The sequence below is a fragment of the Cryomorphaceae bacterium genome (assembly GCA_007695365.1).
In the GTDB taxonomy this organism is placed as follows: domain Bacteria; phylum Bacteroidota; class Bacteroidia; order Flavobacteriales_D; family SKUL01; genus SKUL01.
This window is the reverse complement of sequence record REDV01000083.1, coordinates 57,672-100,269: the sequence shown is the minus strand read 5'-3', so window position 1 is coordinate 100,269 and position 42,598 is coordinate 57,672. Positions and strand designations below refer to the sequence as shown.

Below are 42,598 nucleotides of genomic sequence, written 5' to 3'. Positions count from 1 at the left end.
AGTACAATGAAAGTTGGGTGAGGAAATGTGGCGCAGGATTCAAAGCTCTGGAAGCAACGAGGCAGCGGTTGGCTCGAAATACTAACCGCCCTCAGCGTCCTCTACGAGTCACTCTGAGGGAAAGAAAGCAGGTAGAGAAACTCGCTTCCCTGATAGACTCCATTCACTTAACCTTTTCATAGGCCAAAATCGCTACCTTCGCCATGACCCAACCCATGAGCATCCTTACCAAAATAGCTTGGAATTTCAGCCCGAAAATGCGCGACCACGCTGTACAGGCGGTGCTGATTTTTACCAGTGTGTTTTTGGCTTTTGCACTCAATGAGTGTAGGATGACCAGCATCGAAAAGCGCGAAACCCGGAAAGCATTGGCGGCCATTGTTCACGAAATGGAAAACAACCTGGACGTACTCGAGCGATGGGCTCCGTACCACAAAGAGGTGATGGACCGCACTTTTCAATTGCTGGAAACCGACAGTGCGGTGCTGACTCAAGGGCGTTTTTCCTTAGAGCATCTGGCAGGCGACAGCAGCAGCCTGATGCGCGAGTTTTTAACGCGGCACGCCTGGGGCTATATCAACGCGCAAAACATCAACTTCGATTTGCAAACGCGGATAGATGTCATCATGGTGTATCAACAACAGGAGTTTGTAGAAAAATCGCTCGGGAGGCTGATTGAACTGCTTTTTAGCCGCGAGATGCTTGAAGAAAACCAAACCCTGGAAAACTATGTGTTGTTTGGTCAGTATATGGGCGACCTCTGGGGCCAGGAGCACGCAATGATAGATACCTACAAATTTACCCTCGAAAGATTGAAGGAGTAGCAAGGGGTGAATGGCCCGGTTGTACGCATCCCCCGCAATTTAGGGCTTCGGAATTTTCAGCCGTCCTTCGGTGTGCTCCAGAAAGGAGTCGGAAGCTTCCAGAAGCCTTTGCATACCGTCCATATCATTGGAATAAACATGCCAGCTGAACAAAGAGGCGCGCAGGAGCATACGTATATAGGGGGCTGTATCTCCATTACGTGTGAGTCTTCTGAGCGCACCTAAGTAGTCGTCTCGATACACCGTCGGAATCATAATTTTGCTTTGCCTGCCCGCCACCATCTCTGCATTCATCATGATTCTCGCGATACGCCCGTTACCGTCCAGAAAAGGATGTACCTCACTGATCACAAACATCATATACGCGGCCTTTGCAAAAGGGTGTTTCAAAGCACGGTAATAGTCGAAACTCTTGATGAGCGTGCCTCTTACCAAATTGAAGTCAACAAATGCGGTTTGTCCGGCATAATTGTTCCGGTCTTTGAAGAGTCCGGGGTTTTTTTCTGTACGGGCACTGAGCAAGGCCTTGTGTCGGTATTGCAGAATGGCGAGGAGTTCATCGGGGGAGGAGGGTGTTTTGGACATCTCCCGCCTGTTCGAAACGATTTTGAAGGTTCCGAGTACATCGTGCGAATCTTCATTCCTGGTGAGCATCGGTTGATTCGTTTCAACAATGGTTTTGGCTTCGTTCACCGTGAATACCGTCCCTTCAATAAAATTGGAAAAGTAGCTTTCGAAAAACGCAAAGTTCCTGAAAGACTGTGCGGAAAAGTTCTTGTCGGGTCGGTTCTCAAACACCTCTGCGTGCAATGCCCTGAACAATTCCTCAAACAGTTGCAGCCGACCGGGGTCGTACGGATAACCAAAGGCTCGCGCCGCAGCAAGGGGTGAAGAGAGTACATTGGCGTTGTGTGTAGATAAAATTGCGCTGATCAGCAGGTTTAGCGATGCGTACTGCTTTTCCATCCCGAGCTCTTTTGCAACGTGTTTTGCCTCGTCACGCAGCTTATTGAGCGCTTGCTCACCATTCATTCGCACCATTCGCTCCAGCTTTTCTTCTATCACCGAAACGGGAAGTGTTTTGGACCTTGGCCCCGGCGTTTTGGAAATCTGCAGATTCTCCAGAAAGGCCCGTGCCTGCTGAGAGGTAAATATCTGACCCATGAATGGAGTGTCGCCGTTAATGGCTGCTGGGCCTTCGAGCAATCTCACGGTCACACCGGGCAAATTGATTTTTCGGGTGTATTTGTAGGACAGGAAAATATGACCTGCTTCGGTAGGTTTGTATTCAAACGCCGAGCGGTGACTTACCACAGCGCCCGGATACAAATGTCCAAGAATTCGAAACAGATTTCGCCTTACAATGTCTCCAGCAGTATCGATATGGTTGGAGCTGTACACGCGCGGGGCAATTTTGCGGACTTTGCCTGCCCTGACCAGCTTGGAAATCTGCGCTGAGACCTTTTTATCGGCCGATGCAAAGATGACTTCTTCGAGATGTAAATCAGGAATATTTTCCATAATAAGCCAAAATACTTTCAAATTTCGGGAATATTTTCCATAATAGCTACTCGAATGCGGAAAAAATTCTATTATACCGATTTTAACCGGAAAATATTCCAAAATGCCAATCCGGAGAAACTCCTGACACCCGTTTATTCACCGTAAATGTTGTTGAATGGATGCGTAATGGTTAGTTTTGAGACGATAAACCTCAAACCAACCCACCATGCCACGCAACAAAATCAACATCCTGTCCATTGACGGCGGGGGAATCCGCGGAATCATTCCCGCCACCGTGCTTGTGCACATAGAAAAACGCATTCGCGAAAAGAAAGGTGATGACAAACGCATTGCCGATTATGTAGATTTGGTGGCCGGTACCAGTACCGGAGCCATATTGGGAGCCATGCTCCTGGTTCCGGATGAGCACGGGCGACCCAAATTCACCGCCGAAGATGCGCTGGATTTCTACGTTCAATACGGAGAAGAGATTTTTAATCAATCGAAAAAACGCGGTACATTCGGTCAGTTGTTGGTGGGCGCGGCCAGGTACACTGAAAAACGCCTGGAAAGCCTTATGGTGAAAAAACTGGGTGATTGTATGCTCAGCGAGTTGCTGAAGCCTTGTATCATCACATCCTACAATATGTACAATGGCACGGCGGTGTTTTTCAACAGCAGGGAGGAGAAGGCTGAAAAAGGAGATTTCCTGCTGCGCGAGGTGCTTCGATCTACCTCAGCCGCTCCCACGTATTTTAACCCGGCCATGTTGGGTTTTCACGTGCAAAACGGCCAACGCATGGTGAACCTTGACGGGGGCGTATTTGCCAACAACCCGGCCATGTGTGCTTATGCCGAGGCCAGGGGTACAGTTTTTCCCGGTTGGCAGGATGATCTAAACCCAAATAAAGCCTTTCCCACTGCGCGCAATATGCAGATGCTTTCGCTCGGAACGGGCGGGGGGTACCCCGATCTGGGAAGTCCGGAAAAGGCCTCGCGATGGAAGCTTCTGACCTGGGCGAAGAAAACACCCGATATTATGATGGACGGAGCCCTCAACACCGTAAATTACCAGGTGCAGAAACTCTATGAGTCGCTGGATGGAGTTGAAGTGAAGAACTACAAACGGGTGGATTTTCCCAGACCTGCCAATGGCGCAAAACCACCGTACAATGCAGACATGGCCGATGCTTCAGATAAAAATGTAAAAACATTACAGCAATGTGGTCAGCTTACAGTGCAACATAGCAACAACAACGCTGAAGAAAGTCTGGATGCCTTTGTAGATAAGATGATTGTGGCAGTTGAGGGTTCCCACAACTTGGCTTGATCTGAATGTTCTTGCAAAATCAGGTTAAAAAACTTCTCACAGCCCTGTAAACTTGCCAACAGAGGAATCACATCGCTCCATGTATGACTCGTTTCTAAACAGCAACCCCCGCAAACAAAAAAGCGGAACCGCAATGGCGATTCCGCTTTGATGATGGTTTTACTGATGTGCTTACTTGTTGTCGTCTTTCACTTCTTCAAAGTCCACATCGGTTACTTCTTCGTCGGATGAGCTACCTTGTGCAGATTGCCCGTCTCCGTTTTGGCTTTGCTGTTGTGCCTGGTACATATCCTGGCTGGCAGCCTGGAATACGGTGTTGAGCTTTTCCATGGCACCGTCAATAGCAGCAAGATCCTTGCTTTCGTGTGCCTTTTTCAACTCAGCGAGTGCGTCCTCAATGGGCTGCTTTTTGTCGGCAGGAATTTTGTCGCCAAACTCTTTGAGCTGCTTTTCGGTTTGGAAGATCAGCGCGTCGGCCTGGTTGAGCTTTTCAGCGGTTTCCTTGGCCTGCTTGTCGCTTTCGGCGTTGGCTTCGGCTTCTTTCTTCATGCGCTCAATTTCTTCCGGGCTCAAGCCGCTGGAAGCCTCAATGCGAATGCTCTGCTCTTTATTGGTGGCCTTGTCTTTGGCGCTTACGTTAATGATTCCGTTGGCGTCAATGTCAAAGGTTACCTCAACTTGCGGCACGCCGCGCGGAGCAGGAGGAATGCCGTCCAGGTGAAAACGTCCGATGGTGCGGTTGTCCTTGGCCATGGGGCGCTCTCCCTGCAGTACGTGAATTTCTACCGAGGGCTGATTGTCACTGGCCGTAGAAAACACTTCCGACTTGTTAGTGGGGATGGTGGTGTTGGCGTCAATCAGTCGCGTCATTACACCGCCCATGGTTTCAATTCCCAATGAGAGTGGTGTTACATCAAGCAACAACACATCTTTGGTGTCGCCACTGAGAACACTTCCCTGAATACCGGCTCCGATGGCCACCACTTCGTCGGGGTTCACACCTTTGGAAGGGTCTTTTTTGAAGAAGGCCTTCACGGCGTCCTGCACTGCGGGAATACGCGTAGAACCTCCCACCAGGATCACCTCGTTGATGTCGCTCACCGACAAACCTGCGGCTTTCAGGGCCGATTCACAGGGAGCAATGGTTTTCTTAATCAGGTCATCGCAAATCTGCTCAAATTTAGACCGGCTCAACTTGCGCACAAGGTGCTTGGGCACACCGTCAACCGGCATGATATAGGGCAAGTTAATTTCGGTTTCGCTCGAGCTGGAAAGTTCAATTTTGGCTTTTTCGGCAGCTTCTTTCAAGCGTTGCAGCGCCATCGGGTCGCGACGCAGATCTACACCCTCGTCATTTTTGAACTCGTCGGCAAGCCAGTCGATGATGCGCTGGTCAAAATCGTCACCGCCCAGGTGGGTATCACCGTCGGTTGAGAGTACTTCAAATACGCCATCTCCAAGCTCCAGGATGGAAACGTCGTGTGTTCCACCACCGAGGTCGAATACGGCCACTTTCAGGTCAGTGGTTTTCTTGCCAAGACCGTAAGCCAGCGCCGCAGCGGTGGGCTCGTTGATGATACGCTTCACCTGCAATCCGGCAATTTCGCCCGCTTCTTTGGTTGCCTGACGCTGCGCATCGTTAAAGTAGGCCGGAACGGTAATCACCGCTTCGGTTACTTCCTGGCCGAGGTAGTCTTCTGCGGTTTTCTTCATTTTCTGAAGAATCATGGCAGAGATTTCCTGCGGTGAGTATTTGCGGTCGTCAATCTGTACGCGCGGTGTGTTGTTGTCGCCTTTTACCACTTTGTACGGCATGCGATCAATTTCTTTGGCCACCTCGTCAAAAGAAGTTCCCATAAACCGCTTAATAGAGTGAACAGTTTTTTCGGGGTTGGTGATGGCCTGTCGTTTGGCCGGGTCGCCCACTTTTCGCTCTCCACCTTCTACAAATGCAACGATGGACGGCGTGGTGCGCTTTCCTTCGCTGTTGGCAATCACCACCGGCTCGTTGCCTTCCATTACAGATACGCAGGAGTTGGTGGTACCTAAGTCTATTCCAATTATTTTACCCATTTCAATAAAGTTTGCTGATTCGTGTTGCCTCGCAGGAGTCAATTTTTATACCAGCGCCCGAAATGGGTGCATACGTGCAAATTTGACACAATAAAGCGTGTCATGCACCTGATAATTCCGACAAATTGTCAAGAAAAAGCCGGGTGGGACTGCCAGCAGCCTTTAGTCGCAGTCGCAGGGACCGGTGGGGCAGGAACCGGGAATGGCCGGGTTGCAAAAGCAGTAGGGCTGCATCACCGGGTTAATCTGGAACTCCTGCCGGGTAGCACTGCTCAGGAGTTTTCTCCTCACCAGTTTGTATCGGCTGGAAAACAGGCCCAATGCGCGCTCGCCTTCAATATTGCTGAACTCCGGGCGCTCTGTAACGATACCAGTAACAGGCGTGTTGATGGTCATGTAGCGGGCCAGGTCCTCTCCGGCGGCAAGCATTACAAAATCGCAGGAGTCGAGTGAGCGGAAGGCTATCTGCGGATCGCACACAATGCTGTTTGCAATACCGTTGAAGATGTCTTCAGGAAAATAGGGCTTTTCAAACTGTGAGGAGGTAGAACCCAGTGCTGCCTCGTGGCTGCCCAATCCCCAAACATAGGTGCGGTTTTTCACTGTTCCGTCCAGGTAGTGCTCTTTGTAGCGAAATTCAATGCGCGCTTCATAACGCACGGCACTTGGCTCCGATAACATGCGCATACGTTTGTTCTGGCTGAAAACACCTTCAGAAACCATCCAGTTCTCGCTATTGTCAAAGCTGGAGCCTCCCTGGTTGTTGGGGAAAGGAATGGCAATGGAGATCTGTCGCAGAAAAGTCGGGGCCGTTTTACCGATAATGGTCTCACCGTTCACCTTGATATTCAGGGTGTACTCGTTCACCAGCTGGTTGGGGTTTACATTGAGATTAATGGGGTTTCCCTGATTGTTTACCCTGAGATTTTCAGTAGTTATAAACACCTGAACATCCTGGTCGAAGAATGCACCGGAAGGGCGGTTGGGCACTATGTGAGGGGTAAGTTCAACTGTTTGATTGGCGAACTCCAGGGTCACTTCCAAATCGTTGGGGTCGTATTGGCTCGAATCGGGTACTTGTGCAAAATCAAGGGCATTTCCTTCACCCAGAAAAGCCTTGTTGATGCGCACTACCTGGGTGTCGGCGCTGAGGTCAACAAGACCGTAAACCGTGGTGTAGCGCTCGTAGGGAGCGTTGAGATCCACCTTGGTTTCGCAGGACCACAAGCCCAGCGCGATGAGTAAAAATAACAACCCGTATTGTTTCATTCCAGCGGTTTTAACAAGGCAAATGTAGGGCTTTCGGATTTTACGGTAGGCGTTATTTGAGCAATGGTTGGATTGCTGCATCGGATGGCGTATGATTGACGGAAGCGGTTGATGGCTCATATGGGCGGTTACAAATGTGCTGTTTGTTGGATAACCCTACCTTTGCTCATCTTAAACACTAGTGCAGATGTCAGTTCACAGCAATGTAAAAAGGGTTACCACCCACGTGCTTCAGGAGATGAAGCTTAAAAAGGAAAAAATAGCCATGCTTACTGCCTACGACTTTTCGATGGCCCGGATTGTTGATGCAGCCGGTGTGGATGTGATTCTGGTGGGCGACTCGGCTTCCAACGTCATGGCGGGTCACGAAACCACGTTGCCCATTACCCTCGATCAGATGATTTATCACGCAGCATCGGTGGTGCGGGGCGTGCAGCGCGCATTGGTGGTGGTTGATCTGCCCTTTGGTAGCTACCAGGGAAACTCCAAGGAGGCGTTGTCGTCGGCCATACGAATCATGAAAGAATCGGGAGCACACGGTATTAAGATGGAAGGGGGACGCGAAATCCGCGAGTCTATTGAGCGTATTCTGTCGGCCGGAATCCCGGTAATGGGACACCTCGGCCTCACACCGCAGAGCATTTACAAATTCGGAACCTACGTGGTGCGCGCCAAAGAGGAGGAAGAGGCAAAACGACTGCTCGAAGACGCTGCCATTCTCGAAGAAACGGGTTGTTTCTCCATCGTGCTGGAGAAGATTCCTGCCAAACTGGCCACGCGTGTTTCCGAAGCCATCCAGATTCCTACCATCGGAATAGGGGCCGGAGCAGGTACCGACGGGCAGGTGCTGGTGGTGCACGATATGCTGGGCATCAACCAGGAGTTTCACCCGCGCTTCTTGCGACGCTACCACAACCTTTACGAAGAAATGCACGGCGCCATTTCCAACTACGTAAAGGACGTGCGAAACGTGGACTTTCCCAACGAGCGCGAACAGTACTGATGGCCGGAAAAGCCTAGCGATCTACACCTCAGAATCTGCAGGTGGTGTATGAAGACAACCATGTGATTGCTGTCAACAAGCGCGCAGGAGATATTGTGCAGGGCGATCACACAGGCGATATGCCGCTGAGCGAGGTGATAAAGGAGTATCTCAAAATCAAATACAACAAACAGGGTAATGTGTACTGTGGCGTGGTACATCGCTTAGACCGACCCGTGAGTGGTTTGGTGCTTTTTGCCCGTACCAGCAAGGCACTTCCGCGATTGAATGCGTCTTTCAGCACGCGCGAAGTGCAGAAAACCTATTGGGCTGTGGTAAAGCAAGCCCCGCCGCAAAATGAAGGTAGGCTGGTGCATCAGCTCTACAAGGTAGAGAAGCAAAACAAGAGCTATGTAAGCAAAGAAGTGCGTAGCGATTCCAAAGAAGCCCGTCTGCATTACAGGCTACTTGCCAAAAGCAATGATTATTACCTCCTGGAGATACTGCCCGAAACAGGGAGACATCATCAAATCAGGGTACAACTGGCAGCCATGGGGTGTCCCATCAAAGGCGACCTGAAATACGGCTTTGACCGCTCCAATCCCAACGGTGGTATTCACTTACACGCCCGCGCACTCAGTTTGATACACCCGGTGAAAAAGGAGCCTGTAAGTTGGGTGGCTCCAGTGCCCGATGACCCGCTTTGGCAGTATTTTCAAGGTGTTGCGGAGTAGGGCTCAGATTTTTTTTGCTATATTTAGCTCGTAGCACAAAACCACAAAACCACAGAGCCATGCAAAGCAAAATACAACCATTGTTCGACAAGTACGGCGAAAGCCATCAGAACCCGGCCAACAAAGCCATACACTGGATATGTGTTCCTATCATCTTTTTCACCATCATCGGTCTGCTCTCTCTCATTCCGCTGGCCGGTGCCGATACTGCTGTTGCCCCCGGGTTGTTACCCTACCTTCACCTCGGAACGCTGGTCATTGTGGTAGGAGTGCTTTTCTTTTTGAGATTGTCTATCCCCGTCGCTATAGGAATGCTGGCCATATCGGCGTTGGTGCTGTACGGTGTTAAGGTGGTAAATCTCAACTTTCCCGATTCAGCCCTCTACGCGTACCTCTCGCTCTTTGTGTTGGCATGGGTGGGGCAGTTCATCGGACATCAGATTGAGGGGAAGAAGCCTTCCTTTATTGATGACCTTAAATTTCTGTTAATCGGGCCGGCATGGCTGCTGCATTTCATCTACCAGAAAATGGGAATCAACTACTGATGGGTAGTGAATTACGACGCGCTTCTTGACGGGTTTTTAGCCGACTTAACGTAAGGCTGTTGTTCTCTTTTAGTTCGTAAAACGCAGAAAAAGAGATGTTAGCGTGCGTTTAGTTCATAGTGATTTATGGTATTGTTTCCAAAAAGTTACGCAAACAGCGGATATGTTACCAAAAAGTTAAGTAGTGGTTACAATTGAATTAAACCAATACTTCTGTATTGTTATGCAAACCTTAATTTATTCACATTTGCGGCCGAATTTTGGAAAGCATATTGGTTTTGAAGCATCCATTTCGCGCAGCAGCCTTTGGGCTCATTTTGGCAGCCCTGGTGGCTGTACAAACAACTTCGGCGCAACCTGAAGATACGTTAGTGGTAAAAGAGGCGGCCACCTTTTTACCTGAGAAAAAATGGACCGATGTAATCAATATCAGGGGTTACACCCAGATGCGTTACAATCGTTTGTTCGAGACCAACCCGGATCTGCAATGCGAGCAATGCGATCGCTCCTGGGGTGGAGACGGAGGGTTCTTTTTTCGAAGGATTCGGATCATCTTTTTTGGTAACGTTCACGAGCGGGTCTATTTCTATATCCAGCCGGATTTTGCTTCATCGCCTGGTGGCGGAAGGCAGCAGTTTGCACAAATCCGTGATGCTTATTTTGATCTGGCATTAGACAATAAAAAGGAGTTTCGTTTCAGGATAGGCCAGAGCAAGGTGCCCTTTGGGTTTGAGAACCTTCAGTCGAGCCAAAACCGTATTCCCCTCGACCGAAACGACGGCTTGAACAGTGCCGTGGCCAATGAGCGCGACATTGGAGTTTTCTTCTATTGGGCTCCTTTTAAGATCCGAAAACTCTTTGCTGAAATTCAGCAAAAAGGCTTGAAGCACAGTGGCGATTACGGCGTGGTGGGCTTCGGTGTTTTCAACGGGCAAACCGCCAACCAGCCCGACTTGAATCGGAAATTTCACACTGTGGGGCGCTTTACCTATCCCATTCAATTTGCCAACGGTCAGATTATTGAACCCGGTATTCAGGGTTACACCGGTGAAGTGGTGCTTCCATTCGTTACTGAAGGTGTGCAGGGCAATCCTGACTTTGCCTACACAGATCAACGTGCGGCTGCCACATTTGTATTGTATCCACAGCCTTTTGGAATTCAGGCGGAGTACAACATTGGTCGGGGGCCTGAGTACATTCCAACCGAGAACCGCATTGATGTGCGCGATCTGCACGGAGGATATGCCACGCTGTGCTACAAATTTGAATGGGGTGAGCAGTTGTTTTTTCCCTTTGGGCGCTACCACTATTATGAAGGAGGGAAGAAGCACGAACGCGACGCCACCAAACACCGAGTGCAGGAGTTGGAAATTGGAGTAGAATGGCAGCCCATCAAGAACTTTGAGCTGGTAGCCATGTACACCATCTCGCGCAGAACTGCTGAGAATGCCATCAACCCGATGAACACCGAAGCCGGTCGGTTGCTGCGTTTGCAGTTTCAGTTGAATTTCTGATCCGGGAAAAGTGTAAAAACACTATCGCGCAGCGGAGGTGTTCAGGTCTTAAGTGGTTTTGTATGTTTGTAGTGCATTGCAGAGCTCTGCTATACCTTTTGCAAACCAACCATGAGCGGCCTCAAACAAGGTTTAGATGATCCGTTGCTCTTTTTTCCCCAAACAGAGCCGCTGAGCGATATGGTTCAGTTGATATGGCAGATAGATCGCTTCAACCCCTATTGTCAGGAGGTGATTGTGCCCATGGGTGTGGTTGAGGTAATCTTCAATTTTGGAGTTGAACAAGCGTTTAAGGCCAGCCTGTACAACAAGGAGTTTGTTCTACCCCAGTGCTTTGTGCAGGGTTATCATCATGCCCCAATTAAGCTGTACCTTCCAGAAAATCAATCGCTTTTTGGTGTTGTTTTCCATGCCTCATCGGTGTACCACCTGTTTGGAGTTCCGGCCGGAGAGTTTGCAGCGTCCTGTATTGACCTCGCTTTGGTAAATGCTTCCATTAGCGAATTATGGTATCGTTTGGCCGAAGAAGCGTCCTTTCAGAAAAGAATTGACATCGTTGCCCAATGGCTGCTGCCTGCCAGTCCGCGTTTGAGCAAGCGCGAAAAGGCCTTTGGTGAGATACTTTCACTTGCAAGCCTTGCAGAATTATCCGTTGCGGGTTTATCGGATACATTGTGTTATTCTCCTCGACACCTGACACGTAAATTTCGAGAGCTAACAGGAATGAATAGCGAACAAACCTTGCTGTACCTCAAGTACCTAAAAGCAAGAAGGCTTATGCATGGTTCAAACCTCAGCCTTTCGCAGATTGCGCACAGTGCGGGATTTTTTGACCAACCCCACTTCATCAGAACATTCAAACAGTTTACCCGGCTGACTCCGGGTGAATACCGCAAATTGATGGGCCCCATTGAAGGGCACTACTTTCAAAATGTCCGATAAATACAATTTTGGCCGGCTGTACACAGATACATTTGATGTGTGTATTGAACCATAAACATACAGCCATGCCAACAGATGTAAATTCCAAAGAAATCGTTCTCAATCTCGAGAAAGACGGAGAAGTATTTGTGTTTTACGGAGACCCCGACAACAAAGCACCATCCGTAACTTTCAAAAGTGTTTGGGCGCCCAACACCACCGGCCCCGGTTTTCATGTTCACACAAAGCAACAGGAAACCTTCTATGTAGTCTCGGGAACAATGGTGGGGCGCATGAAAGGACACAAGGATGTCATACTCGGCCCCGGGGAGTCATTCGTGGTTCCGCCGGGTGCAGTGCACACCTTTTACAATGCCAGTAAAGTAGAGCCCCTTGAAACCCGAATCACATTGGAACCCGCGCTCGATTTTCAAAGGTTTATCACCGAGATGGCCATGGTAACCATCAGCAAAAACGGTAGCCAGAAAGACCTTTCGCTTTTGCCTGAACTCGGTTATATCATGTGGAAATACCGCGATGAACAACGCATAGGTGGTATGCCGCTATTTGTTGAAAATATGTTGCTCGGTACTCTGGTCGTTATCGCAAAGCTCACCGGTAAAGCAAAGAAAATAGGGACGAGACAGCGATAGTTGTGCGCGCAGCGGGTTTCATTACGGATTCGTAACTTTTTTAAACCCAAAATATGCATTGGCAAGGCCAATTGCATATTCGACAAACAGAAACATACGTTTACGGATTGCTTCGCTGCACTGAAAAAGTGATTCTCCCCGCCTGCCGGCGGGCAGGCCCGCCTGCCGGCGTGCAGGCCCGCCTGCCTCCAGTTGAAGTATTTATGGCGGGCAGGCCCGCCTGCCGGCGTGCAGGCCCGCCTGCCGGCTGGCAGGTAGTTTGGAGCTAAGCGCTCCTTCTCTTGCATAATTTGGGGTGAAGGTTAGAAGTTACATTTTTTGAAGGAATTTGAATGATTTTCACAAACCTGCCTGGCCGGACAGGCTGGGGCGCAGATGCGAAAAGAAATTACATTGAGTAGAAATTATGCTGATGTTTTTTCTAAGTTAAGACATCATTCTATAGGTCATATAATGTGATCAGTATGAGGCACGATTTGCAAACGCGCGCCAGTTTTGGTTCAGTTTCTGGTACAACCTTTCTAATTTTTTGATTTTGGATCAGACTTGCGAAATACATTTCTTATTCGTATTTTTGAATCATAAATATACAAGCATCATGTCAACCTTTACCACTTCACTTCCAGATGATTTGCTCCAATTGCTCGCAGAGCACGCGCAAAAGCTTTCTGTGCCCAAAAATGCTTTAATCGAGAAAGCATTGCGCATCTACCTCGATCAGCTTACACGTGCGGAGTATATCCAATCCTACAAGCGCGCTGCTCAGGATGAGGATGTAATGAAAATTGCCGAAGAGGGAATGGAAGATTACTTCCGTCAGCTCGAAAACGCCGATCAACCCAAATGAGGCAGGGCGAAATCTGGTATTGTTCACTCAACCCTGTAAAGGGAAGTGAACAGGCGGGCCATCGTCCGGTAGTGATTTTAAGCGGTGACCTGATGATCAAGTGTTTGAAAGTGGTGATTGTTTGTCCATTGACAACCAGTGTAAAAAACTACAAAGGCAATGTAGTGCTTAAGTCCAATAAGGCAAACGGGTTGAAAAAAACCTCAGAAGTTCTGGTTTTCCATATTCGCAGCGTTTCAAAAGACCGGTTGACGAAATGTATCGGCAAGATTTCTGATTCGGAACTCGATGAAATGAAGAAAGGGCTGGGGGAGATGTTGAGGTATTGAATTATCAAGCATACCTCGTCACCCGTCCATCCCTGCAAAACGCCAGCAACTCCACACCCAATTCTTTTGAAAAATCCACTGCTAAACTAGAAGGAGCAGAAACCGCTGCCAGTTGAGGAATGCCGGCCATAAAACACTTCGAAACAATCTCGTAACTCACCCGGCCACTCACCAGCATGATCGCGCCCTGTTTAAGTTGGTCGCTGCGCAACAGGGCCCCAATGGCTTTGTCCACCGCGTTGTGTCGGCCAATGTCCTCGCGAACCACCAGCAACTGGCCTTGCCGGTTAAAAACGGCCGCACCATGGCAGCCGCCGGTTTCGCTGAAAAGGGTTTGACCGCTGCGCATCGTGGTAAACAGTTGGTGAATGGCATCCGGAGAAAGGGCCGCTTCATTTTCCAGTGAACCCTTTCTTCCAATAAATTCCGTTCGCCCGCAAATACCGCACGAAGCTACCGAAAGCAGTTGCCGCGAATTGCGGTAGCCATCGCCCATAAGTGATTGGTCCATGATGAGTTCAACCCGGTCAATCAGCTCGTTTTTACCTTGAATAAGTTGAATGTCGGGTTCGTTGGAATTGCGGTAAATGTCTTCGCTGTACAACAAGCCGCGCACCAAATCAACCTCATCGCCAGGTGTTTGCATCGTAATGCTCAGCGCCTCGCCATTGATGATGATTTGCAAGGGGTGCTCAATAACCAGCGCGTCGTGTACTGCTTTTTCGGGCTCTCCGGCTCGATGCAGCCGCCCTTCGTAGCGGGCACTCCTTTTCACGAGAGTCCTGTGATGCGGCCTTCACTGTCAATGTCCATGCCCTCGCTTGCGGGTACAGCGGGCAGGCCGGGCATACGCATCATGTTTCCGATAATCGGAATAACAAATCCGGCACCGGTTGCAAACTCAAAATCACGCACCGTAATGCGAAAACCGGTGGGGCGTCCGTGCAGTTTTTCGTTGTCAGAAAGCGACTTCTGCGTTTTGGCCATGCACACAGGCAGGTGCTCAATACCCAGTTTATCAATGCGTCGCAGTCCAATCATTGCTTCTTTGCTGTAATCCACGCCATCTGCACCGTATATCTCGCGGGCAATGGTTTCAATTTTTTCCTTCACCGGAAGTTTCCAGTCGTACAAGGGCTTGAAGTTGCTTTTACCTGATTCAACCGCCTCAACCACCGCGCGGGCAAGATTACTGGTGCCTTCACCGCCCTTGGCCCATCCTTCAGACTTTACAGCTTTTACACCCATCTCAGCGCAGCGCTCAATCACAAACTGTACTTCCTCTTCCGAGTCGCTGTAGAAGCTGTTGATGGCCACCACAGGAACCAATTGGAATTTTCGAATGTTCTCCAGGTGTTTTTCCAGGTTACTAAAACCGTTTTTCACGCGCTCGAGGTTCGGCGTATTGTACTCCTCGGAAGTGGCACCGCCGTGGTGGCGCAGCGCGCGAATGGTAGCCACCACCGCAACCGCTTTGGGCTTTAATCCCGACGAGGCACATTTGATATCGAGGAATTTCTCTGCACCGAGGTCTGCACCAAAACCGGCTTCGGTCACAACGTATTCGCTCAGGCTGAGCCCCATTTTGGTGGCCATAATGGTGTTGGTGCCTTGGGCAATATTGGCAAATGGTCCGCCGTGAATGATAGCCGGATTGCCTTCGAGCGTCTGCACCAGGTTGGGTTTTACAGCGTCTTTCAGAATCATGGCCATTGCACCCTGGGCATTCAGGTCGCGAGCGTACACCGGTTCGCGGTCGTAGGTGAAGCCAATAAAAATATTGCCGATTTTTTCTTTCAAATCTTCAATTCCCTGCGCCATACAAAGGATAGCCATGATTTCGCTGGCGGGGGTAATGTTAAAGCCGTCTTCGCGCGGAATGCCATTTCCGGTTCCGCCCAGGCCAATCACAATCTGGCGTAGCGCGCGGTCGTTCATATCCATTACGCGTTTCCAAAGTACCGAGCGTGGGTCAATATTGAGGCTGCGGGTTTTTGATTGAATGTTGTTGTCAATCAATGCAGAAAGCAGGTTGTTGGCTTTCTCTATCGCTGAAAAATCACCGGTAAAATGCAGGTTGATATCTTCCATAGGAACCACCTGCGAGTAACCGCCACCGGCAGCACCGCCCTTGATTCCGAAAACCGGACCGAGCGAAGGTTCGCGCAACACCACCGTGGCCTGCTTGCCAATATTATTCAAGCCTTCGGTAAGACCGATGGAAACCGTGGTTTTTCCCTCACCGGCAGGGGTGGGGGTGAGTGCTGTAACCAGAATCAGGTTGTTGTTTTTCAGTTTGTTTTCATCAATCAGGCTCAAGGGCAGCTTGGCTTTGTAATGGCCGTACATTTCGATGTTTTGTTCGTCAATGCCGAGTTTTGAGGCAATTTTTGAAATGTGTTGAAGCTTTGCACTTTGTGCGATTTCTAAATCGGATGGTACCTTACTCATGTTGTTGTTTTTTCGGGTTTGCGAGAGGTGCCAAATATAGCCAATCGGGAGGCGTAACCAAGATATCCAAGGATTGGATTACTGAAATTCACAGTATTTGTGCGCACTAAAACAGCTACTTTTGCCTGAAACAATTTTGCATGCTCAACATCGAAGAACGGCAACTCACTTTTGATCGCGGAAACCTGAGCGACCAGCACTTACGCGACCTCTACCGCCAGATATTACTCCCCAGAATGATTGAAGAAAAAATGTTGATTTTGCTTCGTCAGGGTAAAATTTCCAAGTGGTTCAGCGGAATGGGGCAAGAAGCCATCTCGGTAGGTGCGGCATCCGTGATGTTGTCCGATGAGTACATCCTCCCCATGCACCGAAACCTGGGTATGTTCACCACCCGCAATGTTCCGTTGCACAGGCTATTTGCACAGTTTCAGGGTAAAGCGGAAGGTTTTACCAGCGGTCGCGACCGTTCCTTTCACTTCGGAAGCAAAGAGCACCTGCTGGTCGGCATGATTTCGCACCTCGGTCCGCAGTTAGGTGTGGCCGACGGTATTGCGCTGGCCTCCAAATTACGTAACGAAGGCAGGGCTACACTGGTGGTTACGGGCGACGGCGGCGCCAGCGAAGGCGATTTTCACGAAGCACTCAACACGGCAGCCGTATGGCAGTTGCCGGTCATTTTCCTGATAGAAAACAACGGCTACGGACTGAGCACGCCATCCAACGAGCAATTCCGCTGCAAGCAGTTCATCGACAAAGCCCTAGGTTACGGTGTAGAAGCCGTGCAGGTGGCAGGAAACAACATCCTGGATGTGGTGCAGAAAATCGGCAGCGTGGCTGATGATATTCGCAGCAATCCACGTCCGTTTATCGTTGAGTGCATGACCTTTCGTATGCGCGGACACGAAGAGGCTTCGGGTACCAAGTACTACCCTGAAGGCATTCAGGATGCCTGGGCAGTAAAAGATCCGGTGGTGAACTACGAGCAGTACCTTGTGGGTCTTGGTTTGTTGAGTGAAGACGAAATTGCCGCCACCCGGGCCGAAATCAAACAGCAGATTGAAGATGGCCTTCAACAGGCCTATGCATACGAAGAAATCACGCCCTCACTCGAAAAGGAGAACAGCGATGTGTTCGCGCCTTTTAGCTACACCGAAACGGCGCCCGCATCCGACGCCAAAACCGAAAAACGACTGATTGACGCGGTTTCGGATGGTTTGCGGCAAAGCATGGAGCGCCATGACTCGCTCGTTTTGATGGGGCAGGACATTGCCGAGTACGGTGGCGTGTTTAAAGTGACCGAAGGTTTTGTAGCGCAATTCGGTAATCACCGCGTGCGCAATACGCCCTTGTGTGAGTCGGCAATCCTGGGTGCGGGTATCGGTCTGTCTATTAAAGGTATGAAAGCCATGGTAGAAATGCAGTTTGCCGATTTTGTGAGCGAAGGCATCACACAGATTTGCAACAACATGGCCAAGCTTCACTACCGCTGGGGGCAAAACGCCGACGTGGTGGTGCGCATGCCAACCGGGGCAGGTGTTGCAGCCGGTCCTTTTCACTCGCAAAGCAACGAAGCGTGGTTCTTTCACGTGGCCGGATTGAAAATAGCCTATCCTGCTTTTCCCTATGATGCCAAAGGCTTACTTGCCACCGCCTTCGAAGACCCAAACCCGGTGGTGTTCTTTGAACATAAGGCACTTTACCGTAGCATCAAGCAGGAAATCCCCGACGATTATTACACCCTTCCTTTTGGAAAGGCCACGCTACTCAGCAGCGGAACCGACCTCACCATTATCACTTACGGTATGGGCGTGCATTGGGCCTTGGGCTGGATGGACCAACACAAGGATATGTCGGTTGAGTTGTTGGATTTGAGAACCCTTGCACCGCTTGATTGGGGTGCGGTGTACGAAGCGGCGCGCAAAACCGGTCGTGTGCTGGTATTGCACGAAGACAATCTCACGGGTGGCATTGGTGGAGAACTGGTGGCGCGCATTACAGAGCACTGCTTCGAATCGCTCGACGCCCCTGTGCTGCGCTGTGCGAGTCTCGATACCCCGGTTCCGTTTGCGCCCGTGCTTGAGCAGCAGTTTCTTGCCTCCCAGCGACTGAAGGAAACGCTCGAAAAGTTGTTGCGGTACTAATTGGTTTCCAGAGATCGCTTCATATCTTGATTCAAAGTAGATTTACAACATCATATGCCCATTAAAAAAATCTACGCCATATCGGGTTCGGCGGGAGTGCCAAGCAGCAACCGGAAACTGCTAGAAAGCCTGGCTCATCACTACAAGAAGTACTGTGAATGGCATTTGGACGATTGCCTCACAAAACTGCCACTATACCAGCCTTCGCTCGAAGAGCGGCCTCTCAGCGAGCATGTAGTCAACTGGCGAAAGGGCTGCAACCACGCAGACGCCATCATCATCTGCACCCCTGAATACCTGCACAACATTCCGGCGGTGCTGAAAAATGGAATGGAATGGCTCAAATCATCGGGTGAGTGGATGAACAAACGCGTGCTTCCCATCACCTTTACGCCCCATCACCCACGAGGTGAACATGCCATGCCCTCGCTACGCAACAGCCTTATTGCGCTCAAAGCCAACCCCGTGGTGGAGCTAAATTTATACAAATCAGATTTTCAGGAGGAAAACGGCCTGTATGCATTCAATGAAGACCAGTGCATGGTATTCGATACTGCCCTGGAGCTATTGGGCGTTTGAGCGCACTTTGTCGGCCCGTTTGCCGGCAAACAACTCATAACCCCGGTACTCACAGTCCAACGCGCCGTTTTTGAGCTTGTGCTTCTTCATAGGTTTGAGGCCGATTTGGTGCATGGCCTCAGGATTAGCGCTGATAATCCACGCTTTCCAACCGGCGTAATGGTGTTTGAGTCGTGCGCCGATGGCGGCGTACAGCTCTTCGGTGTCGTCGTCCAGACGGTTACCATAGGGTGGATTCAGAAGAAGGATGCCTTCGGGTAATTCGGGTTCAAAGCGCAGAAAATCATTGCGTTCGAATTGAATGAAATCTGCTACTCCGGCAGTGGCAGCGTGTTGCTGGGCCATTCTCACGAAAGCGCCGTTGCGATCGATGGCTTTGATGGGGTGGGTGGGTGGGGCAACCGCATTTTTCAAATCACCGAGAATCCCCGAATACAATTTCTGATCAAAGTCTGACCACGACATGAAACCGTAGTTCTTCCGAACCAGGCCGGGTGCAGTTTGAGAGGCCATCATGGCCGCTTCGATGGCCAGCGTTCCGGAGCCACACATTCCGTCAACAAGTGGCACATGTCCCGTGTACCCGCTCATGGCTACCAGTCCGGCAGCAAGCACCTCATTAAGTGGAGCCGGGTGACTTTGTTCGCGATAGCCGCGCAGGTGCAAAGAGCTTCCGCTGCTGTCCAGACTGATGTTTACAAACTCATCGCGAATGTGAAGGTGGATGCGACAAACAGGGTTTTCAGTGTCCACATCGGGGCGCTTGCCAAAATCGCGTGCAAAACGATCCACAATACCGTCCTTGCAACGATAGGTAATAAAGCGGCTGTTTCTGAAAATATCACTGTTAACCACCGAGTCAATGGCAAAGGTGTCGTCGGTTCCGAAAAATTTCTCCCACTCAAAGCGACGTACTTTTTTGTACAGCTCATCAGGATGCGTGGCCCGGAATGACAATACCGGTACCAGAAACCGCAGCGCAAATCGGCTTTTCAGGTTCAGACGGTACAGGATTTCCTTGTTGCCAATCACGGTAAAGGAGCGCACCCCTTCACGGGCAATAAACAAACCTTCGTGCAGCAACTCTCTGCGTAGCAATGGCTCAAGTCCCGGAAGGGTAGTGGCCACGATATCAAATTTCTGGGGTAACATCCTAACCTCCTGCTTTTTTAGCGCGATACTCGGCGTCGGTGAGTATTTTCATGACCTTGTCACGCACATCGCCCTGAATCAGTATTTCACCGTCTTTAGTATTTCCTCCCACACCGCATTTGCTTTTGAGCATTTTGCCCAGGGCTTGCAAATCGTTCTCAGCACCCACAAATCCTCGAATCAGCGTAACTACTTTTCCGCCGCGCTGCTTTCTATCTAGGTGTACGCGCAAGTCCTGCTCGCCGGGAGGGGGAGTTTCAACATCATCGTCGTGCTCGTCTTGGTACTCGTAATCGGGGTTGGTGGAATACACCATGCCTCCCTTGCTGCGCTTGGCCATTTCAGGAAATTTTGGGTTGTGCGCGGTAAAGGTAATAGCTTCTGAGCGACAGCAACAGCACCAGCGGTACACAGGCGTAGTGTAAATCCTGCGGAAGCACGGGCCACATCACCAGCAACAGCAACCCAATCATCGCTGTAACACCAAAATATACCTTTCTGAAGCGTGGCTTTTTACCGAAAAACGGAAGTAGCAGCAAGTGTGTGGGAAGCGCCCAAAGGAGATTCATGTTGTAACGGGCATCGGTGTGGTCGGTGGCAATCCAAAGAAGAGCGAGCGACACGCCCAGCAAACCAATCATTCCAAAGAGCACGTAGTCAAAGGCACCAAAGCGTAGTGGTGTTTTGCGCAAAATGGTAAAGAGCATCACCAGCACAAAAAGCGCCCAGTTCAGTCGGGCGGGCGTAATAAAAGGTCCTTCAAACTGGGCCGCTGTCATAAACACTTCGCGGGTGTTGCTGACCAAAGGAACTTTTCCGGCTTCGGTCACGATTTCAGCGCGCTCAAAATGTTCCATCAGGTAATCGGGAAGAAACATCTCCTGGTAAGGCGTGGCAATATTGTCGGTAGGAAGCCCCAAACAAAGGTCAATACCATAATCGCCCCAATACTGCTTGCCCGGAATGAGGTACTCGTCGGTCATCATTCTGAAGCTTTTTTGTCCTGCATCCTCTGGATAGTTGAAATTAATCTTGTTGTCGAGGGCTTTTTCGAGAATGTCGCGAATGCGTGTAGAGCAGTTATCGTAGAAGAAGTGATAAGGGTACTCGCGGTTTTCGGGACGGTAGTTTTCTTCCAGTAATTCGTACAAATGTTGTCGTTGTTCCAGAGTCAGGTTGAGTTCCTGCTCAATGATAAAGCGGTTGGTGTACACGTAGTACTCGCGGAAATGGCTATAGGGCTCAACGGACAGTCTGTAAAGCAACCGGCCACGCGCAAAGCGGAGGTAGAAATTGGGTTGATCAAACGAGAAGGTTCCGTAGTTGAATACGATGTCGCCATAGGCCGGATCCTTTACCCGAATGGCACTGTGCCCGAATGTTGAATACAATTCATCACCAGGGCCACAGGTAAGCAAACTGATCACCGATTCTTCGGTCAGTTGGGTTTCGGATTGCGCTTGCAAAAACTGAAAACCCAGCAAGGCAAGCAATAGAATCAGGCTTCGCTTCATGCCACAAGATTACTCAAAAAAGCGCTATGCAAGGTTGTATTACTGAGCGAGCAATGCGCGCAATCGCTTTGTGGATTCCGCGTTCTTTGGATGGTGTACAGATCGTTTGATGTTTTTCTTTTCGAGAGAGGTAAGGTGCCAACTGAGGCTGATGGGTTGCTCGGTGTCATAAAAAAGCTCAAAGCTTACCACATCTACCGGGTGGTCAAAATACAGGCTGGTGTACTGAAGCATCTGGTCATGCGTGTAATCCTGCACCTTGGTAAAGTTGCCGTACACGCTTCCCAGGGGGTTAATCAGGCTTTGAATGATAGAAAGGTCGCTCTGTTGCTCGGTTTCAAAGTCTTTTTCTTTGTCGCGGATGTGCACAATGACTACCCCGCTGGTATTGGTGCTGATCCAGTTTCTGAAGGCAGCCATAAACTGCAGTGTATTTCGCAACCCGAAGTTATCGCGCAACCCGGCATCCATCACCTGAATCTTGGGTTCCGACGGCATGCTAACACTTGGCATCACGTAAGGAAAAGTGGCGTTCATCCGCAGCACCGACAAAAAGCCAATGTTGTCTGCCCCCTGTTCGGCGAACAAGCGGCCGAATTCCACATTCTCAGTGATGGGCTTGTGGTTCATCTTGCCAAACGGCTTGTTCTGAACCAGGTAGGAGAGTGGCTGCGCGCCAATCATCAGCCTGCGACTGTCGTCAATGATGGTAGGCGAAAAAATCATCATCGGAATTTCTCCCCTGAATTCAGCATCGCGATAATCGCGTAGCTTTTTATTGAGACGTCCACCTGTATTCTGATTCAATTGCCTTTCGAAGGATGTTGAGCGGTCTTTGGTGTAAATCAGACCTTCTTCCAATTCAAACTGCTGATAGCGAATAAAAAAATCGTTGGTAGCAAGCGAAAACAAGATAGGGTTGAGTACGTCACTTCCTATTTCACGCATGTGTTGGGTGTGCATGTAATAGGGCTCTTCCTGTTCTGTATAGTCCATGTACAATTGCCTCGCATAAGCCGCACCTATCATTCCTCCCGAAGAACCTGTAATAACCGCAGCCCGTTGCATGAGCGCTCCATTGAGCAGACTGTCGTGATACTGCATCACCCTGTAGGTCCACATCGCTGCCCGCGAACCACCACCACTGGTATTAAGAAGCACAAGCTTGGGTTTACGGTTTCGTGCTGTCGTTCCGGCCATATTCCGAAGTCGCCAATTATTCAGTAATTCAATGGTGTGATTGATGTCGTTCTGAAGGTTGGCAGCATCATTACGAAGTGAATCAATTACAGTGCGATTGTACGGAACGGGCTCCACCTCGTAGTTAAGTCCGTAGGCATGGTTTTCGATGCGCGCCCATTCGTAGCGGGTAGAGGAGTAATTCACCAACAGAAAAACTACAATCAGGATGGTAAAGGTCCAACTCCTTAACCATGAAATAAAAATGCTGAGCAGCATCAAAAACATGGTGAACATCAAAAAAGTAGTGGCCATAGCCGGTATAACGAATATTTCGTTTTCTCTGAAAGACCCGATGATAAGAAATGAAGCAATCACCACCAGTTCAAAGAAGGTAGCGTTGATGTGATTTTGGGCAAAAACCGAACGTATGGTTTCCTTGTCGTAATGGTAGCTGGGGCGGGCCAATGAAACGGAAAAGGGCGTTCGGAGATAGGTGTCAACCCGCCACTCTCGCTTAAAGCTTCGCGTGAGGTACCATTTGCTTTTGCTTCTAACAGAAGGTTTTTCGCGAATCTTCTTTTTGCGCATGGCGAGCAGTTCCTCTTCGGTTTTTCCGGTGAGCTTGTAGATGTCTTTGTTGGTTCCGAAAAAATAGAAAAGGGCAATGATGATGAAAAAGCTTTGCCCCACCAGAAAGGCTGCCATGTTCATAGTGATTTCCCAGCCACCCAGAAACTCATTGCGCATTTGATAGTCTATACTGTAGCGCATATAAACTGCCACAAACAGAAATGGAATGATGAAATTGTTGATGCAGAACTTGGCAAAAGGCCGCGATATGGTTGCCAGAAAAGGAAAGCGAAAGGCGTGCAGAATGTAGGTGTAAATGTTGAAGGCCATGATGAACCCACCTAGCGAAAACCCGAGGATAAAAAACGCCGTAGGGCCACTCTCTCCAAGGTATTCAGGGTAAAGCATGAGGTCGGGCACGCCAAACTTAACCGCTACGTTTTTGGTGGCAATGCCGAAAAGTATCAACCAAAAGAAAAGCAGTAAGTGATTTTTTTTAAGCTGAAGCCACAGCAACTGAAAGGGAAAGAAGTAAAGTACCCTCGCCAGCCTGTTTCGGTATGTAATGCGCGCAGCCATTTCGCAATTGAATTGCTACGAAATGTACGCAAAGCGCGGGCCCAATGTTGTTAGCCGGCGTTAAAGTTTTGAATGTGCGATGTCAATAATGGCTTTTTCCAGTTCCTGTGCCTTCTGAACAAGGCTTTCGGCCTCGTTGAGGGTTTGGTCAACAAAGGCTTTGTCATTGTAATCCAAAGTATTCACCTTCACGTTGAGCCAGGCTCCCATCACGGCCGTTCGGGCACAGAGCGCGCCTACAGCGGCATCGGTTACTGAGTTGGGGTTTCCGTTTTTGGCCATTTCTTCCATTACTTCCATGGATGCAAAGGCTACTTTCATCACCCTGAAAGGAATTTCAATGGCGTAGCGGGTGGCCTTGTCAATGGCTTCCAGACGGGCTTTCTTTTCTTCCTCACTGTCCTTGGGCATGCGGAAGGCCTCCATGATTCCATTGAAGCTGTTGGTGTCTTCATCCACCAGATAAAGCAACTCATCCTTAAAGCACTGGCCTTTTTCGGCCCATTCCGAGAACTGCTCCCATTTTTCATCCCAACCGCGCTTATGGCTGCTAAGGTTGGCCACCATCGTGCCCAGAGCAACTCCTATGGCTCCAACGTAAGCCGCCACCGAACCTCCTCCGGGCGCCATGGATTCTGACGCCGTTTCGTTGGCAAACCCGGTGAGGGTCATGTTTACAAGCGGTCGTTGCGGCTCGTTCCTGGCAATCACATATTCGATGATTTTTTCCCCGGGATGGAACGGGGCCAAATCGTCCAATCCAAGCGATTTTACAGCAATTTTGATTTTTTCCTTTTCGTCAATTCCCAGCGAGCGCTCCTGCTTTTTCAGGAAGTAATCGGCAGCATCGAGCATGGCTTTCAAGGGTATAAGCCCCACAATTTCACTGCCTGTTACTCGAATACCCCGCTCCTGTGCACTTTCGCAAGCGGCTTCAAAGGCCTCATGTACAGAAGTGATGGAAATATTGGTTAGGTTGAGCGAAAGCTGGGCAATGCCGTATTCATCAATGTACCATCCGATTCCTTTTACGGCTTTGAGTTTTCCTGGTTCACGCACTGGCTCACCATTTTCGTCGGTTACCACTTTGCCGGTGAGCGGGTCACCTTCTCGCTTGATTCTTCCAGCTTCGCGTATGTCAAAGGCAATGGCATTGGCTCTGCGGGTAGAGGTGGTATTGAGGTTGATGTTGTAAGCCACCAGAAAGTCGCGTGCGCTGATTGCCACGGCACCGGTCTTTTTAACTGAAGCATTGAACGCTGCCGGACCGAAGTCGGGTTTCCATTCGGGTTGTGAGAGTTTGTCCAGTCCTTCGTATTCACCCTGACGGCAGTACGCGAGGTTTTTTCTTTTGGGTTGCGTCGCTGCATTTTCGTAGTAGTAGCCAGGGATGCCAAGTTCTTTGCCTACGCGTTCACCCAACTTGTGGGCCAGCTCTGCCGTTTCTTCCATGGTAATGCCCGAAATGGGAATCAGCGGACAAACATCGGTGGCACCAAAGCGCGGGTGTTCGCCTTTGTGCTTCGACATGTCAATGACTTCCGAAGCCTTCTTGATAACTCTGAATGCGGCTTCAATCACCGCCTCGGGCTCTCCCACAAAGGTAATCACCGTGCGATTGGTGCTTGCCCCGGGATCTACATCCAGAAGTTGCACACCTTCAACGGTTTCAATTACGTCAGTTACAGCTTTTATTTTTTGCGCATCGCGCCCTTCGCTGATATTCGGCACGCATTCGAGCAGTCTTTTTTCCATGACTTTCGTTGGGATTTTCGGCAAAACTAACAAGCTTTCCCGACATGGCCCCGCGCAGTGTTTCAGCTCGCCGGTTGTGCCCGATATTCGTAGCTTTGCGGCAAATCTGCAAAAAATGGATAAACCACAGCCCACCATTCTGGTAACCAACGATGACGGCATCTACGCCCGCGGAATTTTATCGCTAATAGAGGTAATGAAGAATTTCGGCAAAGTGGTGGTGGTGGCGCCCGATAAACCCCAAAGCGGTATGGGGCATGCCATTACCGTGGGGCGGATTTTGCGATTGCAGAAAATGGACTCGATGTACGGCGTGGAGGCCTATGCTTGTACAGGAACTCCTGTTGATTGCGTGAAGATTGCCATTTACCACATCATGAAGCAGCGCCCCGATTTGATCGTTTCGGGTATTAATCACGGAGCCAACAATTCTATCAACGTGATCTACTCAGGTACCATGTCTGCGGCAGTTGAAGGCGCGGTGGAGGATATTCCCGCCATCGGCTTTTCACTGCTCGATCACTCGCGCGATGCCAACTTTGAGGCCAGTAAAAAAGTGGTGGCCGAGGTGGTAGCCCATGCGCTCCGTCAAGGCATAAAAAGCCATACCTGTTTGAATGTGAATATCCCCAATGTGCCTTTTGAAGAGCTGAAAGGCATTCGTGTTTGCCGGCAGGCCCATGCCTTTTGGGACGATGCTTTTGAGCGCCGCACCGACCCACATGGGGATGATTACTTCTGGATGACAGGCGAATTTCGCAACCACGACGATGGTGATGACACCGATGTATGGGCCCTCGAAAACAATTATGTAAGCGTTGTTCCCGTTCAGTACGACATGACAGCGCATGATTACCTGGATGAATTAAACGACTGGAAACTTGAAATCCCCAAAGCTAAATAACGGTGTACTGGGCTGGGTGCTGGGCTTTGTAGGGCCTGTCATAGGCTTTCTGTTGGTTTCCGCTTTATGGACCACCTACTACCGGCGCTCACTGGACTATCTGTGGCGCGAAATCATTCTGCAATTCAACGAGCTGCACGCGCCGGTACTTACCTTGAGTCTGGTGTTTAACCTGCTTACCTTCCTGCTTTTCAACAAGTACGGTCACCTCAAAACGGCACGGGGCATACTCGGTGCCACCTTTGTGTACGTTCCCGTTGTGTTCTACCTGAAATTCGCCGGATGAGCCCGTCAAACCGCGCTTTGAAATTTTACGTGATTGCCGGAGAGGCTTCGGGTGATTTGCACGGTGCCAATCTCATTAGAGAATTGAAGCGGCAGCATCCCGGTTCAACTTTCAGGGCGTGGGGAGGCGACAAAATGGAAGCCGCCGGTGCCCAGGTGGTGAAACACTACCGCGACCTCGCTTTTATGGGTTTTATTGAGGTGATTGCCAACCTGAGAACCATTCTGCGGAACATAAATGAGTGCAAAAAAGACATCGCGCAATTCAAACCCGATGCACTCATTTTGATTGATTACCCAGGTTTTAACATGCGCATCGGGCCTTTTGCCAAACAGCTTGGCATCAAGGTGCTTTATTACATTTCTCCCCAAATATGGGCCTGGAAACAAAACCGGGTGCACAAGCTTAAGCAGTTTGTGGATCGGATGTATGTGATTCTTCCTTTTGAGAAGGATTTTTACAAGCGTTTTGATGTGGACGTGGATTTTGTGGGACATCCCTTGCTAGACGCCATCGGGCAATACAATCGGGAACTCTTTGATGAAACTACCTGGCGCCGGCAACACGGCTTACCCGTAAGCACCCCGTTGGTGGTGATGCTTCCCGGAAGCAGAAAGCAGGAGGTACGCACCATGCTGAACGTTATGATTGGTGCCACCCGGAGTTTTGCAGGCTACACCTTTGTGGTGGCCGGAGCACCATCGCTGGAACCCGAATTTTACCACGAGGTGCTGAAAGGGCAGGACGTGCAGGTGATACACGGCGAGACCTATGCGCTTTTGCGAATAGCTCACGCAGCCCTGGTTACCTCGGGCACCGCCACCCTCGAAACGGCATTGTTCAAAGTGCCTCAGGTGGTGTGCTACAAGGGCAATCAGTTGTCTTACCTCATTGCGCGTCGTTTGGTAAAGGTGAACTACATTTCGCTGGTGAACCTCATTATGGGTCGCGAAGTAGTGAAAGAACTGATTCAGCACGAAATGAACGCCGACACTGTGAGCGAGCAACTCCGTGCCTTGTGCGAAGACGGACAAGTGCGGAACGAAATGCGGGAAGCCTACGAAGTATTGCGCGAAAAGCTTGGTGGTGAGGGTGCTTCAGAACTTACTGCAAAACTGATGTTGAAAACTCTGAATGAATCGGGCGAAGGCACCGCCGGTGCGGAATAATTTTGAACATATGATTCGCTTCCTGCTGTTTTTGCTTGCCATGTGTCATATCTCGCTGAGCGCGGAGGTGTTGGATATAGGCATTTACCGAACCGACAAAATAAAACAGGCCGTGGTTGCCCCCTCCATCGGAAGTTATGAAGTGTTTGGCGATGGAAAAAAATTGACGGATGTATACCCCAACGACGGCATTCGGTTGTATGAAACAGGAGGGAAGGTAGGAGTGCGGTCCATTCAGAACGACTATGGAAGTTTTGCCAAAGTAGTATTTGTTCGGAAAAACTGGGGCAATGTGTTTAGAATAAGGCCAACTCAACCGGCAGTTCGCGAAGGCAAATACAACGACAACCTCGTGGTGACGATTTCTGCCGGTTACCTGAAGCTCATCAACAGGGTATATCTGGAACACTATGTAGGTGGCGTGGTTGAAGCCGAATCAGGCTCCAAGCAGAACATTGAATACTACAAACTGCAGAGCATTGTGTGTCGCACCTATGCGCTCAACAATCTTCGCCGGCATGAAGACGAAGGTTTTCATCTCTGCGACCAGGTGCATTGCCAGGTCTATCATGGAACCAGCCGATTTACAGAGCTCATTCCTGAAGCTGTGAGCGCCACCAAAGGACAGGTGATGGTTGACAGCAATATAGATTTGGTAACGGCCGCTTTTCACAGCAACTGCGGAGGGCAGACCATTCCGGCCGAGCACGTTTGGAGCAAGCCGGTGCCTTACCTGCAAAGTGTGCGCGATACTTTTTGCCTGGAAGGGAAACATGCACGTTGGGAAACCCGGATACCGCGCCAAAAATGGGTGCAATACATGCGCACGCGTCATGGAGTGGGGCGGATGGGCGGACACGGATCACTCGATTTTAATGGTGCCGATCAGCGTGAAGTGTACTACGCAAGCAGTGATTCAGAAATTCACCTGAAGGAAATCAGAAAAGACTGGAATTTGAAATCCACCTATTTCCGCATTGAGGAAGACCAGCAGGACGTACTCATCAGAGGAAGAGGCTTTGGTCATGGGGTGGGAATGTGTCAGGAGGGAGCCATGCGCATGTCAGAAATAGGTTATACGCACACCGATATCATCCACTTTTATTACAAGGATGTGCACATCATTGACTTGTCTGTTCTGGACTTTTTCCGCGAACATTAAATCAAGCGCACTTCTCGCAAATCCCCGAAACCGTGAAATTTACAGAGTTCGCCTTATAGTTTTTGGGCAGGGTAAATTCAGGTACTACTTCTTCCAGACAGGTTAAGGCATTACACTTTTCGCAACTGAAATGAATGTGGTCGTGGTGGTGGTGATGATCGTCGCACTGCTCGCAGGCGGCATAACGTACAACACCATCTAAATCAATTATTTTGTGTACTTCTCCCTCGTCAACCAACCGGCCCAGTACGCGATAAACAGTTGCTCTGTCGCAAACTGTGCCCACACCAGCATGAATGTCCTGTGACGAAACGGCCGATGCCGACTCGTTGATCAGTTCCAGTATCTTTCTCTTTGCGATGGTATTGCGCGGTTTTTTCATGCTGATGGCAGGCAGATTTTACCGGTACAAAGTTAAGCAAACCTTCCGGAAGCACCGATGCTCAACTTCCAGCTCCAACTACTTTGTACTTATTTCTTTTCGAGCCACTTACTGATCGCAGCATATTTTAACATAAGAGCCTTGCGGCAGTTTTTTACCTTTGCCGATACTTATGCAGAATTTTCCCAAACTTGTTTCACGGGCGTTTTTACACGTTCTTCTGGTGGTTGGCGTCATGCCCGTGCTGTTGCATGGGGGAGGGTTTGGGCAGCAAAACAATGTTGACGAGAGAACCACCCCATGCACTGATTTTGGTGATTTGCCCATGGCAATGTTGGGATTTATTGAAGCAGATGTAGATCCTGAATCACAGGAAATGATCACTGAGTATAAAGTGACGGATGCCGTTAATATCATGAAATTAGCCCCGGGGAGGAGTTGTGCGGATAACAGCGTACCAAGGCTTCTACCAACCCACACCCTACTTTTTACCCGCCCACCCCGGTAAACACATATTGGCTTTCCTTATGTCTTTATGCAAGACACGGATTCGGTGTTAGGTTTTTATTTCTCAAATCACATTTTTTATGTCGTCGTTTTCTAAGTTACTTTCTTATTCCAAGAGAGATATACCCGCGAGTATTGTGGTGTTTCTGGTTGCTTTGCCACTCTGTTTGGGAATTGCCCTTGCTTCGGGCGCCCCGTTAATGTCGGGCATTATTGCCGGTATTGTCGGAGGCATTTTGGTAGGTGCTCTGAGCGGTTCCAGCCTGAGCGTGAGTGGGCCGGCGGCCGGGCTTACAGTTATTGTTCTTAACGCCATTGAAACGCTCGGCACTTTCGAAGCCTTTTTGCTTGCGGTGGTGCTTGCAGGCCTGGTGCAGATTGTAATGGGCACGCTTAAGGCAGGAATCGTTGGACTGTATTTCCCTTCTTCTGTGATTAAAGGTATGCTTGCTGCCATTGGTATTATTCTTATCATGAAACAAATTCCTCATCTCATAGGTGTGGATACTAATGCCTTTGGCGAAATGGACTTTATTCAGGCGGATGTAAGCAATAACATCAGCTTTCTTATTGACTCATTCGGTCATGTTCACCTGGGAAGTGCAGTGGTGGGATTTCTTGCGCTTGCAATTATGTTGCTTTGGGATCAGCCTTTTATGAAGGGAAATAAAATTGCCCGGATGATTCCTTCCGGACTGGTGGCCGTGGCCAGTGGTTTGATGGTCAGTTATCTCTTTAAATGGTTAGCTCCGAAGTATGCCATTTCAAGTGATCGCCTGGTGAGCCTCCCGAAATTATCGGAAATGGAATCGGGTTGGGAGCTCATCACTTTTCCCGACTTCGGAGCATTTCTTGACCCAAACCTGTATGTGGTTACCATGACTATTGCCATCATTGCAAGCCTGGAAACACTGCTCAGTGTTGAAGCCATTGATAAAATTGACCCGGAGAAAAGAAAAACCCCACAGAACCGCGAGCTCTTTGCTCAGGGAATTGGAAACACCTTAAGCGGTCTTATTGGTGGCTTACCCATGACAGCGGTAATTGTGAGGAGTTCCGCCAACCTGGAAGCCGGAGCCAAAACCAAAATGTCAGCTATTTATCATGGTATTTTACTCTTAATGGCCGTATTGGTTTTTGCGCCTTTTCTGAATCAAATTCCGCTGGCCTCTTTAGCGGCCATTCTCATCGTTGTGGGTTACAAGCTGAGCAAGCCGTCGCTTTACCGCGAACAGTATAAAGTGGGCCGAGAGCAATTTGTTCCGTTTATAGTAACCATCGTGGCCATCTTGTTTACCGATTTATTAATAGGTATTCTGATAGGCATGTCGGTGGGAGTGTATTACATCCTCAGGGCCAACTATAAGGTGTCTCACTTCTACAATGAAGAACGTTCCGAAGAAGACGGTGTGATGCGCATTACAATCATGCTCAGCGAACATGTTTCATTCCTCAACAAGGCCAACCTGATTGTGACCCTTGAAGAATTACCCGAAAATAGTGAGGTGATTGTTGATGGCTCAAGAACAGCATCCATTGATTACGACGTACTTGAACTTTTGTACGACTTCAAGGAATCGGCCCGAAACAAAGGAACCCGAATCATATTGCGTAATATTCCGGGGCATACGCGTAAAACCTAGTGAGTCTGCTTGGGAAAGTTGTTCAATAAGGAAACCAAAGCATCCACTTCTTCGGGGTGGTTGTGGTAGTGCAAACTGAGCCTTACCACTCCGTGTCGGAGCGACAATACAAATCCCTGACGGGTGAGTTGTTCGTGCAATTCAGCACCGCCCCTTAAACCTATAATGCTGCTGCGTCGGTTCATGTTTACAGGCCCAATCAGGATGTCGTCAGCTTGGTTCAAACCTTCAATAAGTTGTTTGGTTAAACGCATGTTGTGAGCTTGAATGCTTGCTACCCCTGTGGCCAGCCGGTCTTCCAACGCGCATTCCAGCAAAATCAAACCGGGAACATTGAGGTGCCCGGGCTCATAACCCAAAATGGAAGCATTATCGGTCCACTTTTCACCCTGCAGCATCCTGCTATGATTGCCCCGGATTTTGGGTGGATACCGCTCCAGAAAATCGCGGCGCGCTGCCATCAATCCTGTACCGTACCCGGCATTCATCCATTTGTAGTTGCTGGCCATAATCACGTCGGCACCCGATTCATTCAGCGAAAGCGGAATGGCTCCCATGCTTTGTGTGGCGTCAACAATGGTAAGAATACCCCGCTCCCGGCAAAAAGCGCAAAGCCCATTGATATCCGCACAATAACCACTAAGCCATTGCACGTGACTGATAGCTAATATATTGGCCTTTTTATCCATCAGTGCAACCATGATTTCCTCTTCGCTGAAGTGCAGCTTTTGGGCGCTTTTGTGCCTGTGTACCGCAAAACCCGAAAGTTTAAAAGGGTCAAATACCGAAGGATAGTCCTCGTGGAGCATCAGCACTTTACTGTCTGCAGGCAGCGATTGAATCAGCGCAAACAGACCATAGGAGAAGTTGGGCAGAAACGCGATTTCGTTGTGGTTGGCACCCAGAAATTCAGCGGCCATGTAGCGCAGTTCATCCATTTTGTCGCTATACCAGCCTTGCAGCGTGCCACTCGCTTGGGTAGAAAGGCCATTCATAAACTGTTGTTGTGCTTTCAGGTATTTTTTGGGTACAAGTCCCGAGGCAGCGGTATCAAAATAGTGGTTCATCGGTTCTGAGCGTTCGTTCTATTAGGTGCAAAATTCACTTCGTGAAGGAACAAAAATACTTGCCTTCATGCATGCGTCTGAGCACTCTGATTGCCCAATGGTTAGCAGCGTGTTTAGGTAAGTGGTTAAAAATGTGTATCTTTGCAGTTCAAAACCAAGAGAGCTCACGTTTCCTGTACACCCCATGCACTGGATTGACATCAGCATTTTTGTTTTCTACATGATTGGAATGCTGGCGGTGGGCTACTACTTTCTCAGGCGAAACAAAACAGAATCCGATTACTACGTAAGTGGCCGGAATATGGGGCCGTGGCACATAGGCCTTTCGGTGGTTGCCACCGATGTAGGTGGGGGCTTTTCTATCGGGCTGGGCGGGCTCGGTTTTGTGATGGGTTTATCGGGGTCCTGGATGCTTTTTACCGGCTTGCTCGGAGCCTGGCTCAGTGCTGTATGGCTTATCCCTAAAGTGATTCACGTGGGGCGCGAGAAGGAGTTTCTTACCTTCCCTCAAATGATGGGGCATTTTTTCAACCAGCGGGTGGCCTTGCTCGCAGCGGTGATTTCGGCCATCGGCTATCTCGGGTTTACCAGTTCACAACTGCTGGCTGGTGCAAAACTGGCTTCGGCTACCGTGCCTGAAATATCCCTGCATACCGCACTGCTCGTTATGGGCTTTATAGCGGTAGTGTACACGGCATTTGGCGGATTAAAAGCGGTGATTTACACCGATACATTTCAGTGGGCTTTACTGCTCGCCGGCTTGATTTTCATCGGCATTCCTATGGCTTATATTGCTGTTGGCGGAATGGAAGCCATTACAGCCGTGATTGGCAGTGAAATGCTGGCCTTTTCAAATATTTCGCCCTGGCAATTGCTGAACTGGGCAGTAACCATTATTCCCATTTGGTTTATTGGAATGACTTTGTATCAACGTATTTACGCCTCCCGAGATGAAAAATCAGCGCGCAAGGCTTGGTACATAGCCGGTTTTTTTGAGTGGCCCGTCATGGCCCTGATGGGTGTAGCGCTTGGGCTGCTGGCACGCGTGGCCGCTGAACAGGGTTTGTTTTCCCCGCTTGGTTTTGCCACCGCTGCCGGCGTTGATCCCGAAACCGGCCTTCCCATGCTACTGAGCACCATCCTTCCCGTGGGTTTGATGGGACTGATGCTTGCAGCCTATTTCTCAGCCATCCTATCTACAGCCGACAGTTGTTTGATGGCTGCTTCAGGAAATCTGCAAACAGACATATTGGGTCGTTGGCTTCGCAAAGGAGTGACTGCGAAGTCCGGGCTCTATATCTCTCAAGCCATCACGCTTGTGCTTGGTGCCGGCGCGGTATGGCTGGCCTGGCGCATGACCAATGTACTTGAGCTCATGCTCTATTCCTATGCCTTTATGGTAAGCGGCATGTTTGTGCCAGTAATCGCTGCCCTTTTTTGGCGTAATGCGCGACCAACGGCAGCCTTCTGGAGTATGCTGGCCGGTGGGTCAGTTACGCTTTACCTCATTACCGCCGAAAACAATTTGCCGGGTGGTTATCAACTGCCGCAATATCTCGACGCCAATTTATTTGGCATAACAGCTTCACTTGCCGTCTTTGTTGGCTTGCAGTGGATACCACAATTTAAATCGCTCATTATTTCATCCCAAAATTCTTAAACCATGAGTTTACAATATCACTTGATTCACGGCCATGTTGGACCCCATCCGGTATTCAACAACAGTCGCATTGCCGATTTTCTGTTTACCCACCTCGACCAGTTTGGCGATAAAAGTCAAGACATCATGAAATGCCTCGATTACGTATTCAATCCTGCCCGTGGCGGACGTGTGCTTCTGGCTGTTGAAAACAATGAGATTGTGGGTGCTGTGGTCGTCAACAACACCGGAATGTCGGGATACATCCCCGAAAACATACTGGTTTTCATCGCTGTGCACCAAAGCCAGCGCGGAAAGGGAGTGGGCAAGGAGTTGATGAAGAGAGCCATCAATGCCTCCCCCGGAAATATTGCATTGCATGTTGAGCCGGAAAACCCGGCCGTACACCTGTACCGCAAAATGGGCTTTACCAACAAATACCTCGAAATGCGCTACCAGAAATAACATGTCCATACCTTTCAACATAGCAACAGAAGAACTCAAAAAGCTTCGTCGCGAAGTGCTGCATCGCCACCCCGAGCTCTCCGGAAAAGAGAAAGAAACAGCCAGGCGCATTGCAGCTTTTCTGCAAAACCACCATCCTTACGAAATCCATCAAAACATTGGAGGCCATGGGTTAATGGCCATCTATCAAGGAGCACAAGCCGGTCCTACTGTGGTCATTCGCTGCGAACTGGATGCACTGCCCATTGCCGAGACCATTGATTTGCCACATGCTTCGCAGCATGAAGGTGTAGCTCACAAATGCGGGCACGACGGACATATGAGCATGGTAGCCGGATTGGCCCCGCTGCTGCACGATAATCCCCTCCAGAAAGGTAAAGTGGTGTTGCTTTTTCAGCCGGCTGAGGAAACCGGGCAGGGTGCCCGTCGGGTAGCCAATGATGAGGTGTTCAAGAAACTGAATCCCGATTGGATTTTCGCCGTGCACAACCTGCCGGGGTTTCCCGTCAATCAGGTGGTTTATCGCGAAGGTGCATTCAATCCTGCGGTGAACAGCCTCATTGTGAAATATACCGGCCATACCTCGCACGCTGCCGAGCCGGAGAAAGGCCTAAACCCCGCACTCGCCATGGCAGAACTGCTGCAGAAATTGATTACCTGGAATGAAGGTGACTCCGAAAGTGCCACATTCACGGTGATAGCTCCGGTGCACCAGCTACTGGGGGATAAAGCCTATGGAACCTCTGCCGGTTACGGCGAAAGTCATTTCACCTTGCGTTCAGATACTGCCGAAAAGATGCGGGAACTTGAACAACGCGCCGAAGAGCTCGCCCGGAACATTGGCAACAAGCACGAATTGAAGACAGAAATTTCGTGGACGGAATCTTTTGAGGCGGGATACAATCACCCGGACGCTGTGGCCCACATTGCAAAAGCAGCCCAACAATTGGGGCTTAACACCCACGAAGTTCCGCGGCCGTTTAGGTGGGGAGAGGATTTTGGGCATTTTACCCAGCACTATCGAGGCGCCATGTTTTGCCTGGGAGCGGGGAACAATCATCCGTCGCTGCACCATCCGCACTACGACTTTAACGATGACTTACTGGAACCGGGAGTCGCTGTGTTTTACAAGATAATCAGAAATATACTGCATGTTTGAACCATCCTATATCGAATTGAGCCAAAAGGCACTGCTCAACAACCTGCGTTTTTTGAGAAAAAGGGTTGGTCCCGATGTGCGTATTTCATCAGTGGTAAAGGGTAATGCCTATGGTCATGGCATTGAATCTTTTGTGCCCATGCTTTGCGCAGCCGGCGTAGATCATTTCTCGGTGTTCAGCGCCAGCGAAGCCGAGCGCGTGCGCCAAGCCTGCTCTTGCCGTCACGATATCATGATTATGGGTGAAGTGGACGGAGAAGCTTTGGATTGGGCCATATCCGAAGACATCGAGTTCTTTGTATTCGACAAACACCGTTTGGAACGGGCCATCGAAATTGCCCAAAATCAAAACCGCTGTGCCCGCATACATATTGAACTCGAAACAGGAATGAACCGCACCGGTTTTGAAAAATCAGAACTGGAGTGGGTGGCCGATATGCTCAGAAAACATTCGGAACATCTTCATTTCCGGGGTTTGTGTACCCATTACGCTGGTGCCGAAAGCATCGCCAACTATCTCCGTATCCAACGTCAAATGAAACGCTATCGCGAAGGGCTGATTTTTTTCAAATCCCAAGGACTTATTCCCGATATCAAACACACCTGCTGTTCTGCCGCCATGATGATGTTTCCGCGCAACCGCTATGATATGGTGAGGGTGGGTATCATGCAGTATGGTTTTTGGCCCAGTGCCGAAATTTTCGTGAAGTACGTGATGGGACGGAAAAACCGACAGGACCCCTTAAAGCGTGTTATTTCATGGAAAAGCCACGTCATGGCCATTAAAGACGTATCGCCGGGCGAATTCATAGGCTACGGTCAAAGCTACCAGGCACGCGAAAACATGCGAACGGCTGTGATTCCGGTGGGCTACTCTCATGGCTACACCCGTGAATTGAGTAACCAGGGACGTTTGCTGATTCGTGGCTGCAGGGTGGGCGTTGTCGGCATCGTGAACATGAACATGTTGCTGGTGGACATCACCGAAGTTCCTGACGCGGAAGTGGGTGATGAAGCAGTGCTCATTGGATACCAGGGAGATATGGAGATTACCGTTGCATCCTTCGGTGAACTCACCAATCAACTGAACTACGAGCTCCTTACGAGACTCCCTCATCACTTACCAAGAAAACCAACAGAATAATGGCCTTTATCAGACTCTATACAGACAAGCTCAAACACAATTATGAATTCCTTCAACGTCTCTTCCACAAGCGGAATATTGATTGGGGGGTGGTTTCCAAAATACTCTGTGGTAATGAGTTGTTTATTCAGGAATTGCTGAAATTGGGAATCCGCGAAATACACGATTCGCGTGTAAGTAACCTCAAGCTCATCAAAAAGCTGAATCCGCAAGTGCAAACGGTTTATATCAAGCCTCCTGCGCGCCGCAGTATTCCAAGCATTGTTCGTTTTGCAGACGTGAGTTTTAATTCAGAGCTAGACACCATCCGCATGCTTTCGGCTGAAGCCAAAAAGCAAAATAAGACGCACAAAATCATCATTATGATTGAAATGGGCGATCTTCGTGAAGGAGTACTGGGCGAAGAGCTGCTTGACTTTTACGGTGAGGTGTTCAATCTGCCCCATATTGAAGTGAGCGGTATTGGAACCAACCTGAATTGTTTGCACGGCGTGATGCCCTCGCAAGACAAACTCATTCAACTCAGCCTTTACAAACAGCTCATTGAAGCCAAATTTAACGTTAAAATTCCTTGGGTATCAGGTGGTACTTCTGTAACAGTTCCGCTGCTGCTCAGGAATATGCGCCCCATGGCAGTGAACCATTTTCGGGTGGGTGAGGTACTGTTTTTTGGGAATAACCTCTTTACCAACAAATTTATCAAGGGTATGAAAACGGATGTATTCAAACTCTACGCAGAAGTAATAGAACTCACCGAAAAACCCATGGTGCCTATCGGCGAGCTGGGGCAGAATGTAGCGGGCCATGCTTTTGAGGTAGAGGAGGAGAACATCGGCAAAACCCACTTCAGGGCCATTGTGGATATCGGTTTACTTGACGTGCAAACTGAGTATCTTGTGCCTGAAGACAAGCATCTTGTAATTGCAGAAGCAAGTTCAGATATGCTGGTTCTTGATCTTGGAAAAACGCGACGAAATTACAAAGTGGGCGATCTCATTTCGTTCAGATTGCAATACATGGCCGTGTTGCGCCTGATGAACTCTGACTACATCGAAAAGCAGGTGCAGTAAGCCTCTTATGTGAGAAACCCCAGTCCCAAAGGTTGACTGGTAAACCAGCCTGTGAGACTCAATCGGGGTTGGTGGGCTTCCAGCACTTCGTGCAGCACCGCATCACTTCTGAACATGGCCACCCGGTTTCCCAGCGGTTCAACAACAATTTTCTCCGACTTGTTATGAATAACCAGCTCACCTCCGTGGCCGGATTGCCATTGGTCGTTCATATACAGAATAAACGAAATGAGCCGATTGTTGCGGTCTTTGAACTGATCGAAATGCGGACGGTAATACGCGCCTTTCGGGTAATGGGCAAAGTGAAATTCTGCGTCTCTGATTCCAAGAAAAAAGGCCCGGTTCAGCTGATCAGACAAGTCTTGAATCCACTTCCAAAAATGCTGAATGACCGGGTCTTCGTCCTGCCTGTTGAGCCAAAAAACTTCGTCGCCCCGAATGCGTTTGTTCATTTCAAACTGCGCGCCACTGCCAATTCCCGCGCGCTCCATTTCATCGTTCTCAACCAGCGCACGGGCCTTTTTTCGTAAAGCGCTGTACAATTCAACCGGAAAAAACCCATCGAGCCGCAAATAGTGCTGTTGTGCCAGTTGGTCGAGGTGGTGGTCGTTCAGCATATGTAAGAGTGTACAGCAAAGGTAGTCGCCAAAGCATTCAAAAAAACCAATTTGATGCCTGTAGAGCGGAATTTTAATTTTGTGCCAAAGTCTTTAAAGCCATGATGAAAAAACACACCACAGTTGATGAAATCAATGCCGATTCGCCGCAGTGGGCGCAGCCTGTGCTTGAAGAATTACGCCAAATCATGCTCAACGCAGGTTTGAAAGAAGCCATCAAATGGGGAGGCGCCACCTATGTGAATCAAAAAAATGTTGTGGCTATGGGTGCCTTCAAGGATTTTGTTTCCGTGTGGTTTTTTGAAGGCGTACATCTCTCCGATCCCCTTGGATTGCTGGTGGCCGGAGGGGAGAAAACGCGTGCCATGCGCCAATGGCGCATTCCGAAAGGCGAAAACTTTGACGCCGGTATGATGCTCAGTTATGTGCTTGAAGCCAAGGAAAATGACGCCAAAGGGGTGAAAACTGCCGCCACACCTGTTGTGGTTCCTCCCATGCCCGATGATCTGCGTGAAGCCCTTGAGGCCGAGCCTGTCGTACAGGCATTCTTTGAGTCGCTCGCACCCTCACACCGCCGTGAGTATATTCGACACATTATCGAGGCCAAAAAAGAAGAAACCCGCATGCGCCGACTGCAGAAGTGCATGGATATGATGAGGCAGGGCCTGGATATGAACGCCCGCTATCGCAAATAAGGTTTACATGTATTTGCGAGGATACTCAAACCACGCAAGATTGCCCGTGTCGTAAGAAATCTCTGCCCATCTATCCAGCGGAAAGTCAATCCGCGCCAGCCCGCAGGTGGGAATGTTGGCAATATCCGACCCGCTCAGGTAGTTCACAATGTCGGTAATACCCGGGTTGTGCCCGAAAAGCACAGCCGAGGCGTGCCCGTCATCCAGTTGGTTGATGACCTCCAGCCATGTTCTTCGTCCGGCATGGTAAAGGGCGGGCTCTACGTGAATTTCTACACCGGAACGGAGCCGTTTTTTCATCAGTTGGGCCGTGCGGTGTGCCCTTTTGGCTGTGCTTGATATCCAGAGATCTGGTATTTCGCACAAAGAGCGCCACACATCGGCCATCATGGGCGCGTTCTGCTCACCGCGTGGGTTGAGCGGACGGTCGTGGTCGGGCAAAGAGGTGGACCAGTCGGATTTGGCGTGGCGGCAAATAAAGAGGGTTTTCATGGTTTTTCAAAGATAGCTTTTTGCCGGTTTTCACTGAAATCAGTTTTCAGGCAAGCCCCCGATATTTTATATCTTTCGCCCCGAATCAAACACTGCGTTTCAGGAGCGGAAATCCCATGTTGACGGCTGTACTTTCAGGATTTGTGATGGCCCTGGTTTTTGGCTGGGCCGGTCGATGGATGCGCAGCACCGCATGGACCCTCACCGGTCTTTTTCCCACAGCACTCTTCATCTATTTTCTCACCTTTTTGCCCGTTGCAGGTGGTGATGGAGTGTTGTTCAGTAATTCATGGGTGCCGTCTATCGGGGTAAACCTCGACTTCCGCATGGATGGGCTGGCGCTGCTGTTTTCACTCATGATTTCGGGAATCGGGGCCCTGGTGTTTTTCTACAGTTCAAACTATCTGAAAGGCCATGCGCACCTGCATCGTTTTTACGGATACCTGAGCATGTTTATGGCCAGTATGCTGGGCCTCGTGCTGTCAGACAACCTCTTGTCTATGTTCGTGTTCTGGGAGTTGACCAGTATCAGCTCCTTCTTCCTGATTGGATTTAACAACAACGACCCGGCATCGCGAAAATCCTCCATGATAGCCCTCGCTATTACGGGCGGAGGTGGACTGATGCTGATGGTGGGAATCCTCCTGATGGGCTACCTCGGGGGCTCATTCTCTATTGTAGAATTGCTTCACCAAACCGATGTGCTTCGCTCAGGGGCGCTTTACGGATGGATAATATTCTTTGTGTTTGTCGGTGCGTTCTCTAAGTCGGCGCAGTTCCCGCTGCATTTCTGGCTTCCCGCAGCCATGAAAGCCCCCACGCCGGTTTCTACCTATCTGCACTCAGCCACAATGGTAAAAGCAGGGGTGTATCTTCTGGCGCGACTTACGCCCGTACTGGGAGACGAAGTGTATTGGAATGTTACGCTTGTATCTGTGGGTGCTTTAACCATGGTCTATGCGGCCATTCACGCACTGTTTCGCACCGACATGAAAAGTATTTTGGCCTACTCAACCATTTCTGCACTGGGTATCATGGTGTTTCTGATTGGAATTGGGTCGCGGGAGAGTTTGCTGGCGTTGTCGGTGTTTATCCTGGTGCACGCGTTGTACAAAGCGGCCTTGTTCCTTCTCACCGGTATTGTAGATCACGAAACGGGTACACGCGATGTAACCCAACTTGCCGGACTACGACGTGTGCTCCTTCCGGTAGCCCTGGCAGGGTTGCTGGCTGCCCTGAGCAACGCAGGGTTTCCGCCCACTTTCGGCTTTTTGGGCAAAGACCTTATTTACGAGGCCACCCTGAATGTGCGGGATTGGGACTGGCTGCTCACCGCTCTTGCCGTGGTTACAAATATTTGTCTCTTGTGGGCAGGTTGGGTAGTGGGTGTAAAGCCCTTTGTGGGAAAACTCCCGGAGTCTTTCGAAAACGTTCATTTACCCTCGCCACTGCTTTGGGTGCCGCCTTTGTTGCTGGCAGTGCTCGGCTTGCTTTTCGGTCTTTTTCCCGTACTTATCAGCGAGGCATTTGTAGGAAAAATTCACCAGTCAGTATATGCGGCTTCTTTGGGAATACCCGGTCTGAAATTGTGGCACGGCTTCAACATGGTGTTGCTGCTTAGTGCGGTAACTGTGGTTTCGGGTTTTGTGTTTTATGTCCTTGTGAAACCCTCCAAAAGGTGGGAAAGTATGTTGAAAAGGTTGAAGTATTTCGCTCCTGAACAAATCATTACTTTTCTGTGGCAGAGCTTTGAGAGGTTCAGCAGCAAGTACACAAACATTCTGCAGTACGGCTTGCTTCGGTTTTACCTGATGATTATCCTTTTGTTTCTCATCACCATGTTGGGATACAAGTTCTTTACCGGAGTTGAGTTGCGCTTTGATCCTCGTTTGTTTACAGGCATTACCATCTACGAAGGCGTGATTGTAGCGCTGATGTTTATCTCCATTTTTCTGGTGGTGTTTTCGCGCTCACGACTTCACGCAGTGGTGGCCATGGGAGTGGTGGGATACTCGCTTTGCCTCCTCTTTATGGACTTTGGTGCCCCCGACCTCGCCATGACGCAGTTTACCATCGATACCCTTACTGTGGTGCTGTTTGTTTTGGTGCTGTACAACCTGCCCAAGTACCTCAATTATTCCAATCCGCCTGCCCGTTTTCGCGACAGCTTAATAGGCGCCACGTTCGGATTGATCATTACGCTTCTCGCCCTTGAAGTGATCCAGGAGCCGCTCAACCGCGAAACCAGTAAGTTCTATGCCGATAATGCCTATTTACTGGCCAAAGGTAAAAACGTGGTGAATGTGATTCTTGTGGATTTCCGGGGGATTGACACCCTGGGCGAAATTATTGTACTCACCGTAGCCGCGCTGGGCGTGTTTAGTTTAATCAGGCTGCAAATCGTAACCAAAAAGAACAAGTCATGAAGTCGTTGATTCTTCGCACTGCTGCCAATTATCTGCTGCCTTTGTTGCTGTTGTTTTCGGTGTTTATTTTGCTCCGCGGTCACTACCTGCCCGGCGGAGGGTTTGTGGGCGGGCTGGTGGCTTCGATTGCGTTTGTGTTGCATGCCTTTGCCAACGGTACCGAAAGCACCCAAAAGTTTTTGGCTTATCACCCGGGCAATATGATTCCCGTTGGACTGGGTATTGCCATCATTGCCGGGTTGTTTCCTATGTTATTTGGAGAGCCCTTTATGACAGGACTCTGGTTAAAAGATCCGCTTCCCGTCATTGGTATGGTGGGCA

Annotated in this window: 41 protein-coding genes (1 of these 41 running past the window's edge); 27 read left to right on the top strand and 14 right to left on the bottom strand. The window is 49.7% G+C overall.

Features of this window, described 5'->3' with window-relative positions; genetic code table 11:
• Positions 1 to 203 precede the first annotated feature (203 nt).
• Entirely contained in the window at positions 204 to 824 is a 621-nt protein-coding gene (locus tag EA392_07610; protein TVR39194.1) for a hypothetical protein, read from the top strand.
• 39 nt (positions 825 to 863) lie between these two features.
• On the opposite strand, the gene EA392_07605 is transcribed toward EA392_07610, so the two are convergent.
• On the bottom strand, positions 864 to 2,345 hold the full coding sequence (locus EA392_07605; protein ID TVR39193.1) for a cell filamentation protein Fic: 1,482 nt from the start codon (positions 2,343 to 2,345) through the stop codon (positions 864 to 866).
• 208 nt (positions 2,346 to 2,553) lie between these two features.
• On the opposite strand from EA392_07605, the gene EA392_07600 reads away from it, so the two are divergent.
• A complete protein-coding gene (locus tag EA392_07600; GenBank protein ID TVR39192.1) occupies positions 2,554 to 3,657 on the top strand; it encodes a hypothetical protein in 1,104 nt (367 codons plus the stop codon).
• A 171-nt stretch (positions 3,658 to 3,828) separates the two neighbouring features.
• Here EA392_07600 and dnaK read toward each other — a convergent pair whose 3' ends face one another.
• Together dnaK and EA392_07590 are read right to left on the bottom strand one after the other, a co-directional pair.
• Positions 3,829 to 5,730 (bottom strand): molecular chaperone DnaK, encoded by a 1,902-nt coding sequence (gene dnaK, locus EA392_07595; GenBank protein TVR39204.1) that lies wholly within the window; start codon positions 5,728 to 5,730, stop codon positions 3,829 to 3,831.
• A gap of 162 nt (positions 5,731 to 5,892) precedes the next feature.
• The gene (locus EA392_07590) at positions 5,893 to 6,999 is read right to left on the bottom strand and encodes a hypothetical protein (protein TVR39191.1); all 1,107 of its coding nucleotides are present in this window, start codon (positions 6,997 to 6,999) and stop codon (positions 5,893 to 5,895) included.
• A gap of 187 nt (positions 7,000 to 7,186) precedes the next feature.
• On the opposite strand from EA392_07590, the gene panB reads away from it, so the two are divergent.
• The 9 genes from panB (at position 7,187) to EA392_07545 (ending at position 13,524) form a co-directional block, all read left to right on the top strand.
• Positions 7,187 to 8,002, top strand: a complete 816-nt coding sequence (panB, locus tag EA392_07585) for a 3-methyl-2-oxobutanoate hydroxymethyltransferase (protein TVR39190.1) — start codon at positions 7,187 to 7,189, stop codon at positions 8,000 to 8,002.
• Positions 8,003 to 8,037: 35 nt separating this feature from the next.
• On the top strand, positions 8,038 to 8,715 hold the full coding sequence (locus tag EA392_07580; protein TVR39189.1) for an RNA pseudouridine synthase: 678 nt from the start codon (positions 8,038 to 8,040) through the stop codon (positions 8,713 to 8,715).
• Between the two features lie 59 nt (positions 8,716 to 8,774).
• Entirely contained in the window at positions 8,775 to 9,260 is a 486-nt protein-coding gene (locus EA392_07575) for a DUF962 domain-containing protein (protein ID TVR39188.1), read from the top strand.
• A gap of 278 nt (positions 9,261 to 9,538) precedes the next feature.
• Positions 9,539 to 10,774, top strand: coding sequence for a porin (locus EA392_07570; GenBank protein TVR39203.1), 1,236 nt, complete (start codon positions 9,539 to 9,541; stop codon positions 10,772 to 10,774).
• Positions 10,775 to 10,885: 111 nt separating this feature from the next.
• Complete coding sequence (locus EA392_07565; protein ID TVR39187.1) at positions 10,886 to 11,716, top strand: AraC family transcriptional regulator; 831 nt, start codon at positions 10,886 to 10,888, stop codon at positions 11,714 to 11,716.
• A gap of 65 nt (positions 11,717 to 11,781) precedes the next feature.
• Positions 11,782 to 12,348 (top strand): cupin domain-containing protein, encoded by a 567-nt coding sequence (locus EA392_07560; GenBank protein TVR39202.1) that lies wholly within the window; start codon positions 11,782 to 11,784, stop codon positions 12,346 to 12,348.
• Between the two features lie 53 nt (positions 12,349 to 12,401).
• Positions 12,402 to 12,617 carry a hypothetical protein gene (locus EA392_07555; protein ID TVR39186.1) on the top strand — a complete coding sequence of 72 codons (216 nt, stop codon included), beginning with the start codon at positions 12,402 to 12,404 and terminating at the stop codon, positions 12,615 to 12,617.
• Positions 12,618 to 12,946: 329 nt separating this feature from the next.
• Complete coding sequence (locus EA392_07550) at positions 12,947 to 13,195, top strand: CopG family transcriptional regulator (GenBank protein ID TVR39185.1); 249 nt, start codon at positions 12,947 to 12,949, stop codon at positions 13,193 to 13,195.
• Positions 13,192 to 13,524, top strand: coding sequence for a type II toxin-antitoxin system PemK/MazF family toxin (locus EA392_07545; protein TVR39184.1), 333 nt, complete (start codon positions 13,192 to 13,194; stop codon positions 13,522 to 13,524). Before EA392_07550 ends, EA392_07545 begins: the two co-directional genes overlap by 4 nt.
• A 4-nt stretch (positions 13,525 to 13,528) precedes the next feature.
• On the opposite strand, the gene fdhD is transcribed toward EA392_07545, so the two are convergent.
• On the bottom strand, positions 13,529 to 14,299 hold the full coding sequence (fdhD, locus tag EA392_07540; protein TVR39183.1) for a formate dehydrogenase accessory sulfurtransferase FdhD: 771 nt from the start codon (positions 14,297 to 14,299) through the stop codon (positions 13,529 to 13,531).
• Positions 14,296 to 15,975 carry a formate--tetrahydrofolate ligase gene (locus EA392_07535; GenBank protein TVR39182.1) on the bottom strand — a complete coding sequence of 560 codons (1,680 nt, stop codon included), beginning with the start codon at positions 15,973 to 15,975 and terminating at the stop codon, positions 14,296 to 14,298. The genes fdhD and EA392_07535 overlap by 4 nt, the downstream gene beginning before the upstream one ends.
• Before the next feature lie 140 nt (positions 15,976 to 16,115).
• On the opposite strand from EA392_07535, the gene EA392_07530 reads away from it, so the two are divergent.
• Positions 16,116 to 18,119, top strand: a complete 2,004-nt coding sequence (locus EA392_07530) for a dehydrogenase (protein TVR39181.1) — start codon at positions 16,116 to 16,118, stop codon at positions 18,117 to 18,119.
• Between the two features lie 54 nt (positions 18,120 to 18,173).
• Positions 18,174 to 18,698 carry an NAD(P)H-dependent oxidoreductase gene (locus EA392_07525; GenBank protein TVR39180.1) on the top strand — a complete coding sequence of 175 codons (525 nt, stop codon included), beginning with the start codon at positions 18,174 to 18,176 and terminating at the stop codon, positions 18,696 to 18,698.
• On the opposite strand, the gene EA392_07520 is transcribed toward EA392_07525, so the two are convergent.
• The 5 genes from EA392_07520 to ftcD are packed head-to-tail and all read right to left on the bottom strand — an operon-like array spanning position 18,684 to position 25,450.
• A complete protein-coding gene (locus tag EA392_07520) occupies positions 18,684 to 19,850 on the bottom strand; it encodes an RNA methyltransferase (GenBank protein TVR39179.1) in 1,167 nt (388 codons plus the stop codon). The two genes, EA392_07525 and EA392_07520, sit on opposite strands and share 15 nt — an antisense overlap.
• A gap of 1 nt (position 19,851) precedes the next feature.
• A complete protein-coding gene (locus EA392_07515; GenBank protein ID TVR39178.1) occupies positions 19,852 to 20,190 on the bottom strand; it encodes a translation initiation factor in 339 nt (112 codons plus the stop codon).
• 1 nt (position 20,191) lies between these two features.
• Positions 20,192 to 21,364, bottom strand: a complete 1,173-nt coding sequence (locus tag EA392_07510; GenBank protein TVR39177.1) for a DUF4105 domain-containing protein — start codon at positions 21,362 to 21,364, stop codon at positions 20,192 to 20,194.
• Positions 21,365 to 21,403: 39 nt separating this feature from the next.
• Complete coding sequence (locus EA392_07505; GenBank protein TVR39176.1) at positions 21,404 to 23,695, bottom strand: hypothetical protein; 2,292 nt, start codon at positions 23,693 to 23,695, stop codon at positions 21,404 to 21,406.
• Between the two features lie 60 nt (positions 23,696 to 23,755).
• Positions 23,756 to 25,450 carry a glutamate formimidoyltransferase gene (gene ftcD / locus EA392_07500; GenBank protein ID TVR39175.1) on the bottom strand — a complete coding sequence of 565 codons (1,695 nt, stop codon included), beginning with the start codon at positions 25,448 to 25,450 and terminating at the stop codon, positions 23,756 to 23,758.
• A 115-nt stretch (positions 25,451 to 25,565) separates the two neighbouring features.
• On the opposite strand from ftcD, the gene surE reads away from it, so the two are divergent.
• From surE to EA392_07480, 4 genes are read left to right on the top strand one after another with little or no spacing between them, the layout of a single operon-like run.
• Positions 25,566 to 26,354, top strand: coding sequence for a 5'/3'-nucleotidase SurE (gene surE, locus EA392_07495; GenBank protein TVR39201.1), 789 nt, complete (start codon positions 25,566 to 25,568; stop codon positions 26,352 to 26,354).
• A gap of 52 nt (positions 26,355 to 26,406) precedes the next feature.
• On the top strand, positions 26,407 to 26,640 hold the full coding sequence (locus EA392_07490) for a hypothetical protein (GenBank protein ID TVR39174.1): 234 nt from the start codon (positions 26,407 to 26,409) through the stop codon (positions 26,638 to 26,640).
• Positions 26,641 to 26,657: 17 nt separating this feature from the next.
• Entirely contained in the window at positions 26,658 to 27,809 is a 1,152-nt protein-coding gene (locus EA392_07485) for a lipid-A-disaccharide synthase (GenBank protein ID TVR39200.1), read from the top strand.
• Complete coding sequence (locus EA392_07480) at positions 27,775 to 28,971, top strand: SpoIID/LytB domain-containing protein (GenBank protein TVR39173.1); 1,197 nt, start codon at positions 27,775 to 27,777, stop codon at positions 28,969 to 28,971. Before EA392_07485 ends, EA392_07480 begins: the two co-directional genes overlap by 35 nt.
• A 1-nt stretch (position 28,972) precedes the next feature.
• Here EA392_07480 and EA392_07475 read toward each other — a convergent pair whose 3' ends face one another.
• Positions 28,973 to 29,353 (bottom strand): Fur family transcriptional regulator, encoded by a 381-nt coding sequence (locus EA392_07475; protein ID TVR39172.1) that lies wholly within the window; start codon positions 29,351 to 29,353, stop codon positions 28,973 to 28,975.
• A gap of 172 nt (positions 29,354 to 29,525) precedes the next feature.
• On the opposite strand from EA392_07475, the gene EA392_07470 reads away from it, so the two are divergent.
• Positions 29,526 to 29,861, top strand: a complete 336-nt coding sequence (locus EA392_07470) for a hypothetical protein (GenBank protein TVR39171.1) — start codon at positions 29,526 to 29,528, stop codon at positions 29,859 to 29,861.
• A 79-nt stretch (positions 29,862 to 29,940) separates the two neighbouring features.
• On the top strand, positions 29,941 to 31,503 hold the full coding sequence (locus tag EA392_07465; protein ID TVR39170.1) for a SulP family inorganic anion transporter: 1,563 nt from the start codon (positions 29,941 to 29,943) through the stop codon (positions 31,501 to 31,503).
• Here the strand turns inward: EA392_07465 and EA392_07460 are convergent.
• Positions 31,500 to 32,570: an aminotransferase class V-fold PLP-dependent enzyme gene (locus tag EA392_07460; protein TVR39169.1), complete on the bottom strand. Its 1,071-nt coding sequence runs from the start codon at positions 32,568 to 32,570 to the stop codon at positions 31,500 to 31,502. The genes EA392_07465 and EA392_07460 overlap by 4 nt on opposite strands.
• Before the next feature lie 184 nt (positions 32,571 to 32,754).
• On the opposite strand from EA392_07460, the gene EA392_07455 reads away from it, so the two are divergent.
• The 5 genes from EA392_07455 to EA392_07435 are packed head-to-tail and all read left to right on the top strand — an operon-like array spanning position 32,755 to position 38,047.
• Positions 32,755 to 34,230, top strand: coding sequence for a sodium:solute symporter family protein (locus EA392_07455; protein ID TVR39168.1), 1,476 nt, complete (start codon positions 32,755 to 32,757; stop codon positions 34,228 to 34,230).
• Positions 34,231 to 34,233: 3 nt separating this feature from the next.
• Positions 34,234 to 34,674 (top strand): N-acetyltransferase, encoded by a 441-nt coding sequence (locus EA392_07450; GenBank protein TVR39167.1) that lies wholly within the window; start codon positions 34,234 to 34,236, stop codon positions 34,672 to 34,674.
• A complete protein-coding gene (locus EA392_07445; GenBank protein TVR39166.1) occupies positions 34,562 to 35,833 on the top strand; it encodes an amidohydrolase in 1,272 nt (423 codons plus the stop codon). Before EA392_07450 ends, EA392_07445 begins: the two co-directional genes overlap by 113 nt.
• Positions 35,826 to 36,977, top strand: a complete 1,152-nt coding sequence (alr, locus tag EA392_07440) for an alanine racemase (protein ID TVR39165.1) — start codon at positions 35,826 to 35,828, stop codon at positions 36,975 to 36,977. Before EA392_07445 ends, alr begins: the two co-directional genes overlap by 8 nt.
• The gene (locus tag EA392_07435; GenBank protein ID TVR39164.1) at positions 36,977 to 38,047 is read left to right on the top strand and encodes an alanine/ornithine racemase family PLP-dependent enzyme; all 1,071 of its coding nucleotides are present in this window, start codon (positions 36,977 to 36,979) and stop codon (positions 38,045 to 38,047) included. Before alr ends, EA392_07435 begins: the two co-directional genes overlap by 1 nt.
• 5 nt (positions 38,048 to 38,052) lie before the next feature.
• Here EA392_07435 and EA392_07430 read toward each other — a convergent pair whose 3' ends face one another.
• Positions 38,053 to 38,664: a 2OG-Fe(II) oxygenase gene (locus EA392_07430; GenBank protein ID TVR39163.1), complete on the bottom strand. Its 612-nt coding sequence runs from the start codon at positions 38,662 to 38,664 to the stop codon at positions 38,053 to 38,055.
• A gap of 101 nt (positions 38,665 to 38,765) precedes the next feature.
• On the opposite strand from EA392_07430, the gene EA392_07425 reads away from it, so the two are divergent.
• Positions 38,766 to 39,359, top strand: a complete 594-nt coding sequence (locus EA392_07425; GenBank protein TVR39162.1) for a hypothetical protein — start codon at positions 38,766 to 38,768, stop codon at positions 39,357 to 39,359.
• 3 nt (positions 39,360 to 39,362) lie between these two features.
• On the opposite strand, the gene EA392_07420 is transcribed toward EA392_07425, so the two are convergent.
• Positions 39,363 to 39,851, bottom strand: coding sequence for a hypothetical protein (locus EA392_07420; GenBank protein ID TVR39161.1), 489 nt, complete (start codon positions 39,849 to 39,851; stop codon positions 39,363 to 39,365).
• 116 nt (positions 39,852 to 39,967) lie between these two features.
• On the opposite strand from EA392_07420, the gene EA392_07415 reads away from it, so the two are divergent.
• Positions 39,968 to 42,277, top strand: a complete 2,310-nt coding sequence (locus tag EA392_07415) for a putative monovalent cation/H+ antiporter subunit A (protein ID TVR39199.1) — start codon at positions 39,968 to 39,970, stop codon at positions 42,275 to 42,277.
• Positions 42,274 to 42,598, top strand: partial view of a Na+/H+ antiporter subunit B gene (locus tag EA392_07410; GenBank protein TVR39160.1) — the 5' portion only. Its footprint extends 89 nt past the window's final position; 325 of the gene's 414 nt are visible here — the first part of the coding sequence; the start codon lies at positions 42,274 to 42,276; its stop codon lies off the right edge, out of view. Before EA392_07415 ends, EA392_07410 begins: the two co-directional genes overlap by 4 nt.

Bases quoted from the DNA above. Each gene is read 5' to 3' on its own strand.
- EA392_07560 (TVR39202.1), top strand. From the start codon at position 11,782: ATGCCAACAGATGTAAATTCCAAAGAAATCGTTCTCAATCTCGAGAAA.
- EA392_07575 (TVR39188.1), top strand. From the start codon at position 8,775: ATGCAAAGCAAAATACAACCATTGTTCGACAAGTACGGCGAAAGCCAT.
- EA392_07515 (TVR39178.1), bottom strand. From the start codon at position 20,190: ATGGCCAAGCGCAGCAAGGGAGGCATGGTGTATTCCACCAACCCCGAT.
- EA392_07520 (TVR39179.1), bottom strand. From the start codon at position 19,850: ATGTTACCCCAGAAATTTGATATCGTGGCCACTACCCTTCCGGGACTT.
- dnaK (TVR39204.1), bottom strand. From the start codon at position 5,730: ATGGGTAAAATAATTGGAATAGACTTAGGTACCACCAACTCCTGCGTA.
- EA392_07465 (TVR39170.1), top strand. From the start codon at position 29,941: ATGTCGTCGTTTTCTAAGTTACTTTCTTATTCCAAGAGAGATATACCC.
- EA392_07415 (TVR39199.1), top strand. From the start codon at position 39,968: ATGTTGACGGCTGTACTTTCAGGATTTGTGATGGCCCTGGTTTTTGGC.
- EA392_07550 (TVR39185.1), top strand. From the start codon at position 12,947: ATGTCAACCTTTACCACTTCACTTCCAGATGATTTGCTCCAATTGCTC.
- EA392_07555 (TVR39186.1), top strand. From the start codon at position 12,402: ATGCATTGGCAAGGCCAATTGCATATTCGACAAACAGAAACATACGTT.
- surE (TVR39201.1), top strand. From the start codon at position 25,566: ATGGATAAACCACAGCCCACCATTCTGGTAACCAACGATGACGGCATC.
- alr (TVR39165.1), top strand. From the start codon at position 35,826: ATGTTTGAACCATCCTATATCGAATTGAGCCAAAAGGCACTGCTCAAC.
- EA392_07460 (TVR39169.1), bottom strand. From the start codon at position 32,570: ATGAACCACTATTTTGATACCGCTGCCTCGGGACTTGTACCCAAAAAA.
- EA392_07605 (TVR39193.1), bottom strand. From the start codon at position 2,345: ATGGAAAATATTCCTGATTTACATCTCGAAGAAGTCATCTTTGCATCG.
- EA392_07505 (TVR39176.1), bottom strand. From the start codon at position 23,695: ATGGCTGCGCGCATTACATACCGAAACAGGCTGGCGAGGGTACTTTAC.
- EA392_07525 (TVR39180.1), top strand. From the start codon at position 18,174: ATGCCCATTAAAAAAATCTACGCCATATCGGGTTCGGCGGGAGTGCCA.
- EA392_07610 (TVR39194.1), top strand. From the start codon at position 204: ATGACCCAACCCATGAGCATCCTTACCAAAATAGCTTGGAATTTCAGC.
- EA392_07600 (TVR39192.1), top strand. From the start codon at position 2,554: ATGCCACGCAACAAAATCAACATCCTGTCCATTGACGGCGGGGGAATC.
- EA392_07565 (TVR39187.1), top strand. From the start codon at position 10,886: ATGAGCGGCCTCAAACAAGGTTTAGATGATCCGTTGCTCTTTTTTCCC.
- EA392_07590 (TVR39191.1), bottom strand. From the start codon at position 6,999: ATGAAACAATACGGGTTGTTATTTTTACTCATCGCGCTGGGCTTGTGG.
- EA392_07545 (TVR39184.1), top strand. From the start codon at position 13,192: ATGAGGCAGGGCGAAATCTGGTATTGTTCACTCAACCCTGTAAAGGGA.
- EA392_07420 (TVR39161.1), bottom strand. From the start codon at position 39,851: ATGAAAACCCTCTTTATTTGCCGCCACGCCAAATCCGACTGGTCCACC.
- EA392_07535 (TVR39182.1), bottom strand. From the start codon at position 15,975: ATGAGTAAGGTACCATCCGATTTAGAAATCGCACAAAGTGCAAAGCTT.
- EA392_07455 (TVR39168.1), top strand. From the start codon at position 32,755: ATGCACTGGATTGACATCAGCATTTTTGTTTTCTACATGATTGGAATG.
- EA392_07530 (TVR39181.1), top strand. From the start codon at position 16,116: ATGCTCAACATCGAAGAACGGCAACTCACTTTTGATCGCGGAAACCTG.
- EA392_07475 (TVR39172.1), bottom strand. From the start codon at position 29,353: ATGAAAAAACCGCGCAATACCATCGCAAAGAGAAAGATACTGGAACTG.
- ftcD (TVR39175.1), bottom strand. From the start codon at position 25,450: ATGGAAAAAAGACTGCTCGAATGCGTGCCGAATATCAGCGAAGGGCGC.
- EA392_07470 (TVR39171.1), top strand. From the start codon at position 29,526: ATGCAGAATTTTCCCAAACTTGTTTCACGGGCGTTTTTACACGTTCTT.
- panB (TVR39190.1), top strand. From the start codon at position 7,187: ATGTCAGTTCACAGCAATGTAAAAAGGGTTACCACCCACGTGCTTCAG.
- EA392_07430 (TVR39163.1), bottom strand. From the start codon at position 38,664: ATGCTGAACGACCACCACCTCGACCAACTGGCACAACAGCACTATTTG.
- EA392_07425 (TVR39162.1), top strand. From the start codon at position 38,766: ATGATGAAAAAACACACCACAGTTGATGAAATCAATGCCGATTCGCCG.
- EA392_07435 (TVR39164.1), top strand. From the start codon at position 36,977: ATGGCCTTTATCAGACTCTATACAGACAAGCTCAAACACAATTATGAA.
- EA392_07480 (TVR39173.1), top strand. From the start codon at position 27,775: ATGAATCGGGCGAAGGCACCGCCGGTGCGGAATAATTTTGAACATATG.
- EA392_07445 (TVR39166.1), top strand. From the start codon at position 34,562: ATGCCTCCCCCGGAAATATTGCATTGCATGTTGAGCCGGAAAACCCGG.
- EA392_07510 (TVR39177.1), bottom strand. From the start codon at position 21,364: ATGAAGCGAAGCCTGATTCTATTGCTTGCCTTGCTGGGTTTTCAGTTT.
- EA392_07450 (TVR39167.1), top strand. From the start codon at position 34,234: ATGAGTTTACAATATCACTTGATTCACGGCCATGTTGGACCCCATCCG.